The 53,576-nt window shown below is 53.7% G+C and carries 72 protein-coding genes (1 of these 72 running past the window's edge); 23 read left to right on the top strand and 49 right to left on the bottom strand.

The annotated features are described in order from the left end of the window. The 11 genes in view from HBA55_RS34640 to HBA55_RS34590 are tightly spaced (at most 30 nt apart) and all read left to right on the top strand, a layout consistent with a single transcriptional unit that may run on beyond the window. Positions 1-2,471 carry the 3' portion of a phage tail tape measure protein gene (locus tag HBA55_RS34640; protein WP_167000324.1) on the top strand. The gene continues 553 nt to the left of window position 1, outside the view, so only the last 2,471 of its 3,024 coding nucleotides appear in the window; its start codon lies beyond the left edge, outside the window; the stop codon is at positions 2,469-2,471. 9 nt (positions 2,472-2,480) lie between these two features. Continuing rightward, positions 2,481-2,798, top strand: a complete 318-nt coding sequence (locus HBA55_RS34635) for a DUF2590 family protein (RefSeq protein ID WP_167000323.1) — start codon at positions 2,481-2,483, stop codon at positions 2,796-2,798. Next, on the top strand, positions 2,798-3,979 hold the full coding sequence (locus tag HBA55_RS34630) for a baseplate J/gp47 family protein (RefSeq protein ID WP_167000322.1): 1,182 nt from the start codon (positions 2,798-2,800) through the stop codon (positions 3,977-3,979). Before HBA55_RS34635 ends, HBA55_RS34630 begins: the two co-directional genes overlap by 1 nt. Then, complete coding sequence (locus tag HBA55_RS34625; protein WP_167000321.1) at positions 3,969-4,496, top strand: phage tail protein; 528 nt, start codon at positions 3,969-3,971, stop codon at positions 4,494-4,496. The genes HBA55_RS34630 and HBA55_RS34625 overlap by 11 nt, the downstream gene beginning before the upstream one ends. A gap of 12 nt (positions 4,497-4,508) precedes the next feature. Beyond that, positions 4,509-7,433 carry a phage tail-collar fiber domain-containing protein gene (locus HBA55_RS34620; protein WP_167000320.1) on the top strand — a complete coding sequence of 975 codons (2,925 nt, stop codon included), beginning with the start codon at positions 4,509-4,511 and terminating at the stop codon, positions 7,431-7,433. A 9-nt stretch (positions 7,434-7,442) separates the two neighbouring features. Then, positions 7,443-8,066, top strand: a complete 624-nt coding sequence (locus HBA55_RS34615; protein ID WP_167000319.1) for a hypothetical protein — start codon at positions 7,443-7,445, stop codon at positions 8,064-8,066. 14 nt (positions 8,067-8,080) lie between these two features. Beyond that, complete coding sequence (locus HBA55_RS34610; RefSeq protein ID WP_167000318.1) at positions 8,081-8,974, top strand: hypothetical protein; 894 nt, start codon at positions 8,081-8,083, stop codon at positions 8,972-8,974. Beyond that, a complete protein-coding gene (locus HBA55_RS34605; protein WP_167000317.1) occupies positions 8,971-9,531 on the top strand; it encodes a baseplate complex protein in 561 nt (186 codons plus the stop codon). The genes HBA55_RS34610 and HBA55_RS34605 overlap by 4 nt, the downstream gene beginning before the upstream one ends. Continuing rightward, on the top strand, positions 9,528-10,241 hold the full coding sequence (locus HBA55_RS34600) for a hypothetical protein (protein ID WP_167000316.1): 714 nt from the start codon (positions 9,528-9,530) through the stop codon (positions 10,239-10,241). Before HBA55_RS34605 ends, HBA55_RS34600 begins: the two co-directional genes overlap by 4 nt. Then, positions 10,231-11,184, top strand: a complete 954-nt coding sequence (locus HBA55_RS34595) for a hypothetical protein (protein ID WP_167000315.1) — start codon at positions 10,231-10,233, stop codon at positions 11,182-11,184. The genes HBA55_RS34600 and HBA55_RS34595 overlap by 11 nt, the downstream gene beginning before the upstream one ends. Before the next feature lie 30 nt (positions 11,185-11,214). Continuing rightward, positions 11,215-11,904 carry a hypothetical protein gene (locus HBA55_RS34590; RefSeq protein WP_167000314.1) on the top strand — a complete coding sequence of 230 codons (690 nt, stop codon included), beginning with the start codon at positions 11,215-11,217 and terminating at the stop codon, positions 11,902-11,904. A gap of 148 nt (positions 11,905-12,052) precedes the next feature. Here HBA55_RS34590 and HBA55_RS34585 read toward each other — a convergent pair whose 3' ends face one another. The 3 genes from HBA55_RS34585 to HBA55_RS34575 all read right to left on the bottom strand — a co-directional run bounded on the left by HBA55_RS34585 (position 12,053) and on the right by HBA55_RS34575 (position 14,365). After that, positions 12,053-12,307, bottom strand: a complete 255-nt coding sequence (locus tag HBA55_RS34585) for a hypothetical protein (RefSeq protein WP_167000313.1) — start codon at positions 12,305-12,307, stop codon at positions 12,053-12,055. Next, a complete protein-coding gene (locus tag HBA55_RS34580) occupies positions 12,304-13,341 on the bottom strand; it encodes a hypothetical protein (protein WP_167000312.1) in 1,038 nt (345 codons plus the stop codon). The genes HBA55_RS34585 and HBA55_RS34580 overlap by 4 nt, the downstream gene beginning before the upstream one ends. Before the next feature lie 526 nt (positions 13,342-13,867). Next, positions 13,868-14,365, bottom strand: coding sequence for a hypothetical protein (locus HBA55_RS34575; protein WP_167000311.1), 498 nt, complete (start codon positions 14,363-14,365; stop codon positions 13,868-13,870). Between the two features lie 391 nt (positions 14,366-14,756). Between HBA55_RS34575 and HBA55_RS34570 the strand changes: the two genes are divergently transcribed. Continuing rightward, entirely contained in the window at positions 14,757-15,215 is a 459-nt protein-coding gene (locus tag HBA55_RS34570; RefSeq protein WP_167000310.1) for a hypothetical protein, read from the top strand. On the opposite strand, the gene HBA55_RS34565 is transcribed toward HBA55_RS34570, so the two are convergent. The 21 genes from HBA55_RS34565 to HBA55_RS34465 all read right to left on the bottom strand — a co-directional run bounded on the left by HBA55_RS34565 (position 15,212) and on the right by HBA55_RS34465 (position 25,778). Further along, the gene (locus HBA55_RS34565) at positions 15,212-15,394 is read right to left on the bottom strand and encodes a hypothetical protein (protein WP_167000309.1); all 183 of its coding nucleotides are present in this window, start codon (positions 15,392-15,394) and stop codon (positions 15,212-15,214) included. The two genes, HBA55_RS34570 and HBA55_RS34565, sit on opposite strands and share 4 nt — an antisense overlap. Continuing rightward, entirely contained in the window at positions 15,391-15,711 is a 321-nt protein-coding gene (locus HBA55_RS34560; protein WP_167000308.1) for a hypothetical protein, read from the bottom strand. The genes HBA55_RS34565 and HBA55_RS34560 overlap by 4 nt, the downstream gene beginning before the upstream one ends. Further along, complete coding sequence (locus HBA55_RS34555; protein WP_167000307.1) at positions 15,711-16,172, bottom strand: hypothetical protein; 462 nt, start codon at positions 16,170-16,172, stop codon at positions 15,711-15,713. The genes HBA55_RS34560 and HBA55_RS34555 overlap by 1 nt, the downstream gene beginning before the upstream one ends. Then, positions 16,169-16,597: a structural protein gene (locus HBA55_RS34550; protein ID WP_167000306.1), complete on the bottom strand. Its 429-nt coding sequence runs from the start codon at positions 16,595-16,597 to the stop codon at positions 16,169-16,171. The genes HBA55_RS34555 and HBA55_RS34550 overlap by 4 nt, the downstream gene beginning before the upstream one ends. Positions 16,598-16,626: 29 nt before the next feature. Then, positions 16,627-17,031 (bottom strand): hypothetical protein, encoded by a 405-nt coding sequence (locus tag HBA55_RS34545; RefSeq protein ID WP_167000305.1) that lies wholly within the window; start codon positions 17,029-17,031, stop codon positions 16,627-16,629. Next, entirely contained in the window at positions 17,031-17,870 is an 840-nt protein-coding gene (locus HBA55_RS34540) for a hypothetical protein (RefSeq protein ID WP_167000304.1), read from the bottom strand. Before HBA55_RS34540 ends, HBA55_RS34545 begins: the two co-directional genes overlap by 1 nt. Beyond that, entirely contained in the window at positions 17,870-18,436 is a 567-nt protein-coding gene (locus tag HBA55_RS34535; protein ID WP_167000303.1) for a hypothetical protein, read from the bottom strand. Before HBA55_RS34535 ends, HBA55_RS34540 begins: the two co-directional genes overlap by 1 nt. After that, on the bottom strand, positions 18,433-19,581 hold the full coding sequence (locus HBA55_RS34530; RefSeq protein ID WP_167000302.1) for a hypothetical protein: 1,149 nt from the start codon (positions 19,579-19,581) through the stop codon (positions 18,433-18,435). The genes HBA55_RS34535 and HBA55_RS34530 overlap by 4 nt, the downstream gene beginning before the upstream one ends. Positions 19,582-19,702: 121 nt before the next feature. Then, positions 19,703-20,068 carry a hypothetical protein gene (locus tag HBA55_RS34525; RefSeq protein ID WP_167000301.1) on the bottom strand — a complete coding sequence of 122 codons (366 nt, stop codon included), beginning with the start codon at positions 20,066-20,068 and terminating at the stop codon, positions 19,703-19,705. Beyond that, positions 20,068-20,307, bottom strand: a complete 240-nt coding sequence (locus HBA55_RS34520) for a hypothetical protein (RefSeq protein ID WP_167000300.1) — start codon at positions 20,305-20,307, stop codon at positions 20,068-20,070. Before HBA55_RS34520 ends, HBA55_RS34525 begins: the two co-directional genes overlap by 1 nt. A gap of 2 nt (positions 20,308-20,309) precedes the next feature. Next, positions 20,310-20,561 (bottom strand): hypothetical protein, encoded by a 252-nt coding sequence (locus HBA55_RS34515; RefSeq protein ID WP_167000299.1) that lies wholly within the window; start codon positions 20,559-20,561, stop codon positions 20,310-20,312. Between the two features lie 90 nt (positions 20,562-20,651). Beyond that, entirely contained in the window at positions 20,652-21,434 is a 783-nt protein-coding gene (locus HBA55_RS34510) for a major capsid protein P2 (protein ID WP_167000298.1), read from the bottom strand. 27 nt (positions 21,435-21,461) lie between these two features. After that, positions 21,462-21,608, bottom strand: coding sequence for a hypothetical protein (locus HBA55_RS34505; protein WP_167000297.1), 147 nt, complete (start codon positions 21,606-21,608; stop codon positions 21,462-21,464). Positions 21,609-21,718: 110 nt separating this feature from the next. Beyond that, positions 21,719-22,411, bottom strand: a complete 693-nt coding sequence (locus HBA55_RS34500; RefSeq protein ID WP_167000296.1) for a hypothetical protein — start codon at positions 22,409-22,411, stop codon at positions 21,719-21,721. Between the two features lies 1 nt (position 22,412). Further along, positions 22,413-22,949: a hypothetical protein gene (locus HBA55_RS34495; RefSeq protein ID WP_167000295.1), complete on the bottom strand. Its 537-nt coding sequence runs from the start codon at positions 22,947-22,949 to the stop codon at positions 22,413-22,415. 17 nt (positions 22,950-22,966) lie between these two features. Next, the gene (locus tag HBA55_RS34490) at positions 22,967-23,326 is read right to left on the bottom strand and encodes a hypothetical protein (RefSeq protein WP_167000294.1); all 360 of its coding nucleotides are present in this window, start codon (positions 23,324-23,326) and stop codon (positions 22,967-22,969) included. A 41-nt stretch (positions 23,327-23,367) separates the two neighbouring features. Continuing rightward, the gene (locus HBA55_RS34485) at positions 23,368-23,721 is read right to left on the bottom strand and encodes a hypothetical protein (protein WP_167000293.1); all 354 of its coding nucleotides are present in this window, start codon (positions 23,719-23,721) and stop codon (positions 23,368-23,370) included. Positions 23,722-23,750: 29 nt separating this feature from the next. Continuing rightward, positions 23,751-24,134, bottom strand: a complete 384-nt coding sequence (locus tag HBA55_RS34480; protein ID WP_167000254.1) for a hypothetical protein — start codon at positions 24,132-24,134, stop codon at positions 23,751-23,753. Positions 24,135-24,649: 515 nt separating this feature from the next. Further along, entirely contained in the window at positions 24,650-25,363 is a 714-nt protein-coding gene (locus tag HBA55_RS34475; RefSeq protein ID WP_167000292.1) for a hypothetical protein, read from the bottom strand. After that, positions 25,360-25,557: a DUF7706 family protein gene (locus HBA55_RS34470; protein ID WP_167000291.1), complete on the bottom strand. Its 198-nt coding sequence runs from the start codon at positions 25,555-25,557 to the stop codon at positions 25,360-25,362. The genes HBA55_RS34475 and HBA55_RS34470 overlap by 4 nt, the downstream gene beginning before the upstream one ends. Then, positions 25,554-25,778, bottom strand: a complete 225-nt coding sequence (locus HBA55_RS34465) for a hypothetical protein (protein ID WP_167000290.1) — start codon at positions 25,776-25,778, stop codon at positions 25,554-25,556. Before HBA55_RS34465 ends, HBA55_RS34470 begins: the two co-directional genes overlap by 4 nt. A 249-nt stretch (positions 25,779-26,027) precedes the next feature. Between HBA55_RS34465 and HBA55_RS34460 the strand changes: the two genes are divergently transcribed. Both HBA55_RS34460 and HBA55_RS34455 read left to right on the top strand, forming a co-directional pair. Further along, entirely contained in the window at positions 26,028-26,360 is a 333-nt protein-coding gene (locus tag HBA55_RS34460; protein WP_167000289.1) for a helix-turn-helix domain-containing protein, read from the top strand. A 242-nt stretch (positions 26,361-26,602) separates the two neighbouring features. Then, positions 26,603-27,088 (top strand): hypothetical protein, encoded by a 486-nt coding sequence (locus HBA55_RS34455; protein WP_167000288.1) that lies wholly within the window; start codon positions 26,603-26,605, stop codon positions 27,086-27,088. On the opposite strand, the gene HBA55_RS34450 is transcribed toward HBA55_RS34455, so the two are convergent. The 19 genes from HBA55_RS34450 to HBA55_RS34360 form a co-directional block, all read right to left on the bottom strand. Beyond that, positions 27,085-27,279 carry a hypothetical protein gene (locus tag HBA55_RS34450; RefSeq protein ID WP_167000287.1) on the bottom strand — a complete coding sequence of 65 codons (195 nt, stop codon included), beginning with the start codon at positions 27,277-27,279 and terminating at the stop codon, positions 27,085-27,087. The genes HBA55_RS34455 and HBA55_RS34450 overlap by 4 nt on opposite strands. Then, complete coding sequence (locus HBA55_RS34445) at positions 27,276-27,596, bottom strand: hypothetical protein (protein WP_167000286.1); 321 nt, start codon at positions 27,594-27,596, stop codon at positions 27,276-27,278. The genes HBA55_RS34450 and HBA55_RS34445 overlap by 4 nt, the downstream gene beginning before the upstream one ends. Then, positions 27,596-28,024 carry a hypothetical protein gene (locus HBA55_RS34440; RefSeq protein WP_167000285.1) on the bottom strand — a complete coding sequence of 143 codons (429 nt, stop codon included), beginning with the start codon at positions 28,022-28,024 and terminating at the stop codon, positions 27,596-27,598. Before HBA55_RS34440 ends, HBA55_RS34445 begins: the two co-directional genes overlap by 1 nt. After that, the gene (locus HBA55_RS34435) at positions 28,021-28,485 is read right to left on the bottom strand and encodes a structural protein (RefSeq protein WP_167000284.1); all 465 of its coding nucleotides are present in this window, start codon (positions 28,483-28,485) and stop codon (positions 28,021-28,023) included. The genes HBA55_RS34440 and HBA55_RS34435 overlap by 4 nt, the downstream gene beginning before the upstream one ends. Before the next feature lie 32 nt (positions 28,486-28,517). Continuing rightward, the gene (locus HBA55_RS34430; RefSeq protein WP_167000283.1) at positions 28,518-28,919 is read right to left on the bottom strand and encodes a hypothetical protein; all 402 of its coding nucleotides are present in this window, start codon (positions 28,917-28,919) and stop codon (positions 28,518-28,520) included. Next, positions 28,919-29,755 (bottom strand): hypothetical protein, encoded by an 837-nt coding sequence (locus HBA55_RS34425; RefSeq protein ID WP_167000282.1) that lies wholly within the window; start codon positions 29,753-29,755, stop codon positions 28,919-28,921. Before HBA55_RS34425 ends, HBA55_RS34430 begins: the two co-directional genes overlap by 1 nt. Next, complete coding sequence (locus HBA55_RS34420) at positions 29,755-30,318, bottom strand: hypothetical protein (protein ID WP_167000281.1); 564 nt, start codon at positions 30,316-30,318, stop codon at positions 29,755-29,757. The genes HBA55_RS34425 and HBA55_RS34420 overlap by 1 nt, the downstream gene beginning before the upstream one ends. Then, a complete protein-coding gene (locus HBA55_RS34415; protein ID WP_167000280.1) occupies positions 30,315-31,457 on the bottom strand; it encodes a hypothetical protein in 1,143 nt (380 codons plus the stop codon). The genes HBA55_RS34420 and HBA55_RS34415 overlap by 4 nt, the downstream gene beginning before the upstream one ends. A 121-nt stretch (positions 31,458-31,578) precedes the next feature. Next, a complete protein-coding gene (locus tag HBA55_RS34410) occupies positions 31,579-32,046 on the bottom strand; it encodes a hypothetical protein (protein ID WP_167000279.1) in 468 nt (155 codons plus the stop codon). 129 nt (positions 32,047-32,175) lie between these two features. After that, positions 32,176-32,490 (bottom strand): hypothetical protein, encoded by a 315-nt coding sequence (locus HBA55_RS34405; protein ID WP_167000278.1) that lies wholly within the window; start codon positions 32,488-32,490, stop codon positions 32,176-32,178. A gap of 25 nt (positions 32,491-32,515) precedes the next feature. Next, positions 32,516-33,298 (bottom strand): major capsid protein P2, encoded by a 783-nt coding sequence (locus HBA55_RS34400; RefSeq protein ID WP_167000277.1) that lies wholly within the window; start codon positions 33,296-33,298, stop codon positions 32,516-32,518. A gap of 27 nt (positions 33,299-33,325) precedes the next feature. After that, entirely contained in the window at positions 33,326-33,472 is a 147-nt protein-coding gene (locus HBA55_RS34395) for a hypothetical protein (protein ID WP_167000276.1), read from the bottom strand. Positions 33,473-33,575: 103 nt separating this feature from the next. Next, positions 33,576-34,241, bottom strand: coding sequence for a hypothetical protein (locus HBA55_RS34390; RefSeq protein ID WP_167000275.1), 666 nt, complete (start codon positions 34,239-34,241; stop codon positions 33,576-33,578). Beyond that, positions 34,228-34,701, bottom strand: a complete 474-nt coding sequence (locus HBA55_RS34385) for a hypothetical protein (protein WP_167000274.1) — start codon at positions 34,699-34,701, stop codon at positions 34,228-34,230. Before HBA55_RS34385 ends, HBA55_RS34390 begins: the two co-directional genes overlap by 14 nt. Before the next feature lie 15 nt (positions 34,702-34,716). Then, positions 34,717-35,076, bottom strand: coding sequence for a hypothetical protein (locus tag HBA55_RS34380; RefSeq protein ID WP_167000253.1), 360 nt, complete (start codon positions 35,074-35,076; stop codon positions 34,717-34,719). Continuing rightward, positions 35,063-35,221 (bottom strand): hypothetical protein, encoded by a 159-nt coding sequence (locus tag HBA55_RS34375; RefSeq protein ID WP_167000273.1) that lies wholly within the window; start codon positions 35,219-35,221, stop codon positions 35,063-35,065. The genes HBA55_RS34380 and HBA55_RS34375 overlap by 14 nt, the downstream gene beginning before the upstream one ends. Positions 35,222-35,475: 254 nt before the next feature. After that, the gene (locus tag HBA55_RS34370; RefSeq protein WP_167000272.1) at positions 35,476-35,760 is read right to left on the bottom strand and encodes a hypothetical protein; all 285 of its coding nucleotides are present in this window, start codon (positions 35,758-35,760) and stop codon (positions 35,476-35,478) included. A gap of 528 nt (positions 35,761-36,288) precedes the next feature. Further along, positions 36,289-36,999 carry a hypothetical protein gene (locus tag HBA55_RS34365; RefSeq protein WP_167000271.1) on the bottom strand — a complete coding sequence of 237 codons (711 nt, stop codon included), beginning with the start codon at positions 36,997-36,999 and terminating at the stop codon, positions 36,289-36,291. Beyond that, a complete protein-coding gene (locus HBA55_RS34360) occupies positions 36,996-37,241 on the bottom strand; it encodes a hypothetical protein (protein ID WP_167000270.1) in 246 nt (81 codons plus the stop codon). The genes HBA55_RS34365 and HBA55_RS34360 overlap by 4 nt, the downstream gene beginning before the upstream one ends. Positions 37,242-37,502: 261 nt before the next feature. Here HBA55_RS34360 and HBA55_RS34355 point away from each other — a divergent pair, with 261 nt between their 5' ends. Next, positions 37,503-37,826, top strand: coding sequence for a helix-turn-helix domain-containing protein (locus HBA55_RS34355; RefSeq protein ID WP_167000269.1), 324 nt, complete (start codon positions 37,503-37,505; stop codon positions 37,824-37,826). 92 nt (positions 37,827-37,918) lie between these two features. Here HBA55_RS34355 and HBA55_RS34350 read toward each other — a convergent pair whose 3' ends face one another. The 3 genes from HBA55_RS34350 to HBA55_RS34340 all read right to left on the bottom strand — a co-directional run bounded on the left by HBA55_RS34350 (position 37,919) and on the right by HBA55_RS34340 (position 42,795). Further along, positions 37,919-41,008, bottom strand: a complete 3,090-nt coding sequence (locus HBA55_RS34350) for an efflux RND transporter permease subunit (protein ID WP_167000268.1) — start codon at positions 41,006-41,008, stop codon at positions 37,919-37,921. Continuing rightward, complete coding sequence (locus HBA55_RS34345; protein ID WP_167000267.1) at positions 41,001-42,293, bottom strand: efflux RND transporter periplasmic adaptor subunit; 1,293 nt, start codon at positions 42,291-42,293, stop codon at positions 41,001-41,003. Before HBA55_RS34345 ends, HBA55_RS34350 begins: the two co-directional genes overlap by 8 nt. An 88-nt stretch (positions 42,294-42,381) precedes the next feature. Then, positions 42,382-42,795 (bottom strand): CopL family metal-binding regulatory protein, encoded by a 414-nt coding sequence (locus HBA55_RS34340; RefSeq protein WP_167000266.1) that lies wholly within the window; start codon positions 42,793-42,795, stop codon positions 42,382-42,384. A 237-nt stretch (positions 42,796-43,032) separates the two neighbouring features. Here HBA55_RS34340 and HBA55_RS34335 point away from each other — a divergent pair, with 237 nt between their 5' ends. The 6 genes from HBA55_RS34335 to HBA55_RS34310 are packed head-to-tail and all read left to right on the top strand — an operon-like array spanning position 43,033 to position 48,897. After that, positions 43,033-44,262 (top strand): amine dehydrogenase large subunit, encoded by a 1,230-nt coding sequence (locus tag HBA55_RS34335; RefSeq protein ID WP_167000265.1) that lies wholly within the window; start codon positions 43,033-43,035, stop codon positions 44,260-44,262. Between the two features lie 24 nt (positions 44,263-44,286). Then, on the top strand, positions 44,287-44,823 hold the full coding sequence (locus HBA55_RS34330) for a MauE/DoxX family redox-associated membrane protein (RefSeq protein ID WP_167000264.1): 537 nt from the start codon (positions 44,287-44,289) through the stop codon (positions 44,821-44,823). A gap of 40 nt (positions 44,824-44,863) precedes the next feature. Further along, the gene (locus tag HBA55_RS34325; protein WP_167000263.1) at positions 44,864-45,469 is read left to right on the top strand and encodes a redoxin domain-containing protein; all 606 of its coding nucleotides are present in this window, start codon (positions 44,864-44,866) and stop codon (positions 45,467-45,469) included. Between the two features lie 29 nt (positions 45,470-45,498). Beyond that, entirely contained in the window at positions 45,499-46,044 is a 546-nt protein-coding gene (locus HBA55_RS34320) for a methylamine dehydrogenase light chain (RefSeq protein ID WP_167000262.1), read from the top strand. Between the two features lie 34 nt (positions 46,045-46,078). Beyond that, entirely contained in the window at positions 46,079-46,519 is a 441-nt protein-coding gene (locus HBA55_RS34315; protein ID WP_167000261.1) for a c-type cytochrome, read from the top strand. Positions 46,520-46,560: 41 nt separating this feature from the next. Further along, positions 46,561-48,897 (top strand): TonB-dependent receptor, encoded by a 2,337-nt coding sequence (locus tag HBA55_RS34310; RefSeq protein ID WP_167000260.1) that lies wholly within the window; start codon positions 46,561-46,563, stop codon positions 48,895-48,897. A 25-nt stretch (positions 48,898-48,922) separates the two neighbouring features. Here the strand turns inward: HBA55_RS34310 and HBA55_RS34305 are convergent, their stop codons facing one another. The 3 genes from HBA55_RS34305 to HBA55_RS34295 form a co-directional block, all read right to left on the bottom strand. Beyond that, positions 48,923-49,942: an AraC family transcriptional regulator ligand-binding domain-containing protein gene (locus HBA55_RS34305; protein WP_167000259.1), complete on the bottom strand. Its 1,020-nt coding sequence runs from the start codon at positions 49,940-49,942 to the stop codon at positions 48,923-48,925. A 98-nt stretch (positions 49,943-50,040) separates the two neighbouring features. Beyond that, complete coding sequence (locus tag HBA55_RS34300; protein ID WP_167000258.1) at positions 50,041-50,610, bottom strand: macro domain-containing protein; 570 nt, start codon at positions 50,608-50,610, stop codon at positions 50,041-50,043. Between the two features lie 146 nt (positions 50,611-50,756). Further along, positions 50,757-51,461, bottom strand: a complete 705-nt coding sequence (locus HBA55_RS34295; protein WP_167000257.1) for a winged helix-turn-helix transcriptional regulator — start codon at positions 51,459-51,461, stop codon at positions 50,757-50,759. A gap of 138 nt (positions 51,462-51,599) precedes the next feature. On the opposite strand from HBA55_RS34295, the gene HBA55_RS34290 reads away from it, so the two are divergent. Together HBA55_RS34290 and HBA55_RS34285 are read left to right on the top strand one after the other, a co-directional pair. Further along, the gene (locus tag HBA55_RS34290; protein ID WP_167000256.1) at positions 51,600-52,130 is read left to right on the top strand and encodes a flavin reductase family protein; all 531 of its coding nucleotides are present in this window, start codon (positions 51,600-51,602) and stop codon (positions 52,128-52,130) included. 113 nt (positions 52,131-52,243) lie between these two features. Further along, positions 52,244-53,371 (top strand): acyl-CoA dehydrogenase family protein, encoded by a 1,128-nt coding sequence (locus HBA55_RS34285; RefSeq protein ID WP_167000255.1) that lies wholly within the window; start codon positions 52,244-52,246, stop codon positions 53,369-53,371. The last annotated feature ends 205 nt before the right edge of the window (positions 53,372-53,576 follow it).

Raw genomic sequence — 53,576 nt, 5'->3', positions numbered from 1 at the left:
CCACCGGTAGCGAGATGGCGGCCAGTTTTGCCAACCTCGGGGCCGAAGCGCAAAGCCACGGTGTGGCCATGTCCGAACAGATGGCGATCTTGGGCACACTGCAAGCAACCATGAGCGGCAGCGAAGCGGGCACCAAATACCGCGCATTCCTGGCCGGTGTTGGCAAAGCGCAGGATAAACTTAATCTAAAGTTCACCGACAGCAATGGGCGCCTGTTGCCCATGATCGACATCCTGCAAAAGTTGCAAGGCAAGTTTGGTGACATCGACAAGTTGGCTGAATCGGACGTGTTGAAAAAAGCCTTTGGGTCTGCCGAAGCGGTGGGGCTGATTAAACTGTTGTCTCAGAACGTGGGCGGACTTCAAGGCAGCATTGCGCAACTGGGTCAAGTCAAGGGCATGGAAAAAGCCGAAAAGATGGCCCAGGCCATGGTTGATCCTTGGGAGCGTTTATCGGCGGCAGGCATTGCGGTTCGAACGGTCTTCGGTCGAGTCGTTCAGCCTGTTCTGCTGCCGGTACTCGATTCGCTGACCAGCGGCGCCGATACGATCATGCGGTGGACGGAAATGTTCCCCAATCTCACGCGCGTGGTGGGCATCGGTATCCTGACGATGTTTGGTCTGGCCGGTGCCATGGCCGCCTTTACGTTGGTCTCTGGTTTAGCGACCACGGTCATGGGCGCGTTTAACGGTGTGTTGGCGTTGGGTCGCGTGGCCATGATGCTCTTTAACGTCGCGCTTTGGGCCAACCCCATCACCTGGGTGGTCGGTGGTGTGTTGTTGCTCGGTGCGGCGCTCACCGGCTTGGTGGTGTACTGGGATCGAGTAACCGCGGCGTTGGAGCAATCAGTCATCTTCCAGTTGTTGCGTCTTCAGATGCAAGCGCTCGGCGCGGGCTTTGATCTGCTGGTGTCCTGGGTGGGCGTATTGATGGACACCTTCGGATCCTTGTTCAGTTACCTGGGCACCACGCCCATGTTTAAGGCGGTGCTTTGGGGGCTGGATAAAGTCACCGACGGCATTGGGTTGGTGGTTAAGCTCATTGGACAATTGATCGGCAAATTCTGGGAGCTGAGTAATAAGGGTGCGGCGGCCTTGAAATCGGTGGCCGACAACGGGTTGGTCAAATCGGTGATGGGTTGGTTTGGCGATGACAAAGTCGATCCTGCGGTGGTGCCGCCAGTGGTCAATACTCCATTGCCGCCTGCGGTGGAAGCGCTGAGTGCGCCACCTGCTGCTGACCCTGTGATCAAAACGCCGTCCATCGCGCCGACTGTACTTGATGGACCTGCGACAGTCCACGCTGCCCAGGCTCCGGCCACGGCGCCTGCGGCGGTGCAGTCGGTAGAGCGGCAGGCCGGGGCGCTGCCTTCGGTACCGGCCGCCGTGCAAACCGTGGATCGACAGGTCGGGGCTATGCCTGTGGTGCCTACCGCTGTACAGACGGTTGAACGTCGGGCAGGGGCGCTGCCTGGGCCGTCGTCAACCGTACAGGCCGTTCAGCGTGTGGCAGACCCATTGCCACCCGTAGCCGCTCAGGCGGCGCCTGTGAGCTTTGAGGCGCCCGCACTGACCCAGGCCGTGACACAGACCCTAGTGGGGCCTGTGCAAGCCACCGCGCCGACACTGACCCAGGTGATCGAAACCGTATGGCAAGGGGTGGAACCCCAGTTGCCCGAATCGGTACAAGTGGCCGCTAAGATCATTCCCAGCGCCTTCGACAACATCAACGGGGCGCTGGATATCTGGGCCGCGTTCGGCGGTGACATGCCGGACTGGGCCGACAAGCTCAATGGAACGCTCAACGCACCGGTGTTTGACGCCGCGCAGATGCCCGCTCAGGCGCCCGATCTGTTGCAGACCGTCTTGCAGCGGGTCACCGGTGATGTGCCTACGGCGCTGCCGGAGTTGGTGCAATCGGTGATTCCCCAGCTGTTGCCCGCGCCAGCGCCGGACGAAGCCGGTGGCGTGATGGGCATTGTTCCTCAGTTGCTGGGGGCGGTCCCCGGGTTGAGTGAGCCGTTGCCAGTGGCCACCCAGTTGATCGATCAGGTGTTGGGCAACGTGCTGCCACCGCAAGCGGCCAGTTTGGTGCAAACCTTATTGCCACCGCCCGCGCTGCCTCAGACGGCAACCGTGGGTGTCTCACCCGTGCTCGATGCATTGCCACCCCTACAAGCGTTGAGCGTCGGCGTAATGCCGGTGTTGGGAAAACTCGCGGGGCTCGATGCGCTCAACGCCGTGAACGACGGCGGCGCCTTGGAGCGAGTGGAGAAAGAAAAAGCCGACTTGGCCTTGGCCGCTCCGAGTCTGAACGATGGACCGGTGGGCGGTGTGGTGGCCGGAGGTCTGTTGCAGCAGATCACCAACGCGGTCACCAACAACAAGGGTAACCACATTGAAAAGCTGGAAGTGAACACCACACAGCCGGTGGATCCGTGGTTGATCGAAGACGCCTTGACGATGGCTTAGGGGGCAGAGGTGACCAAGTACATTGATTTATTGATTACGGACGATGACCTGACCTTGGACGTGGCCGTGCAGCCGCTGTTGATCAGTGATCGCGCCTCGATTGCCCAGGATGTGAAGCACTTGGTGCGAGAGAGTGGGTTGTTGGTGCAAATCATCGGCGAGCGTGACGTTGATGCGGTCAAAACCATTTTGAATCGAATCGAGACCTTGGTGGAAAACGATGTGCGCATTGTGCCCGGTACGGCTCGGGTGACTCGCACCGATGTGGAAACCATCTTTATCACCGCTGACACGCAAGAATATGGACCGGTAGAGGTGACCGTGTAATGGCAGAAGATCACAGCACAGACTTTCAGGCGCTGGTGCAAGAGGCGGGCATTCCGACCACCGAAGCGGCGGCCAAAGCCGAGTGGCAAGCGATGTTGGAGGCTGAAGGCAGCGTCGTCAGCAACGACTCCTCGGTGTCACCGTTCTGGCGATTGTTTTACGCGATTGTCACCCAACCGTTGATGTGGTTGGTGAATCTCATTGTCACTCAATGGTTGCCCAACTCCTTTGTGAAAACGGCCACCGGCGGGCACTTGGATATTTTGGCCTGGGGTGCGAACGTCACGCGCAAAGGGGCGGTCAAGGCGAAGGGCAACATCCTGTTTACCCGAAGCGACAGCACCGGCACCTTGACGGTAGCGGCGGGCACCGTCGTGGAATCACCGCCTATCAATGGCACTGTGTACCGAGTCGCCACCGTGGCCGAAGCCATCTTTGCTGATGGCGAAAGTCAGATCGAGATCGAAGTGGAAGCGGAAAACACCGGGGAGGCTTACAATCTCGCCGCTGGTTATTACGCGGTATTGCCGGCACCGCTGGCGGGCATCACATCAGCATCCAACACCAGTACCTGGTTAACCACACCGGGGGCGGATATCGAGGCCGACGACGACTTGCGCGACCGTGTGCGAAACCAGTTTGGTGCGGTGAATCAGTGGCACATTGATTCGGGGTATCTGGCGATTGTCACCGAGTACGCGGGGCTGCACATTCGTAATGTGTTTATCGAACACGATGCGCCGCGTGGTCCCGGTACCGCCAACATTTATTTGCTGCTCGATACCGGTGAGCCCGACGCCGCGTTCTTAACCCAGGTGCAAGATCACATCATGCTCAATGGCAACCGGGGCTTGGGCGATGACATTCAGGTGTTGTCCATGCCGTCGACGCAACACGATTTGGTGGTGGATGTGTACGCGGTGTCGGGGCTGCCTTCGCCCGACAAGGCGCAGTTGCGCTCGGACGTTGAGCAAATGATTCGCGCGGCGTTTCGTGAAAACGTGGACTATACACCGACGCTTACTTTCCCTGACAGTCGCTTTTCATTATCCCGGTTGGGACAAGAGTTACACCGACAGTTTGTCAACGCCGACGACATTGTGTTCGATCAAGGCAGTATCGTGAACGGCTGGGCCATTCCCCGTTTGAACAGTTTAACGGTGACCGTGCATGGCTCTTAACATCACACTGCCGGTTTGGTTGCAGGCCGACAACGTTCAAAAAATCAAGGCGGCGGCGGGCAAGTGGTGGGAGCAGTTGGCCATCTGGGCGCAGTGGGCCACCACTCATCGAGACATTGATACCTGCGATGCCAAGGTGTTGGAGCTGATCGGTTGGGAGCGTCGGGTGGATCGTCTGCCCAGTGAAGACGAAGCGCTCTATCGATTGCGAGTTAAGCACGCGCTGGACAACTACAAAGACGCGGGTACCAAAGAGGGGTTAAAACTCATCTTTGGCCGCTTGGGTTTTGAAGGCATCGAGGTCTGGGACCGGGTACCCAATCGGGATTGGGACGTGGTGCAAGTGGCAGTCAGCGACGAACAGTTGGCCACCCAGCCCGACTTGCTGGCGGAATTGGCCCGCAACTATGGGCGCACCTGTCGCCGATTTGAATTTTCCGTATCTGACAAAATGACCATCGACGTGGTGTGTGCCGATTTTAACGGCGATGACCACAACGTGTTGGCGTCACTGTAAAAGGGTTTGATCATGAGTTCTGTCATTACCACCGCCGGAGAAAGTTTGATTGCCTCGGCGCAGGCCGGACAACTGGCCATCGACAAATTTGTGTTGGCCAACGTGCCGGGGTTGGACCCGGCGGCGGCCATTGATCGCGAGGCAGGACTGCCGCCCGTGGGTGAGCAGGTGTATGAAGCGCCGGTGACGGCGGCCGGTCTGATCAACAGCAACACCGTGGCCTATTCTCTGGTCATGGGTTCGGACATTGGCGACTTCGATTTTAATTACATGGCGCTGGTCACTGATGGCGGGCAAGTGTTTGCGGTGTCCACCTTTCCGCTGTTGTCCAAGCTGCAAGGCGACGGTTACAACATGAACCGAAACTTTGCCGTGTCGTTCTCCGGTGCCAAAGAGGCTACCGGGATCAACATCAGCGCGCAGAGTTGGCAGATTGATTATTCGGTGCGCCTTCGCAGCATGGACGCGCGAACCACCCACCACGCCAACGACTGGTTTGGTGTGGAGTCGTTTTTTAATGACGGCTTTGAAATCACCGAAAGCGCGGGTGTGTACACACTGGCCGCCGGGTTTGGGTACGTCAACGGTGTTCGTATTGATAACGAAGCCGATCAGGTGGTGACGGTTCCAGCGACACCCAATAGTGTTTGGTTGGACGTGGCGTTGGTCGAGGACTTCAGTGGCCTTCGACCAACCTTTACAGTGGTAGTTTCCACCGATCCCCAGACTGACTACGTGGACGAAAACGGCAAACAACACTACCTTCGAAAAATCGCCGACATCAGCGCGGGTGGATCGGTAACCGACACGCGACAGTATTTTGATGCCGTGGATGAAAATGGATTGGCGCGCTACCTGTACCGGGCAAAACAGTTTCTGGTCACCACGCCGGTGATCAACGGCGACATTGACGAAAAGTATGGCGAGACCATCACGCTGAGTGTGGGCGGATCGGTCAGCGCTTGGGACAGCACCGACCACGACACACAGATTGCGTATTACGAATGGACCTTGCCCGATGACAGCACCCAGCAGGGCACCAGCGTCAACTGGTCCATTCCCAACGACGTGGGTTTGGTGGGTGAGTTTCTGGCGTTTGAAGTAGTGGCCGTTGATGAGCTGGGGCACCGTTCGGACGCGGCAAAACACAGTGTAGAAATCGCCAGCAACAAGGCACCAAGGATGAATGACTTCGCCCACACCGTGCCCGTGGCCATGGTGCGAGACGATGTGGTGGCGGTGAATTTTAGCGGGGCCATTGATCCTGATGGCAGTCAGTCGCTGCTGACCTACAGCGTTGTCGAAACGGTGAGTGTCAGCGCGAGCAAAACCAGCGCCATTGCCAGTGGTGAAAACATCAACCTCACTGTGGACAGCATTGCCGCCGATCAGGCAGGCAGTGTCACTGTGAAGGCGATTGATGAAGCGGGCCGTGAATCAAAGCACGTCGTGATCAATTTCCAGTTGCTCTATGATCCGTTTATCAACACGCCGGTATTGCTCGCGCCTGAAGATAACACCACCGGAGTGGGGTCTGTGCTGACGATGGTGGCGGGCAGCTTTGCAACCACGCCCAGTGCTCGCGATACTCATCAAAGTACCGATTGGCGGATCACCGATGATCAAGATGCGGTGGTGTGGGAAGTGTTGGGCGAGACTACCGACAAACTGATGAAAACCGTTCCCTTTGGTGAGTTGGAGGTATCGACCAACTACAAGGCGAAAGTGCGATTTAATGGCGCCACCTATCAATCGGAGTGGACCGAAGCGTCGTTTGTGACCAAGGATCAGTTTAATCTCGCCAGCGAGCAAGCGCAGTTAACCGAGTCCGGGCAAGGCAACTATGGTTACGGTGTTGCGATATCGGGAGACGGCAGCACCTTTATGGTGTCCGCGTCTACCACCAGTTCCAGTCAAGGGCGGGTATGGGCATACGACTATGACAATGGCGTCTATGGTCCTGGCTTTGAGATGGTACCCAATGACATAGCCAACAGTGACAATTTTGGTAGCTCCGTTGCGATTTCTGAAAACGGGTTAATCGCTGTGATTGGCTCACCCAATGACGGTAATGACGGATCGGCTTATGTGTTTTCCAAAGAGGGTGGATTCTGGACTCAGGTCGCCAAGCTGGTGCCAGACACTGATGCCGAGTCCTTCGGTGCGGCGGCTGCGATTTCCGACGACGGGTCGGTCATTGCCGTGGGCGACAATGCGGACAAAGATCCCAACACCACCATTATGTGTGGCGCTGCGCACATCTTCAGGCGCAACGGTGGTAACAACTGGCAGCTGGAACAAAAGTTTAAACCGGATGTTGAAACGGCCACGGCCTATTTTGGTTACGCCATTGATGTTTCCGGTGATGGGGAAGTCCTTGTGGTGGGTGCGCTCAATGATGACGGTGGCGCCACCGACAGCGGCGCCGTTTATGTCTATGAACATCAAGGCGGTGGCGTGTGGAGCGGTGAAATCAAATTGACTTCGGTCGATAGCAGTAACGGGGATGACTTCGGACATGCCGTGGCCATCTCGGGCGATGGATTGGAAATCTTAATCGGTGCGCCACGGTGCGCGGCACCGGAAACTCAAAGCGGCGCGGTGTATGTGTTTCGCAAAACCGGCGGTTCCTGGGGAATCACCACCAAAATTCCTAATGTCGACCCAGGCGATAAAACCGATACCGAGTATGGTTACTCGGTGGACATTGCCAAAGACGGCAGTGTTGCCTTAATTGGTTCTCGCGATGTCGATAGCGGTAAGGGCGCGGTGTACACCTTTATCAAAGACAATGGCATGTGGAAACACGATGTTAAATTGATTGCCAGTGACGGGAGCAGCAATTACAAGTTTGGGGTTTCCTGTTGCATTGGGTCTGATGGCAAGTCGGCGTTGATTGGCGCTAACGGAAACCAAAAGGGTTACGTGTTTCGATAAGGGGGAAACATGATTGACGTATACGCACGGGTGGCCGGTGACCAAGTGTTGGAGTGGCCGGTGTTTGAGTCGCACATTCGCAACCGGGGTTTGCCGCTGTCACTGTTCGTCAAGGTGCAGCCATCACCGTTGCCGGTGGTGTTTTCACTGGTGGAGGTGTTAGAAGAAACAAAACCCGCGCTGGTCAGCGGCCAGTGGGTGCAGCAGTGGGCCACGGTGCCGCGCGAAAGCGATGCAATCAGGGAGGAAGCCGCCGACAAAATCAACACCAAGGTTAATCGAGCCATTGAGTCACTGAAAGCGGGTTACCCGGTGCAAGAGGTGGAAACCTGGACGCTGCAAAAACTGGAGGCGGACGCCTGGACGTTGGACAACAGTGCACCGGTGCCAACGCTCACGGGAATTGCAGCGCGTCGGGGTGTCGGTGTGGATGTGGTGGTGGCTAAGGTGCGGGCCAAGTCGGATCTGTATCAAGGCACCTTGGGGTTGATTCTGGGCAACCGTCAGGCCGCTGAGGATCAATTGGACGCGCTGTTGGCCTTGGAAGAACGGCCAGAAGACTTTGCAGATCAGGTCAGCGCCATTGTTAACGGGTTAACCACTGACTGGCCCGACGCCATCAAGCGGGTGTGATCATGTGGGCACCGGTGAATTTTACATGGCCCAGTAGCGCCGCCGATGTGGTGAGTGCTGCGCAAGCGGCCACGGCCAGTGGCGATGCGCAATTGAGTCAGGCAGGCAGCAGGCTGTCGGCGGTACCGGGTCCGAGCATTACGAAAAACCCAACGGCCACCACGGCCAATACCGCCAGCACTAACGCGGCATCGCATCAAGCGCTGTTCAATGTGTCGGTTGATGCGTTGTGTGTGCATCCTTGGCAACAGGGCGTGGGCAGTGGTGATGGGGTTTACCGGCATCTGTCCGCACCCAATGCGGTGGCGGCGCTGGTCAACAAGTTGAACGATCAGGCTGATCATCGTTTGCCGGTGGGCACGCTCGAAGGGGTGGCGGTATTGATCAACGCGGTCAGTCTGTCCGATTTTGCTCAGCAGTTGGGCGCATTCAATGCGGTGTTTCCGGTCGAAGAGTTGCAAGCGGTGCAACGTCGGGTTGAACAATTGTCGACATTGGAAAATGACAAGGTGTTGTTACCCGATGCGGCGTTGAACGCGCGATGGGTTAATAAGAATTTGTTGCAGTGGTCCAACGCGCGAAGTGGGGCCAGCCACGTTGATCGCGCCACCAGTATGGCGAGCGCTTACGACAGTGAAAACCAAACTCCGACTGCTGAGTTGCAGGCGTTGATTGCCAAAAAGCAGTCTCGGTTGCAGTCGGATCAGTCGGCGTTGTCGACGCTTCAAGCGAGTGTCACGGGTGGGGCAGGGCAGGCGCTGTTTTTGGACAGCGGTACCCGAACGCAGCTGGCCGATGCCTTAAATGCCGCCGGTTCGCCAGGGCATGAATACATTTTTTGTGCGGCGGTGTTGATGGTATCGCCGCCTGGGCAGTTGGCGTATGTGAAAGAGGTGATGGGGTTGTGAGGCTCGATGACTATACGGTGCCGGAAACTGAGCTGAAAGTGCGGGCCAGTATGCGCATCGAAACAAAGAGTTTGGGCGGCACCACCAGTGCGTCGGATCGAACCAACAATGGTATCAAGCCCAAAGAATTTACCGTTTCGTTATTGATTCCGTTTGAGAATGAGCGGGACCTGACGGCGTTGATCAAAACCGCCGAAACGGTGGACAGCGCCGGGCGGTTAAAGGTCTATACCATCAATGAGCGCACCGCCAATGCCATGAACGTTCGTCAGGTCCAATTCACCGACAACGTCAGTGTGCGAGAAATGGAACAAAACGAAGCGTGGCGAGTGTCGTTCATGCTGGTGGAATACTTTAGTGTTGCCGAGAAGAAAGAACAGCGCCAAATCTTGGACGCGGTAAAAGAGCAGTTGGTGGAGGGTGTAAACGTGGCCACACTAACAGACACCGCCGCCAGCGCGCTTAAGGACAAGGCTACCGGTTCGATTTTGGATCAGACGCCGCAACTGACGGGTGCGGAATCGGCGTTGCAGTTTTTTGAGGATCTGTTGTCGTGAAGCTGTTTAAGTTGCTGACCGTGAGCGGAAAGGAATACAAACTCATTTCTGAGGATGCGCGACTGAATCTGTTCACGCCTGGACGGGCTGTGTTTACGGTTCAGTCTGAGGAGACCATCAAAGGGTTGGTGCGGTTTGCGTTCGGTTACGCGCCCGACAATTTACAGTTGTGGTTCGTGGGGTATGTGGAAACCTGCACCAAGATCGATGACCAGCAACAACGGATCTTTTGCCGGGAGTTAACGGCAAGGCTCAATCAGCGGATTCCATTGTCGTTGCGCAATGTCACCTTGTCCGATGTGCTGGCCACCGTCGGAGCGTTAACCGGTTTGCAATTTGTCACGCCAGATCAATTGTATGCCAACACGGCCGCGCCTGCGTTTTACTCCATCGGTGGTGGTTATCATTGCATGGACGCACTGGCCAAGGTGTTCTCGATCCCACAACCGATGTGGCAGCAGCAGGGAAACGGGCAAGTATTTGTGGGCAGTTGGGCGCACAGTCACTGGCAACCCAGGCCATTGATCATGGACAACCGGTGGGAGAGTGAGTACGGCGTGGCGAATCGCGCTAAGGTGGCCGCCATTCCAAAACTTCGCCCCGGTGTGTTGGTCAACAATGCAAACACCATTGTTCAGGTGCAAATGATGGATGATCAAATGCGATTAACGTGGAGTCCTGACCCTTGGAGCGATGCCCATGGACGCTGACATCAAACGCATCGTTGAGCGTCAATTCCCTGAGTTGACCGGGCGCTATCATCTGCCGCACTTTGCGCGCATTGAATCGATCAGTGACCCAGTTGTTGAACCTGGGTTGTCGGAAGACTTCAGGCCGCGTTACGCCGTGGACATTGTCGTGTTGACGGAAACCGGCGAACCCAATCCCGAGTTGCCGTTGTATCGATCCGTGCCTTTGCCGATAAGTGGCGCAGGTATGGAGCGGGGAGGTTATGGGTTTCCGGAGCCGGGGACTTTAGTCGAAGTGGCATTTGCTTACGGGTTGCCACACAAGCCGTTTATTCGAACTGTGTTGCCGCACGGTGTTGGTCTACCAGCCGTTGAGCCCGGCGAGCAATTGCATCAATCGGCGACGGGTGTTGAGGAGCGCACCAGTGCCAACGGCGATAAACTGAGATCCACTCACGGCAACATCACCGATCAGGCAACGCGCTACTATCTCGATGCGCTCAGTAGTTTGGTGACCTTGCAACAACAGATGGCCAGCGTAGCGGGGCACAGCACCGAAGAGGTGGGCGGTATCAAAACCATTGAGGCACTGGGCGCGTTAAAATTGTTGTCCGGTGGTCACTTGAACCTCAGCGCGGTGGACAATCTTAATATCACCACGGCCAGTGATGTCAATGAAACTGTTGGCCGCAAGAAAACCAGCAAAGCGAAAAACAATCAGCACATCGAAGTGGCGGCAGGTGGCAACCTGTGGTTGGGTTCAACCTCGGTGAATGTTCTGCAATTGCTCAGTGAGTTGATGGGCATCGTTAAGCAATTGGCTGACGATTTGGCGGGACACACGCACGGTGGTATTTACCCTGGTGGAGGAACTACACAGGCGCCAGGGAACGCCGGGGATTTTAGTTCTGCGAGTAGTAATACCAACGGGATTAAGGGACAATTGGACCCAATAGTGGAATAAGAAATTAGCGTAACAAAAGGAAGATTACCTATGGATGCAATCGACAAACTTCTCCAGCTGCCACTGTACGTTCAAGTGGTTTTGGCCTCTGGCTACATTGGCCACCTTGCTGCAAAACATGGATACCGAAGCAACGAAAAGGGCAACGATCTCTTGTTCAGCGTTATGTTTTTTGGCCTGATTGGCTGGGGTGTATGCTACTTAATGATGAGGTTTCTGGATGTGCATCAAATGGTGGGTGGAATTGCTTCCGTGGTGTTCACTGCGTGCATAGGTCTGGTATGGAGAGCGAAGGGTCAGAGGTTGCTTTTCAAGATATTGTACGAACTGGGAATCAGTACTGAAAACGGCATAGACACGCTGTGGAATCGAATGCAGCAAGATACAGAGAACGTTGTTATTCGAATCTTTGTCACCTTAAAAGACGGAACCCGGTTGGCTTGTGATAACGTTTTCGAGTTTGAGGGGCAGCCCTATTACCCTTATGAGGCCGACTTCCATGGAAATCTTGCAATCTATGTAAATCTGAGGAGGGGGCCAGAAGATATAGAGTGGACAGTTGTTGAGAGAGATGCTCCTGACTGGGGTGAAAAGGTAACGTACATTCCGAGTCAGGAGATTAAGTTTGTAGAATTTGGGGTAAAGAAGAAAGCCCGCTCAAAAAAGCCTAACGTGTTGCTTCGATTGTTTCGGTTTAACTCCTCTTCTGAGGGGGACTAGGTTTCGGTGAGGAGGGTTTGTCTCCTTGACCGGGCTTATTGCTAGTGTTCGAAAATTTATCGTCGTCATCGTCACCACTTGCCGATTGCGGTAGTTGGTGATTCCAAAGGGTGGCGGCGGTTAATTTATGCATGTCATTCTCCTTGAGTTATATCCAGCCATTCTCTTCTAGTAGATCGCGCCGGTGATGCGCTCCGTTTCTCGCAATACATTGGACATGCGGCGTTAACGTGTCGTCTTTTAAAATGTACGACACATCAGTGATTAGAAGCTCTGTAGTTCCCTGAAGGTAGCCAGCGTCTTGCTCTAAGATAATCGACTCGCCAACTCTGGGGACAGGGTTGTCAGGTAATTCAATCACCGACGCGCGGGCGAAATTTTTTGTGTAGACTTCTAAAATCATATTTCCTCCTTGGTGTTTTTAACTGATTTTTTGAACAATATTTTTCCTGAATCGTATCTTTCTACTTCTTCATGCGGTCGTCTTATGTCGTCGGACGGTGTGATTGGATTGTCTGTGATGATCTTTATTTCGCTGCCAGTTGTTTCTTCAATAAACAATTTGATCTCTGATGATTCGTCTAAGAAAATGATGCCTGACTCTAGATCGTCAACGAAATTAAGAAGATAGCAATCGCCAATACCATAAACTCGGTTACCTAGCTTCTCAATTCTATTAATCGATACGGAGATGTTGCTTGTGCCTATGGGGGCTTTTGATTCGAAGTACAGTACTTCCGATAACATTAGTGATGCGTCCACCAAAAACCGACATGCTTCGCCAAGCGTCATGGTCTTTAGTTCACGAGTTTCGATCAACCCATGCCAGCGTTTTGAGATCCGGTGAAGGTTGTTGGAGGCGATTTTCAGTTCCAGTTTTTCTTGCTCTGATAGTGTCAGTGGCTCGCTCTGATTGCTGAGTATGTCGTAAACTTTTCCCAGTGACTGTTTGATGTGTAATTCGTCATCGTAGAATTGTGCAACCTTCATTGCGTCCAAGGCGTGGTCCTCAGCGGAGAAGAGGGCGCTATACAGTTTGAATGGATTGAAACGCACTGATAAGGAGCTGCCGGTCATTTGGCTTTGGGCATCGGGGTAGACTTCCTTTAGGTGTTCAATCAGTGAGTCTCGATGTTTCTGGTGTAGGTCGGCGCCTTTAGAGTTGAGTGCCAATTCAATCTGTTGGGCGGCCTGCTTGGATCGATGTAAAGTGGCGATGATACCCAGTATGACGATGGTGCCACCTGCCACCATAATAACCGGTTGAAGCATGTTAAAGAGGTTCATCCAGCCTTCGCTGCTGTAATCCACTGGTCGGTGCGACAAATCCTTAAGGTAGATCATGCGAAGCATGATAAGGCAGATAATAACGCCTACGGCGGCTACTGCGCGGAACCAATAAGATCCGCTGAGTTTCTTGTTTTTCCTGTCAGACATTCCTTTATTCCCTGTCAATTACATTCCCAGGCGTTGCGAAACGCCATTGATCACAAATTGTACGCCCTATGGCCAGCCGGGCACTCCTCCCCACCCCTGCGGGTTTTGCCCACCTTTTTGGTCATGGAAACGGGGCGGTAGTGTAAAGCCCCTGGCCGTGCGGGGTCTAGGGCAGGGTGGTTCTTCACAAAGTGAACAATAAGGAAAGGAATTGAAACATCCATTCAATGGCGAATATCGCGAAAGGCCACGGCTGGCGGGCTTTTCGGTGTGGTGACGGTTTGGTGATTTAGAAAAGGGGGGATATGAAATCAGGTGTTTTGTCCGAGTCTAGTAGAGCTTATTCCTTAGGGTGTTTACTTGGGGTTGCTGTGAGCGGGTAATGATTGACCTGCTTGTTCAATCGGGTTCAAAAATTTTGGTTCCTACGTCAAGTTAAAAGCAGGATAATATTAGTACGATATGGATAATATATGATCTGACCATGACCGATGAACGCCCGATTTGGACGGGCGTTCTCAAAAGTTTAGCAGCCGTGGAGTCGGTGAATCTCTTTCTTCGGCGGCTCTTCATCAAGGATGCCGCGAGCATATAGAACGGCTTCTTCAGGGGTCATCATGGATTGCTTTTTCAGTTCATCGAGTCGTTTTCTGTATTCCTCAAGTTTGATTACATCAGCTTTAGGAATTTTGTTCGTTAGGTAGTCTATTGATGCCTTCAGTTCCGGTACAAGTCGCAATGACTCATGCCAACCGCTGACCGCGTAGGAGTACCAAGCTATCTGCTTCCAGCTAAGGGCATCGTGCGTCGAGTCTCCCTCAAGTAATCCTAACGAATTAAAGCGGTAGTGTTCTGGCCACTTGTCAGGCATTACGCGACCGTTGAATTCAATTTCTAGAAGTCGCTTCATCGCCTTGGGTACGCTGTCGTGGTGGCTTAGCCAGCGGCGAGCTGTACGCTCAGAGACGTGGCAAATTTTTACGATGTGATGAAGCTTGAGTCCGTTGTTGATCAAATATTCCATATTTTCCTTTTCCTCATAGATTGTAACTCGGTCAAAGCGGTTAACTTGCAAGCACCGGTTTTAGACCGTTTGGTTATATGAGGATTTTTGCGCCAAAAACAAAGGACTTGACATAATCTTGCTCCTTGATCAATTTCGCATAATACTTGTTATGTTAAATTGGTCACCCATTATGCAGATGTCAACCCCCCGCACACAGCCTCATAACCAAAACACACACAAAACCGCGCCAATCTGACCGCTTCTCACCCGATTCGATCACCCCTCAACCCGTTTTTAGAATATTTGGGAATAACCTACAAAATTAGGGGTTTTGGATGATTTGAACGACACTCCGCACCGGCCAAAAAGGCCGGTTTTTTGATATTTTCCGACATGGGAGTCATAGGAAATGGAGTTATTTGGTTCAAAGATCGAGGTGTTGCAGGCTTACGACGCGGACAATTTGGCGCGGATTCTGGGGATTTCACTGCGCACGGCGCAGCGCTATCTCAGCGGCGAGAGTCGCCCGCCCCAGGGCTTTGTCGATCACCTCTGGAACCTGTATCACGGACGCATCATGCCTGAGGACTGGCCCCGGCACTTGCGCTTTGCCAAGGGCCAGCTGCACAGTCCCAACACCGTCAGGCCGCTGAGCTGGGCCACGATCGAGCAGATTGACTGGCTGATGAGTGAATGGGGTTGGTGGTCGAGTTTCTTTGCCAAGGTGCAGACGCAAATCCAGGAACTGGAAAACGTATCACCAGGTGCGGCCAGGCGGTTCAAATCGCTGGCCAATGAGATCGGGGAAAAGCAAGGCCGCACCTGGATCAAACAGACGCGGCAAACGCATAGACAGTATGGCTGTTAACCGGTAACGCGCTCCATTGAATCAATGCGAGCGTGTGCGCGGGTGATCGCCGCCTCGTGACGTGCGATCGCTTCGCGCAAGTAATTGATGTGAACCTTTAACGCAACGACCGTTGCGAACGTACTGACGCCACCTGTGACGGCCGAGGCGATGATTACCGGTACCAGCTGCTCTATCACTTTCCTTTCCCTTTGACTGCGTTGTAGATGCCTCCTGGCCCCAGGATCGCGCCCAGTGTCAGTGGATCGATTTCAGGATTAACGTACACCAGGACCACGCCCGTGATCAGACTGGTAACGCTGATCAGCTGGCGGCCCATCTTGTGCACCGCATCAATCCAGGGCACCGTCTTGGTGTTTAATTCCACGATATACACCTGGTGTTTTAGGCTTTCGAGTTCGTGGTTAAGTTTGTTGCGCGCGTCCTTGTCCTCAACGACTTCGCTGACGATATCGGCCACGCGATTGAATGGATTGATCCAGTCGGTAATCGCCATCAGTAATGGTTCCTGGTCAGGATCGCAGACCCGTCTGTTGGCATCACCGCCGATTCCATGTCTGGCTCATCGTTAAACCACTCGTAGAGCTGCACACCGAACGGGCGATCATCACCGGTGAACCATTCGGTGATCGCGCCCGCACCTCGATACGCCAGGTTATCGCTCGACGTTGGATTGATCGCATCACCGTCAACGTTTTCCACCACTTCATGCACCACGGTACCGAGTGTGTTGGAGTCGTTGTTGATGCCATCGTCCACGATGTCCACCACGGCGTTGACACCCTGGTTTGCCAGGTTATTTGGGCTCACCGGATTCAAGATATCACCGCTCTCGACCACGGCATCGCGCACGGCCGTTACCGCGCCTTTCGCTTCGCGCTTGATCAGATAAAACACCGCGACACCACCAACGGTGATCGCGGCCACGGTTTTCCAATCGAGATTAAAGTTGATCATACGACTCCCGCCATGTTGATGCCCTGGTAAATGACTTGCTCGGCTCCAATCGGGAGCGCTCCGCTTTCGTGCAGCGCCATCACTTCCAGGAGCTGCTGTAGACGCTCACGCACGTCAAACGCTTCCATAGGATGCACGCCCAACACATCGGACACGTGGCGAATGTAAGAGACAGTATCGTTATCGTCCGCAGCCGGTGCCCAGCGCTCGACTATTTCCTTAACGGTGTTGATGCCATACCAGTCCTGGTAATTGACCAGCAGCTTTGCAGCGGCACGTATGCCCCACTCCGGCCCCTGGAATTTGGCGAAGCCTTCGGCGTCGGGCCCGGTCTGCCCGTCCCAGTCATTGGCTTCGTTGTAGCGAATGTTCAGCCAGTTGTGATTACGAATGCCGCGCGTCGCGGCGTTACCTGGTACCAGCATGAATGCAACTCCTATCAATGCGATCGCAATTACAGCCCGCATACTCTGGCCTTATCGGCTTCGGTAAAACTCGGTACCTGGTCGGACGCTACCAGGTACGTTAAAGCGCGCACGGTTTGCGCGTGATCGCCCTCGATGACGCTGGCGGCCTGGAACTTTCGATCGATCAGTTTGATAACGGGATCGGTAGCGGCGATGATCTCCAAAATCACGTCATCGCCCAACGCTTCCATAAAGCCCAGGCGGGAGTACTTCGGGGTTTCAACCACCGCCTCTTCAATCGGCCACGGACCGGTGTACTCGGTCAAATTCTGGTTGCCCAGGTATTCACCGATAATGGTGTCACCCTGGCGAACGGTTTTACCAAACGCGATCGCCCCTTCACCGGGATAGTTAACCATCCGTCCAGGATTAGAAAATTGAACCAAACGCATTACAGGTACCCTCCTGCCTTAGTGACTTTTTCAACCCAGGTATCAAAGGCGCCACGCTCCCAAAAAGCCGGGCAACGTCGCTGGTAAGACTGACTGACGTAATCGCCCCAGACCACAAAGCGCACGGTTTCCGTCGTGACCTGATACGGTGTGCCGGTGGCCAGCGGAATTTCAAGCTGTGCATTTCGCGTGGTTCCCGGAATTTGAACGTATAGGCGGCACAAGCTGGCCAAAATGTTGTTGGTATTGAAATACCCGAGACGATATTGCCCGTCGGCGGTAACGTAGCCACAGTTGCTGCCAAAACTGGTCGGCTGGGTATTAAATGCGCCGGTGCTCTTATCAAGTATCGCGTACTCGTTGGCGTTGCCGATGCGTAAATTTCCGCTCGCGTCCAAATCCAAAAAACCCGCTCCATTGGAGCCGACAAAATCCAGCATGCCGGTATTACCCCAGTCGCTTGATGGTTGCGCGTTGCCGATGTTGGTCACGGCGCCCGCGCTGTTGATCTTGGCGCTGTAGTAAGTATCGGGCGACGTGGCGGTGTTGGCGGCGACTACGTAAATGTCGGTGCCATCAAAGGTAATCCCGCACCACTTATCACACGCGGCGTTAATCGCGGTTTTATCAACGCCCCACTGCAAAGTCTCGGCGTTGTTGTAGTACTCAATGTCATCACCGACACTGTACGGCAATTTCACATAGTCGCCATTGCCCGACCAGCCCGGCATATATTGCGGATAGATCGACAGATAAGCCGGTGTCGCACTGCCCAGGCTGGCGCCTTTCAGAATCGGAAACGCGCCCATAAAATTGTTAGGACTGGAGAGATTTGACATTACACGGTTTCCTCCAGGTAGCGCACATCAGCGGTACCGGTGGCGGTGATCGCATAGACCGTATCGTCAAACGACACTTCCATGGTCCCATCGGCCACCAACTTAATGCCGTTGGCGGTGGTCACGCCGGAGGAGTTCCCCACATAACAATCACTGCCGCCCAGGTTCTGAAGCAGGCAGCGGCCACGCCCCAGATTTTCCGCCACCACCAGAGTCGCACTGGTACCGACACTCACGGCGCCGTGAGCGGCCGTCTTGTTGGCCTTGATGCTCACACCGCCGTTGATTTCCAGATTACCGTTGAGGCGGTTATCGTTAATCGGTCCGGTTGACCAGGCCACCTCCATGCGCTGAGTGATCGAGCTTTCAATCAAGATACGCTTGAACTCTCGCATGGTGGGCGCACCGATGCCGACTTTCCAGCCGGTGCGATAGCTGTCGCCATTGGTAAAGAAGAAAGTGACCTTAACATCACCATCGCCGGAGAGAATTCGGAAGTACGATCCTTTAGCGCCACCGATATCCTGAGCAATGCCCGCCTGACAATCCGTTACAAAAGTTTTCATCGTTTAAGCACCATTGGCACAACAATTACGGCGGCGGCAAGGCCTACCATATACAGTGAATTCTTCTGGAAACTTTCCAGAAGTGTTTGGTTCTCGCTTTTCGCCTGGCTGTCAGCGAACATCATGGCGTTACCGAAGGCATTCTTAGACGCCAGTAGCGCCTCACCAAAGGCCGTTTCGGTCGCACCGGTAACCAGGTTTGAGGCGTGCATAAAGGCATCCTCACTGGCCATCAGATTGCGGTAGCTACTGTCGGCGATTTGCTTGACCGAGTATTGCGCCAGGTCGCTGTTACGCGCGATCGCTTCATAGCTCAAGCGCTCCATACCGCCAATGGCATCACCGGTCAGGCTCTCGCCAAAATCCAGGCCCTTGTATGCCACATCAGAGAGCGAATCGACCGCGCCACCGTCCAGGTAGTTAACGTTGTTGGTGAAGTTCTCTTCATAGGCGAAGTCACCATCGTCCACCAACGAGACGGAACTGGAATCGCGATAGCTGCTGTCAACGTGGCTGCTGTTGCTCCTGGAATCGTTAAAGCTGCGGCTGTCGGTCAGTGTGGTTTTCACACTAGTGTCCAGGACCGATTGATCGTTCCAGGAATAGTCATCGTCACTGGCGTAGTTACGATGATCGGACAGCTGTACCGTGCTGTTGTCTCGATAGCTGCTGTCCACACTGCTGTTGTAGCTGCTGTGATCGCTGCTGTCGTAGGCACGGCCGTCCAGGAAGTCGTATTTCCTGGAATCATGGACACTGCTGTCGATCCGCGTTTCGGTCACGCTGTGATCGTCGATGCTGTGATCATCCTCCAAGCGATAATCGGTGCTCCTCGAGGAGTTGTCCGCGAAGGATGTCCTGGACGAATCGTTCCAGCTGCTGTCCAGATTAAAATCAGAATCGTAATCGTAGACCGAGTTATCGTGGCGGCTGTGATCGTTCACACTTTGGTTGCTGTGATCGTCAACGGCACTGTTGTTACTGGTGTACGCGTTCGAGCGCGAATCCGACATCCAGGTTTGAGAGTGATCGTTAGCACTCCCATCAAAAAAACTATGATCGTCATAGTTGTAGTTGTTGGAGTTGTCAGTGTTGTTCGTTACTTGGCTGTTGGTGCTGCTGCGGCTCCTGGATCGACTACCCATTAGACACCTCTGCCGATGCGCGGTTTACGAACGTGCACGAAACCAGAAGCGCGCACCGCTGGACGCCTCACTCGACGCGAAGGACGAAGGAGTTTCACTGGCTTGTTGGGATTGGCTTTTCTCATAACGCTTTACTCATGACGATTTCACGCTGTGACCAGTCGATGGATTCATACCATCGCTTTAACCCTGGCCGCTCAATGTGAGTTCGAATTGTCTTGGCCCCCAGGTTGCGGGAGTACTGCTCGATGATGGGGACAAAGCGGTGAAATCCTTTTCCTTCACCGGCCACCAGGACCATTTCATCGGCTTCGCGCTCGTAGCGAAGCACAACCCAGCCCATGCGATCGGCACCCTCCTTGCACTCGAACAGGGCCGCTATGCCCTGCTCAACCTCCCAGCGGATAAAATCCATATCACCCCTGGCGGCAATTTGAAGTCCCTTTTCAGCGGTCTGGCTCCAAGCGGCGCGCTGAATGTATGGCATTACTTGCGCAGTACTGCCAGCAGCACGATGCCAGCGACACCGGCCCACATCCACACAGGGACACCCATGTGAGAGCCGGACATCACACCGCGCTGATTGGGCGCGGCCTGGCCATTGCCGCCAATGTTAAAGTTCAGGCCGCTACCGGTATCGCCCACAGTGTTAGACGCGGCAGACGGCCCTCCGGCCGCCGCTGCACCTATGCCCTGCATGGCACCGGCCATCATCATCGGATTCATGATTACTTCCTCATCAGAAGCACCACAGCCACGGCAGCCACACCCAACACTGCATACGTTGCCATATTGCTGTTGGCGGGCGCGGTACCCTGTTGCTGAGCGCGAGTAGCACTAACTTGTTGCTCCACGCTGAGCGCATCGTGTGTGCGCTGCTGCTGAATCTCGGCACGTTGCAACTCCAGTCCGAGCTGTTGATTCTCGAACGTGAAATAGGCGTCCATTATGCCGGACATAAAATCGGTTGCCCCTGCCATCCATCCGCCTCCTAGTTCGATTGGACTGGTGATTGGTACGTTACTCGATAGTGGTAGACTCATAGTCGCCCCCTGTTCACTGGGGGCGGCTTATGCCACCCGATCGAGGTATTCCACACAGATGTCGGTCGCACCAGAGGTATCGAGCGTAGGCTTGATACGGAAGTCACGCGCATTCGCGGTGATCAGTGCATTACCGATATCGTTGTCACCCAGGAAGTCAATGTGGGTGGCTTGTGCGGTTTGTGGTACCCGGCCGTTTTCCTGCTGGATCGCTTCGGCCAGAGACTTACTGGCGTCGTAGAACTTCACGTTGTCCATTTCAATCTCAACATCGGAAATGTCGGATTTGAACAGGTGAGCGGCCACGATACGCGGTCCACGTGGAATGTTGTCGATATCCACCTGGCCAGACACCGCCGAGTTGTGCGGGAACTGTTTGACCTTGTTGACAAAGATCATTGGGCGCGGTGCGCTGATGATCGCGTGAGCCTTCAGAGTGGGCGACGTGGCAGCGCCATCGACGTCCAGGTGAATACTCAGGTGATCTACGTTAAGGGTTCCCCAGGCGGTCATACGGCGTTGCTGGATATTGGTCATCTCGGGGCGAATGGCCCACAGAGAGAAAATTCCAGAGGTTTTCGGGCGACCGTAGTAATCGTTGATGTACTCCAGCTGCTGGCCGGTTTTGAAGTGTTGAATCGGATCACCGTTCAGGCGCACTTCGATATTTTCCAGTTGCGCGAGCGTCGCACCGGAATACTCGACCAGAATACGCTCGTAGGTGTTACCACCAACGGGTAGCGTCAGCGACGTATCGGCACCGGCGGACACTTGGGTGAAACTTGGTAGAGGGATAATTTTGCGTGACATGTTTCGTTGCTCCTATGCGTCCTGGAATTAACCGCCTTTCACCACAGTGGCGACGGTACCCATACCCGCACGGCGAGCAACCCACACACCGATCCCGATGACAATGGAGGCTGCGACGGCAGACACCACGATCGTCGGGTCAATGTGATCTTTAACTTTGTTGACAGAGTTCATGTGTTGATCCTGCTGAAATTTTCGGAAAGACAGTTGTGTCGCTTTCCTATTTCAAGCCGGAAAAATTTAAGATCAACAACGAACCTACGCGCTAACCTATTAGGTCAAAATTAGCGTTTGAACTCGTTTCTTTTGCCGCTGGAATTACCGAATTTCCGATATTTGGTTGCCGCCGGTACCCATTCCCCCTTCTCCTTTCTGAAGAAATTAAGAGGCTCCAGCGCTGACAAATCGGCCTTTTTCAGGCCGGTCATTTTCTCGATATAGGCCGCGTCCTGGTACTCATGCTGCCCGATCCAGACCACGGCAGACTGTGTTACCAGGGTCTTAGGAACCTCCTGAATGCGTTGCGTATTCCCAACCATAATTCCGCCATACTTTCGCGAACGCTTGTTGAGCGTGTTGTACTGGCGGATGGTTCGGTTTTGCATGTCGAGGTCGGCGAGCTCTTCGGTGACGATCCAGGTGTCGAACTTTCCATCGAGCACGCCCCAGACCGATTCACACCACCAAGCGAAGCTTTCCTTACTGCTATCGCCAGACCATCCAATTCGAAAGGGACGGCGGGCTTTGTGAGCCTTGGCCAGCGCCGTGAGATATTGACGCCGGTTGTTGAAGTGGTTGCAACGGTGGTCTTTATCCGGATCCCAGAAGACGGCTCGGACGTTTTTCGCGGGGACAATTTCATTGCGCATTACCTGGCTTTTGCCGCCACCAGTTTTGGCAGCGACGAATACATGACGGTTTTCAAGACTGGTGTCTTCGTTCGGCGGCTCGTAGTAATCGGTTAAGCACTTAGCCAACTTACTCACCTCCCATCTGATACATAGGCCCATCGGCCCATTGTTCGCGCCTGCCCTCCGGTTGTGGCTGTCGTGCCGGTTGTGGCTGCTCTCGGGCGCGCTCGGCTTTCTCGGCTCTCTCCCGCTCCGCCAGTTCCAACTTACGCGCCTGGTAGATTGTGGTGCCCATGTACAGGCCTGCGCCCACGTAGGGGCCCCACTGGGCGATCAACTCCTTTAACCAGGTAGGGATTTCACCACCCATGGCCAGCGCCAGCGGTAACAGCTTGGCGTCGCCCTCGGATGGGTCCACATGGTCCCCAATGTCGATCGACGGGCAGACCACCTTGTCAACGCCAAACAGAAACGCGCCGTTGAGCTGTGAGGCGAAGGCCTTCGCACGCTCGATGTCGTCATGGGTCGGTTGCTCGGCTTTGGCTTTTTCTTCTTGCTGGGCGCGCTGCTCCGCCTGCTCGGCGGCGTCCTCAGCTTCGATCAGATGGTCCAGGCCGTCCGGTTGCTCCTCAACGGCCGGAGTGTTTTCGGTCTTTTCACTCATGAAATTTTCCTATTAGGTTAAGCCATGAATACGGCGGCGAGCCCGGCCAAACCCAACAACAGCAAACCCGCCAACCCCTTGCTAGGTCTGGGGTTCGGGGCGGGTTCGGGTGCGGGTTCTTCCGTAGGTTCTGGGGTAGGTTCTGCGGGTTTTGGCTCCGCCAGCGGATGCGGGAGCATATCGCCGGTGACGGTCATCTCTGCCAACCAGCGGTGTTGCTTGGCCTTGCCGCTGGACTGATCGCAACCACAGCCACAACGTTTGTAGAGGTAACCGGCTCGTTTCCCCTTTTGCACCTGGTAGAAGGCCGCTTCGGAATCGCACTCGGTGCAGTGTGCGGTACCGACCGGCTTGCGGCCGTCTTTAGCCGCTGGCATGGGTCACGTCCTCGATGAGCGCGTCCACCACGTCCAGGACATCACTGATCACTTGTTTCACCGGTGCCGGCATCAGGAGAGCCGCGGGAGACTTCAGAAGTTTTCTCGCCGCGGCGGTTTTGGTTTTCATCTCGGTTCGAGTCATGGCTGATCCAATCCAGTAAACGGTTAACCTGGTTAACGCCCCAGGCAAGGTAATTTTTGAAACGCCAGGTGTTGGCTTCAATCTCAGCCTCTCTTGCCTCGCGTATCTTGGCTCGCATTTCAGCAATCCTGGCCGCGCGTTCTAGCTTGGCGTAGCTCTGCTCGGCCTTATGCCGCATCCAATCCCGCACGTGGGCATCATGGAGCACCACGAACGGAGTTGGATCGGTGAGAAACTGGTGCTGAGTCATGTGCGACCGGCTCACCGATCGGGAACCCATCAGCCCGCAAACAGGGCTTGGCCGCAGCTGGGGCAGAAGCGAACCGGGGCCGCTGGTGTGGGTTCTACTTCCAGAGAGGCCGCTGGAGCCGTTTCCTGGACATTTACGGGTGCAGCTTGGGGTGTGGGCGCTGGGAGCGCGGGAGCGGCCGCAGGGGCAGCGGCAGGAGCCACTGGAGCGGCAGCAGGGATAATCTCTTGAACGGCGGCAGGGGCAGCGGGATACCCGAAGGTGTCACGGGGCACCTCGACATTCTTGCCGAACACACGGACTTCGCAGCTATGCTCGCCTTCGCGGATGAGAAAACCTGGTGTACCGGCATTGATGCCGTGCTCAGGTACCGAAGCGGTGAAAACGATGGAAGGTTTGTTTTGGATATTCATATTGGGCTTACTCCGATTGGTTGAAAGTAAGCCAGACCCCAGGCGGTGTCGTTATAGCACATTGGACCTACAGGTCCAAATCTCTCCGATTCTGACCAGTTAATCACTGATTAACCCTTGCCCTCGTCATCTCCGACCCGATGGCGTTTCTACCTGGTACAGGTCTCGAACCTGGCACCAACAAAGAGTCATCCGCGCTTGCGCGGGCATTTTTTGATCACCGTAAGGTGATATCAGTATTAAGACAGCTTGCTGGCTTAATAGAGGGTTAATCCTATACGTAAGTATCGTGGGTAATGGTGGGGACTTAGGGGTATTGGACTTAACGGAACTATTTTTCCCCATGCAGGCCTTACCCACTGCCTTATCCACAGAATCTGGGGATAAAACGGGGTACGTAAGGCCGATTCTCAGGCCCGTAGAGCGGTTTTAGCGGTAAAGACGGTGAAACACCTGGTGAAATAAAAAAAGCGGCCACAGTGGGCCGCTAAGCAGTTGACGTACTTAGGGTGAAATCAGATGAGAGGTATGGGTCGCCGATCGGGCGGCCGGTTTTTGTACTGGTTCGGGGTGAAAATGCCGTTGAGGGTGAAGTAGGCGCGCATCATGGCGCTGGCGGTGGCTTCGTCCAGTTGCCGGTACTTTTTCAGCAGACGTTCTGCGCGATCGGTACCGAGCTTGGCGATAGAGCGCCACAGTTTCCTACCACCTAGCTCGATGAAAAAGCGCTTGGTGAACTGGATGACCTTGGGGCTGCTCTCCCAGTCACCGGTCGCCTTGTGGCGCTTTTCCTGGTGCGAAAGCTGAATGTAACCGCAACGGCGAAACTCGGTCAGGATCGTTCGCACGCGGCCTTCGGAGAGCGCTGGTTTGCCCTTCCAGGCTTTGGACTTGGAAACATCGGTCGCGATCAATTTCGCGTCGGGGGCAATGTGAAAACCGTCTTCAGTGCGACGGGCGCAGCGGCGGCTATCAAGTTTGAAATCACTGGCGAACAAATACTGCATTACCGCCATCATGGCTTCACGAATTTCGGAGCGGCGACCGCGCCCGGTGTCGTTCATGTTTTGCCAGGATTTTAAGCGGTTGCGATGCAGGGCGGCGTTTTGCAGGTAAGAAGAAATCACACCCAGCACCTGCGGCTGACCACCACGCCCGTGTTTTACGATCTTACAGTGGCGTAGAAACGCGGGGTCGTGGCCGCAGCGGTTGCCGGTGATTTCCGTCATCGAGGCTGAATGCCATTTCGGTGCAATGCGTCTTCGATCTGCCGCCCCGCCCAGAACATGTTTTCTGCATCGTCTTCTACCCATTGATTGGCGTAGGGGCGATATGCTTCACGTCCAGCGCGCTTGAGAAAATTTGCAAAGGCCACGGCCTCTTGCTCAGTCATTTCAACTTCGATGGTGACTTTGTCGCTCACGCTGCCACCTCCTGCAGGGTAGCCAATTCAAGGCCGCCTTCAATCTGCATAATGGCTTTGTGGCACTCGTCGATAAGCTCGCGATCGTCACCCATGATCTCTACCAGGTCGGTGGGTGACAGCTTGAAGAAAAACAGAGAGAGCGCGTTGTATTCAGAGTCGGTTAACTCCGCGCGCATTTCGAGATGTTGTTCAGTTGGCGTACAGGTATCTTCAGTCATAATTCCAGTCCCATGTTGTTGGTAAAGCCGCCCCAGGGTTAGAAAGGCCGGGGGGAGCTACCCTTACCGGCCGCCATGGGGTCTGGCATCCCTTGCAGAGAACTTGCTCACGGACTCAGCGAAGGACAGGAAAGAGACTACGCAACCACCGGACGCATGCGCAACCAGTGGCTGAGCGACCAGTGGTTGCAATGACCCTCTATCTCACTATCCTTAATAAACAAAAGTTCTATGCTCACGGACTCTCAAATGCTCACCACAATCGCCATTGTGGACCGCCTCAATGACTGGAAAGGCTGGTCCGATTATCGTGTCGCCCAGATGCTGGAAGTCACTCATCAAACCGTCAGTAAGTGGCGAAAGAAAGGGGCAATCATGAGCAATGAAACTGCCGTGAAAGCCGCAGAAATACTGGGCTTGCCAGAAGAATTCATCCTTGCAGGAATCGAGCTGGAACGGTCTCTAAACTCGACATCAGAAGCGGCTCAACAGAGCATTCTTGACATGGTCGCAGAGTACAAAAAAGACGAGATTGAGGCCGCCGAGAAGGCCATGGCGAAAGACAAAGAGCGCGCAGCCTAAAAACTTCCTATACGTGACAATTTGTCGTCACGTGAATTTTATAACTCATTGATATTAAAGGGATTTCTGTTATTCCTTTAACGTTCATAATGTATATTATGTAAAATTGACACCGTCCAGACTGCGGTGCAACCCCTGGCCCACAGGCTCCCAAAACGACCATTATTTGATCAGCTTCTAATGACTGGATCGCATATTAGATAAACTTTTAGGTTCGAATTATTCTAAAAGGATTGAAAAAAATGCGTCTGGAACCCCTACCGAGCCTCACTGACAACCCCGTTGACGCCTTCGACACCGAACAGCTGATACAGATACTGGGCTGCTCCAGGAGCACCGCCGCCCGCTATCAGGCCGGTACCCAAACCCCACGACCGGCCGAACTGGCCCACCTCAGAGCCCTGGCCGAGCGCCGGATCATGCCCAGCAGCTGGCCCAAATCCATGTACTTTCGCGGCGACAAGCTACACACGCCCCTCGATCGCGAACCCCTCACACACGCCCAGATCCAGCAGAGCCAATGGGTAGCGCGTCAGTGGTACGGGACCATGGATTTTATGGCGAAAGCCGAGAAAGGCCTGCGGGAGATCTCCCCACAGCTGACGTTTGCCGAACTGACCAAAGTGCGGCCCATTCATGCGGAGATGCAAAAGGAACTGGAGAAAGAAAACCCACTGAGCCACCAGGTGCGAAAGCGGCGTCAGTGGTTTAGACACGACGGCTGTTAACAGGTCTCCAGTGACCGGTGACGCTCGATCGTATCAATGCGAGCGTGTGCCCGGGTGATCGCGGCCTCATGGCGTGCGATCGCTTCGCGCAAATAGGTAATGTGCACCTTCAGCGCGATCACGGTACCGGTAGTGCTGACCACACCAGTGGCCACCGAAACCAATATGGTTGATATGATTTGATCGGTCACTTGCCCTTCCCTTTGACTGCGTTGTAAATGCCACCCGGCCCCAGGATCGCCCCCAGTGTCAGCGGATCCACTTCCGGATTGACGTACACCAGGACAACCCCCGCGATCAGACTGGTAACGCTGATCAGCTGTCGGCCCATCTTGTGCACCGCGTCGATCCAGGGCACGGTCTTGGTGTTCAATTCCACGATATACACCTGTTGCTTCAGGCTTTCGAGTTCATGGTTTAACCGGTTGCGCGCGTCCTTGTCTTCAACGACTTCGGAAACGATATCCGCCACTTTGTTAAATGGATTGATCCAATCGACAATCGACATTACAGCACCTGCGGCGGATTCGCGGCGGTCATGTCATCGTTAAACCACTCATAGAGCTGCACACCGAACGGGCGATCATCGCCAGTGATCCACTCGGTCATGGTGTTAACGCCCTGGTAAACCACGTTTTCACTCGACGCGGGATTGATCGCGTCGCCGTCGATGTTTTCCACCAGCGTATGCACGGCGGTCCCTACGGTATTGGAATCGTTGTCGACGCCATCATCCAAAATATCAACGACTTGGCTGGTGCCCTGGTACACCGCATTGGTGGGCGCGGTCGGATCCAGAATATCACCGGCATGGTCCAGCGTTTCTTTCACGGCGGCAACGGCCTGCTTTCCTTCACTCTTTACCAGGAAATAAACAACGATACCGCTACCGGTTAGAGCGGCGATGGTTTTCCAATCTACATTAATGCCTATCATGATATACCTGCATAAGTTATTGGGCTTGGTCTCGCGTATCCGGCCAGCTCCATGCCAGGACCGATCACGTCTTCGGTGTTACCAGGTAACGCCATCCGGCCATTTTCGTGTACGGCCATGATGTGCAGTAGCAAACTCATATACACATCAAGATCAATCGGGAGATCGGGATCATAATGCAAATAATCCGATACGTGCTGAATGTAGGCGTCGGTATTGTTTTCGCTGTCCGGTGCCCACCGTTCAATGATGCCGCGAATCGTATCAATGCCGTGGAAGTCGCGGTAATTGGTGATCAACTTCGCGGCCGCGCGGATCCCAAATTCTGGCGTACTGAAAATCGCGAAGCCGTCTGGATCCGCCCCCGTCTGACCATCCCAATTATTCGCCGGGTTATAGCGGATATTCAGCCAGTTATTGTTACGGATGCCGCGCGGGCCTTTCGGGTTACCTGGTGCCATGGTTAACACTACTCCTAATAATGCGATCGCAATTAGAGCCCGCATACGCGAACCCTATCGGCTTCTGTGAAACTCGGCACCTGGTCGGATGCTACCAGGTACGTTAATGCCTGGACCGTCTGCGGGTGATCGCCCTCGATCACGCTGGCGGCCTGGAACTTGCGATCGATCAACTTGATCACCGGATCCGTGGCGGCAATGATTTCCAATATCGTGTCATCGCCCATTGCTTCCATGAACGCCAGCTGTGAATACTTCGGGGTTTCAACCACCGAATCATCAATCGGCCATGGCCCGATATACGGATCCAGGCTTGCCGATCCGAAGTACTCGCCAATGATCAGATCGCCCTCGCGAACGGTTTTACCAAAAGCGCTAGCACCTTCGGCCGGATAAGTTACCTGCTTTTCTGGATTAGAAAATTGAACCAACATTATGCGAACCCTCCTGCTCTCACCACATCATCAACCCAACTGTCGAATACGTCCTTATCCCAAAAAGCGGCGCAGCGGCGCAAGTGTCCCTGACTGACATAACCGTTCCACACAATCAGGCGAACGTTTTCTGTAGATGTTTGGAACGGCGTTCCGGTAGAAAGCGGTATTTCCAGTTGGCAAACTTGAGTAGATCCAGCGTTTGCACCGCGACAATAAACCCGGCACTGCCCTGCCGCGATACCACTGGTAGCAAAATAACCGATACGGTTACCGCTTGGCGCTTCATAGCTGCACTGTGAGCCGTGGCTGGTCGGATCGGTCGTGAACAGGCCGGACGTCTTATTGATAATTCCATGCTGCCCAGAGGATGCCAGGAGTAAATCACCGTCGGCGTTCAACTGCAAAAAGCCGTTGCCACCGGATCCGGTGAAATCACAAGAGGCACTAAAATCAGATGTTGGCTGATCATTGCCGATCGCGGTTACTACGCCAGCGCTGTTGATCTTGGCGCTGTAATACGTATCGGGAGCGGTGCCAGTGTCCGCGCCCACAACAAAAATATCCGTACCGTCGAAAGTAATTCCACACCAAATATCGACGGCGGCATTCAGATCGGTTTTTGCCACGGACCATTGCAGAGTTTGAGCGGCATTGTAGTACTCGATTGAAGCGCTCGCGCTATCTGGCAGTTTTACATAGTCACCATTGGCGGACCATCCCGGCATATAACGCGGGTAGACATTGATATAGGTCGGCGTCGCCGCGCCCAGGCTGGCCCCTTTCAGAATTGGATACGCGCCGAAATTGGTATCGGGATTCGAGATAAAAGACATTAAACGGTTTCCTCCAGGTAGCGCACATCGGCGGTACCGCTCGCGGTGATCGCATAGACAGTGTCATCAAAACTAACTTCCATAGTGCCACCTGGTAACACCTTCATGCCGTTACTGGCGGTCACGCCGGAAGTACTGCCCACATAACAAGCGGCCCCGCCCAGGTTCTGCAGAAGACAACGGCCCCGGCCCAGGTTTTCAGCCCGGACTAATGTGGCGGTAGTGGTGACACTGACAGCGCCGTGGGCAACCGTTTTGTTTGCCTTGATACTGAGACCACCAGAGATAGACAGAGAGCCCGTCAGGCGGCTGTCGTCAATCTGATGCTTCGAATAGGCGATCACAATTCGCTGAGTGATCGAGCTGTGAATCATCAACCGTTTAAAGTCCTGGTCAACGCGCCCACCAAGGCCCACTTTCCAGGCCGTGCGCGCCCCGTTCCCGTTATCCGTCTCAAAGGTTACGGTGATATCGCCATCGCCCTCCAGGAGGCGGAAATAGCGCCCAGCGGCACCAATGGAAATTGTTTCCCCGGCCTGGACATCAGCTGTAAAGAATTTCATCGTTTAAATACCATCGGTGCGACAATAACAGCGGCGGCAAGGCCGACTATCATCATTGAATTTCGCTGGAAACTCTCCAGCATGGTTTGATTCTCGCTTTTGGCCTGGCTGTCGGCGAATTCCATCGCGTTAGAAAATGCGTTCCTGGAACTCAACAGCGCCTCACCAAAGGATGTTTCAGTGACGCCCGTTACCAGGTTAGAGGCATGGTAGAACGCGCCTTCACTGGCCTGTAGATTGCGATAGCTGTTATCGGCAATTTCACGAACAGACGACATGGCGAGCTCGTTATTGCGGACGATCGCTTCACTGGTCACAGACTCCATGGCATCGATCGCGCCACCGGTGACGCTCTCGCCAAAATCCAGGCCTCGATACGCCACGTCAGACAGCGCATCGATCGCACCGCCGTCCAGGTACTGGACCGTATTGCTCAAGGTCTCGCTATAGGCGAAATCGGCATCATCGACCAGGGAAACAGAACTCGAGTCGTGAACCGAACTGTCAACGCTGCTGCTGTTGCTCCTGGAATCAGAGAAGCTGCGGCTGTCGGTCAGATTCGTATTAGTCCGAACGCTGCTATCGAAGGTTGATTGATCGTTCCAGGAATAATCGTCATCGCTGGCGTAGTTGCGGCCGTCTACAAAATCATAAGTAGAATTATCAACGCTGCTGCTGTCAACGCTGCTGGTACGGCTGCTGTTGTCGCTACGGTCATAGATACGACCGTCTACAAAGTCATAAGAGCTCGAATCGTGCACACTGCTATCGATCCGCGTTTCCCGAACGCTGTGATCGTCAACGCTGTGATCGTCCTCGCTCCAGTACTCCAGGCTGTTGTCTGAATTATCGCTAAACGTGGTACGGCTCGAATCGTTAAAGCTGCTGTCTACGCTGCTGTTATAGCTGCTGTTATCGTGTCGGCTGTAGTCCGTCATTGAATGATCGGAGTTATCGTCAACGGTACTGGTGCTGGTTGACGAACTCGAACTGTTAGACCGGCTGTCGGTCATCCAGGTCTGAGAATGATCATTGACGCTCGAATCCAGGTAACTATGGTCATCATAGTTATTACTGTTGTCGATGTTGTTTTCGGTATTGGTCGTTGTCCTGGTACGACTCTTGGAACGGCTACCCATTACACGCCCCTACCAATACGCGGCTTTTTGACTTGAATAAAACCAGAAGCACGCACGGCCGGACGTGTGACCTTTTTAGACGGTTTTATCAGTTTCATTGGCTTGTTTACGTTGGCTTTTCTCACAGTGTTTTCCTCATGACTATTTCGGCCTGTTGCCACTCCAGCGATTCATACCAACGCTTAAGGCCAGGCCGTTGTATGTGAGTTCTGACGGTTTTAGCGCCCATCTGGCGCGCGTAGTGTTCAACGACCGGCACGAAGTGTTTAAAACCCCGACCCTCGCCAACTACTAAAACCATCTCTTCCTGGTCAGGCTCATATCGAAGGACTATCCAGGCCCACCGATCGGGACCTATGCAACATTCAAATAAGGCGGAAACTCCCTTTTCCACCTCTTGCCGAATCCATGGCAGATCACCACGCGCGGCGACGGTTAACCCCTTTTCAGCGGTCAGGCTCCAGGCCGCCCGTTTGAGATAGGGCTTATTTCTTGAGAACGGCCAGCGCAACGAGGCCGCCCAGTCCAGCCCACAGCCAAACAGGTACGCCCATGTATTGACCGGGCCCAGATCGCGGTGCTGCTGCATTGTTACCACCGATGTTAAAGACATTACCGGTACCGGTATCACCGGCCGAGCTGCTCGCGGCCGAGGGACCACCGGCAGCGGCGGCCCCTAGTCCCTGCATCGCTCCTGTAATCATTGCCGGATTCATGATTACTTCCTCAGCAGAAGCAGAAGCGCGATACCACCCAGGCCGAGCACAGCGTATTTCGCCATATCACCGCCTTGATTGTCGTTCTGCTGCTGGCGCTGCTGCTGGTTCTGCTGGACTTGCTGCTCTACGCTGATCGCGTCCTGCGTGCGCTGCTGCTGAATTTGAGCCCGTTGCAACTCAAGTCCGAGTTGCCCATTTTCAAACTGAAAATAGGCGTCCATCATTCCACTTAGGAAATCTTGTGCTCCGCCCATCCATCCACCTCCGATTTCAATAGGACTGTTTACGGCTACATTACTGCCTGCAATTTGCATAATGTCTCCTTACCAGGTGAGCGGCTTACGCCACTCGATCCAGGTACTCCACGCAAATGTCAGTCAGGCCGGAAGTGTCCAGAGTCGGTTTCAGGCGGAAGTCGCGCGCGTTCGCGGTGATCAGCGCGTTACCAACATCGTTATCGCCAATGAAGTCGATGTGCGTTGCTTTCGCGGTGACGGGTACCCGGCCGTTTTCTTTCTGGATCGCCTCAGACAGTGTCTTAGTCGAGTCGTAGAATTTCACGTTATCCATCTCGATTTCCACATCGGAAATATCAGACTTAAACAGGTGAATGGCGTAGATACGCGGGCCGCGCGGAATGTTATCGATATCCACTTTACCGGAGACGGCCGAGTTATCGGAGAACTGTTTAACCTTAGTGACAAAGATCATTGGACGCGGCGCGGACACAATCGCGTGAGCCTTCAGAGACGGGCTAGCAGCAGCTGCATCGATATCCAAGTGTATAGACAGAGTTTGTACGTTTTGCGTTCCCCAGGCGGTCATACGGCGTTGCTGTGCATTCATCATTTCAGGGCGAATGGCCCAAATTGTAATGATGCCGGACGTCTTAGGACGGCCCCAGAAGTCGTTAATCTCTTCGAGTTGCAAAGCGGTTTTAAAGTGCTGGATGGGATCGCCATTCAGGCGTACTTCCAGGTTCTGAAGTTGCGCCAGCGTAACGCCGGAGTACTCCAGCATGATTCGCTCGTACGTGTTACCGCCCACGGGCAGAGTCAGAGAAGTATCGGCGCCAGCGGCGACGGTGGTAAAGCTGTTGAGTGGAATGATTTTTCTAGACATGTTTGTTGCTCCTTTGCTGGTCCTGGATTAGCCGCCTTTCACTACAGTGGCGACGGTGCCGAGACCGGCTTTCTTGGCAACAAAAACGCCCACACCAATGACAATGGATGCCACGACGGCAGACACTACAATGGTTGGGTCAATGTTCTGTTTAACTTTGTTTACGGTGCTCATGTGCTGATCCTGATTTGTGTTAACGGTGAAAATCGATCTCTATTTCAAACCGTTAAAATCAGGGATCAACAACGGACCCGCGCGCTAACCTATTAGGTCAAAATTAGCGTTTAAACTGGTTCCTCTTTCCGCTCGAATTGCCGAATTTCCGATATACAGTGCCGGACCTCACCCACTGGCCATTCTCTTTTTTGAAGAAACTTAGCGGCTTCAGCTGCTCTACTTCCTCTCGTTTGAGACCCGTCATTTTCTCGATATAGTTGGCGTCCTGGTGCTCATGAAGGCCGATCCAAACTTCTGCCGCCTGCGTGACAAACGTTTTCGGTACCTCTTGAATGCGCTGAGTATTACCGACCAGGATGCCGCCGTACTTGCGCGATCGCTTGGACAAGGTGTTGTAGGCGGGAATGACTCGGTTGAGCATATCGAGATCGGCGAGTTCTTCGGTAACAATCCAGGTATCGAACTCGCCATCAAGGATCCGCCAGACGGCATCGCACCACCAGGCAAAGGTGGCTTTGTCGCTATCTCCGCACCAACCAACTCGAAATGGCTTGCGGGCTTTGTCAGCCTTGGCCAGCGCGGTAAGGAACTGGCGGCGGTTGCTGTAGTGGTTGCAGCGGTGGTCTTTGTCCGGATCCCAAAAGACCGCCCGTACCCCTTTTGCGGGCACAATATGATTACGCATGAGCTGACTCTTTCCGCCTCCAGTTTTGGCGGCGACAAACACATGACGATTCTCAATACTAGTGTCTTCATTGCGGGCCATGGTTTTGACCCTCCTGCTTGCGTTGCTTCTCTCGCCTTTCGGCCTGCTCGCGGGCCACCATTTCCAGTTTCCGCGCGGTGAATATCGTAGTGCCCATATACAAGCCCGCGGCGATGTAGGGTTGATACTGATCCAGGAGCGCGCGGATCCAGGCGGGCACCTCGCCCCCCATGGCCAACGCCAGCGGTAATAATTTCTCGTTCCCGACTTCCGGATCCACCACCTGGAGAAAGTCAACCGAGGGGCAAATCATCTTATCGACGCCAAACAGGAACGCGCCGTTCATTTGCTCGGCCAGTCGCTTAGCGCGCTCTAATTCCATCTCGCTGGGCTGGGCGGCCTTGGCTTGCGCTTCTTCCTGGTCGCGCTGCTCCTGGATCTCGGCGGCGTCCTCCTGCTGGATCAAATCGTCTAAACCGTGGGGTTCGTCTATGGTAATTTCGCTGGTTTCTTCGGTCACAGTGCACCTATAAGGTTAAGTCATTAGTAAGGCAGTCAGGCCCGCCACACCCAGAAGCAAGAGACCCGCGAACCCCTTGCGGGGCGCGGGCTCGGGGGCAGGTTCGGCGGCGGGTTCTGACTCGGGTTCGGCGGGTTCTGGCTCGGGTTCGGCGGCCTGCATAGGATGCGGAATCATTTCCTCAGTCGGCGTCATCTCGGCTAACCACTGCTTTTGCTGGGGTTCCCCGGCCGATTGATTGCAGCCACAGCCACAGCGCTTGTATAGGAACCCTTTGCGCTTGCCCTTCTTCACCTGGTAGAACGTCGCTTCAGTGTCACAGGCGGAACAATGAGCGGTACCGGCCGGCCGGCGACCGTCTTTAGCGGCTGGCATTGTTCAGTTCCTCAACCACTGAATCTACTACATCCAAAAGATCGATAAGAACATCACGCGCGGCGCGCGGCAGGATCATCGCGGCCGGAGATTTGATTAATCGGCGAGCGGCGGCAATTTTCAATTTTCTGTGTGAATAGGTCACGGTAAAAACCTCGATATTTGATTAAGGATCCAGGCCAGATAGTTAGACATTTTCCAGCGTGGTGGCGCAGGCGCAGGCATGGCGATCCCGCGTAGGGCAACACGCTGCCCCAGGAGCGTTGCTCCTTTGATGACCATCTGTGCGTGGAGGTGATCGCGCCACTTTTTCACGTGCGCATCGTGGAGGTGTACGCCCGTATGACTGTCGAAGTCATACGGGCGGGAGGCGGAACGACTCACAGAGCGCGCGCCCACTTACAGGCCCGGCAGAACCGCAGCACTGGTAATTGGGGCGTCGGCCTCGGCCTCAGCTTTTGCTTGATACGCCTCATCGGCCTGTGCGGCCTCGTACGCCTCTTTAGACATAGAGACGCCCTCAAGGACATCGGTGGGGATATCGTGGTCCTTACCCAGGGCACGGACGCGAGAAACGCCGGTCTCGGAATCCTGGCGCAGGATAAACCCGCTGGTCTCTTCTGGAATGCCGAGTTCTGGAACGGAGGAAGTGAAAATGATGCGAGGTTTGAAATCGAGGGACATTGGCTTACTCCAATTGAGTGAAAAGTAAGCCTCCCCAGGCGGTGCCGTTATAGCACATTGTACCTACAGGTCCAAATCTCTCCGATTGTGACAAGCTTTATCACTGATAAACCCTTGCCCTCGTCCTCTCTGATCCGATCCTGTCCAGGTGAGTAACCTATAGGTCCAGAGCGCACCAACAAAGAGTCATCCACGCTTGCGTGGGCATTTTTTGATCACCGTAAGGTGATATCAGTATTAAGCCAGGGATCTGGCTTAATAGATGGTTAATCTTATTACGTAGTATCGACGGTATAGGTAGGGACTTACCGAATTAGGACTTAACGCAACTACATTTTCCTATGCACCGCCTTACCCACTGCCTTATCCACAGAAACTGGGGATAACCCACAGGCAAGATGAGATCCATTATCACTGTACTGCAGTTAGCGACGCTAACTGCACCTGAATGGGTTGTATTCGCGGTGAAAAACCTGCAGGCAAAAAAAAGCGGCCACAGAGGGCCGCTAAGCGTACTTAGGGGGAGTGCTAGATAAGAGGTACCGGTTGCCGATCGGGCGGCCTGTTGGCGGCCTGACGCGGCGAGAAGATGCGTGTTAACTTGAAGTATCCCGCCATCATGGCGCTGGCTGTTTCCTCATCCAGGCGGCGGTAGCGATCGAGAAGCTTTTCGGCACGATCCATACCGATCTTGGCGATAGAGCGCCACAGTTTCCTACCACCTAGCTCCAGGAAAAAACGCTTGGTGAACTGGATCACCTTCGGGCTACTCTGCCAGAGCCCATTAGGCAGCTGTCGCTTCTGCTGGTGGGACAACTCGATATAGCCACACTGTTTAAACTCGGTAATAACAGCGCGCACGCGCCCTACCGACATTGGCGGGCGGCCCTTCCAGGAAGCGGATCGGGAAATCTGTATTGCGATCAGCTCGGCGTCGATCGCTTGATGATAACCGTCTTTCTTCTTTGCGCAGCGACGGCTATCCAGTTGAAATTCTTTTGCGATAAGAAACTGCATCACAGCAGCCATGGCTTCGCGGATTTCGGAGCGGCGGCCGCGACCGTTACCGTTCATGTTCTGCCAAGTCTTTAGACGGTTGCGAAACTTCGCGGCCTGACCGAGATAAGAGGAAATCGTACTGATCACCGGAGCCTGACCACCGCGCCCACGTTTTGCAACATCGCAAAGGCGCAGTGACGCGGGGTTATGGCCGCAACGGTTGCCGGTGATTTCTTTCAACGGTCAGTGGCCTCAAGAAATACCCAGTGCGCGATACTCTCGCAACAAATTTGATAAGCGGCTTTTGCCTGGCGGAATTCTTCGGCGAATTCAGGATTGAGAATTACATTCTTGTCGCTGGCAATCCTTTCGCGAAGCTCGGTAATTGCCGTGCTCTTTGCAATCAGGTCTCTAACCCGATGCGGTGGAAAGGTAGTCGTAAGGAAATCTTGTTCAGCGGTCGTACAGGTAGGTATGTTCATTGTGTCTTCCCCGGTTGTTGGTTAACTCCCCCTGTTTAAAGTTGGCCGGGGGGAGCTACCCTTACCGGCCGCCGGGGGAGGCACACGCCTAAAGTCCTTCCTCACCTCACTAAGGCTGCAAACCGGAGGTGAGGGAGGCATTCAAGCAATGCGGGGGCGAGTATTGCTCAGAGCTGTGCAATGTTCAACGCGGCGCAATATCGCAGAACTGCGTATTAAAACCTATAATTCGGGCTAGAAATTGATCAAAGGCTGCAAACCATGAATCAAGACATCATCACCACCGTGAAGATCGTTGACACCCTCAGAGAGCTCAATAATTGGACAGATTACCGAGTGGCAAAAGAGCTTGGAATCAGTACCAGCACCATCAATGGCTGGCGTGCTCGAGGCTCAGTTATGAATAACGAAATCGGCCGGAAAGCCGCGCAGTTACTGGGGGTTGAGGAAAAATTCATCGAATACTGCCTCGAGACAGAGCGCCTTATGGGCAGTGCCGTATTTGAGGTTCTGGCCGAAAAGGAAGCGGAAATGATAGAGGAAAATGGCGGCCTAGAAAGCGCTGCAAAATGTATATTATGTTAAATTATAGGCGTTGTCGGATATAGTTTTGCTGGATAGCGCCTGGCCCCTTATCCCCGGTGATTTCGAGGATAAAGGATTAGTAAGTACGCTGTTTATCGAGGCTGTTTCCAGAGATAAAAAACCGCAGGTAATACCACTAACGTCAACAATACCGCGCTCACCATACCACCGACCATAGGCGCGGCAATCCGGCTCATGACTTCAGAACCGGTTCCCGTTCCCCGAATAATCGGCAACAGACCAACGATGATGGCCGCAGCGGTCATGACCACGGGTCTCACCCTCAATCCGGCTCCCTGCAGAATAGCAAGTTTAAGCTCTTCATCTGTTTGGCCCCTCATGCCCGCCAGTGCTTGATTAAGGTAAACCAGCATTATCACGCTGATCTCTACTGCCACACCGGCCAATGCAATAAATCCCACACCCACGGCGATTGAGAAGTTAAAATCAAGCAAATAAATCAGCCACAGACTGCCAAGCGTTGCAAAAGGCAAACTAGCCATCAATAACAATACCTCTTTGAAACTCTGAAAATGCAGGTACAGCAATACAGCGATAATGACCAGAGTCAACGGCAACACATAGGCTAGACGCTCTTTGGCCCGTAACATGTACTCATATTGGCCAGACCAGCTGATTGAATACCCGGGAGGCAATTTCAGCTCGGCGTCAACCTTAGCCCTGGCCCGGTCGACGTAACCGCCCAAATTAGCGCCCTCAATATCCACAAGGGTCCAACCATTGATTCTGGCGTTCTCACTCTTGATACTTGGAGGTCCGTCCTCAATAGTGACCTTGGACACATCTCCCAGTGCAATGTGCATCCCATTAGGAGTCACAATAGGCAGGAGCCGTAATTGCTCCGGCGAGTCCCGATAAGATTGTGGGTAACGCAGATTAACCGGATAACGCTCTCGTCCCTCAATGGTTTGGGTAACGTTTCTACCTCCAACTGCCGCGGCAATGACCTGCTGGATATCCGATACATTTAACCCGTATCGACTGGCCTTCACACGATCAATATCCACTTTGATGTAGCGTCCCCCAGCAACCCGTTCGGAATAGACGGAGGCTGTACCGGGCATATCTTTCAGCAGCGATTCCAGTCGTTCGCCAATATTCTGGATAACCTTCAGATCTGTACCTGCCACCTTGATACCCACCGGGGTTTTAATTCCGGTTGCCAACATGTCAATGCGGGTCTTTATTGGCATTACCCAGGCGTTGGTCAATCCAGGAAACTGTATCAGGGAGTCGAGTTCACGCTGCAGTGATTCCGAGGTCACTCCCGGCCGCCACTGGCTGCGATCCTTAAGCTGAATAAAGGTTTCAATCATTGTCAAAGGGGCCGGATCTGTCGCTGTTTCGGCCCGCCCTATTTTACCGAATACATTCTTTACCTCCGGTACTGTGCGAATAAGCTGGTCTGTCTGCTGGAGCAACTGGCGAGCCTTTCCTATCGAAATACCTGGATAGGTCGTGGGCATATACATCAAGTCCCCTTCATCCAACGGTGGAATAAACTCGCTACCCGTTCGTTGCAATGGCCACAGACTGGTGGACAAGAGCACCAAAGCGACGAGCAGTGTCGACTTGGGATAGGTCAACACCACTCGTAGCACAGGTAAATAGGCCTTGGTCAGCCATCGGTTGATAGGGTTTGTCTGTTCTGAAATCACCTTGCCGCGAATAAAATAACCCATCAACACAGGTACCAGTGTTATTGCCAGTGCCGCCGCTGCCGCCATGGCGTAGGTCTTGGTAAAGGCCAAGGGTGAAAACAGTCGCCCTTCCTGTGCTTGCAAGGTAAACACTGGCAGAAAACTCACCGTGATAATCAACAGACTGAAGAACAAGGCAGGCCCGACTTCGGTCGCGGAATCCGCGACAACACGCCAACGGTTTTCAGGGGTCAACCGCTTGTCTTCCATGTGCTTGTGCATGTTTTCTATCATGACAATTGCACCATCGATCATCGCCCCAATGGCAATGGCGATCCCCCCCAGGGACATAATATTGGCATTGATCCCCTGAACCTTCATGACAATAAAGGCTGCCAGAATTCCCACAGGCAGGCTGATAATAGCGACCAGGGAAGAGCGCACGTGCAATAGAAAGATCACGCATACCAATGCCACGACCGCAAATTCCTGCAGTAGCTTTGACCACAGGTTCTTCACCGCTCTGTCGATAAGACTGGAGCGATCGTAAACGGTAACAATCTCTACACCGGCTGGAAGCCCGCGCCGCAGCTGTTCCAGTTTAGCCTTGACCGAATCAATAGTGGTCTGGGCGTTTTCGCCGGAGCGCATAACCACCACGCCTCCCACGGTTTCACCCTCGCCATTGAGTTCTGCAATGCCCCGTCGCATCTGTGGACCCAGCGTGATATCGGCAACATCCTGCAACCTCAATGGAGTACCCTCTGCACTGGCGCCAAGAGGAATATTGGCGAGATCGGAGAGACTATTGAGATAGCCGGAAGCCCTCACCATGTATTCAGCCTCAGCCATTTCCACCACCGAGGCCCCCACTTCCTGGTTGGCTTGCTGAATGGCCATCTGAATGTGAGCCAGCGGAATGCCGAAGGCTCGTAACTTTTCCGGATGCACCGTCACTTGGTATTGCTTGACCATCCCCCCAACTGTTGCCACTTCGGATACGCCGGGAATGCTCTGTAATTCGTACTTTAAGAACCAGTCCTGCAATGAACGCAGTTGACTGAGATCATGCTTACCACTGCGATCCACCAATGCGTAGAGAAATACCCAGCCTACGCCCGTGGCGTCCGGTCCCAACTGAGGACGTGCCGTTTCAGGCAATGAAGGGGCGACCTGACTCAGGTACTCCAGTACCCTCGAACGGGCCCAGTACAAATCGGTGTCCTCATCAAAAATAACGTAGACATAGGAATCGCCAAAAAACGAATAGCCTCGAACGGTTACCGCACCTGGCACTGACAACATCGCTGTCGTCAGAGGATAAGTCACCTGATCCTCAACCACCTGTGGTGCCTGCCCCGGGTAACGGGTTTTTACGATGACCTGTACGTCTGACAAGTCTGGAATCGCGTCCACCGGCGTGTGTCTGACGGCATAGAGCCCACCAATGACAATGGCAAAGGTAGCCAGCAATACGAAAAAGCGGTTGGCGATCGACCATCGAATCACGGACTCAATCATGCTGGTGTTCTCCATGATTCATTGAATGGTGTTGGTGGGGTGCTGATATGAGATCCTCCACCCGGTTCAAGCGCTGTAAACCACCCCGTTTATTCGATTCAGAATCCAACAGGAATTGTGCAGACGTGACAATCTGCTCCCCCTCCTCCAGACCTCTTAGAACTTCTACCTGATCATCCCCCCATCTTCCCAGCCTCACTTCAACCGATTGAAAGCGCCCCTGCCCCAACGCTTTCACAACCCTGTCCATCTTCCCGGTTCGAATAACAGCTTCAGAGGGCACCACCAGAGCTTTCTCACGAGCATCCGGGTAAATGGATATTTGAGCGAACATACCGGGTTTGAGGTCGCCTTGGGGATTTTTAAACCGCAAGCGGACTCGCAGTGTGCGTGTGTCGGCATTTAATGAAGGGTAGACATAGTCCACTCTGCCCTGCCAACGTCGACCGGGCAAATAGTCCAACGTCATGATTGCCTCTTGGCCAACGGCAATGAGCGGCGACTGCCGCTCGTACACCTGCGCTTCCACCCAGATGTCATCCAAGGATGCCACGGCCATCATAGTGGTGCCGGGCTTGACGAAAAAACCTTCCCGAATGTTCAGGTTGTCAACGACCCCGGTTTGTGGAACAAAAAAGGTGAGGGTCTGGCGAACTTTTTTGTCATGCTTTAGCCGGGCAATATGAGATTCATCAATCTGCAACGCCCGGAGCCGATTCTCGGCGGCCTGAATCAGCCCGAAATCCTTGCGCTTTAGTGCCAGTAGCAAATCTTCTTGCGCATTCACAAGCTCCGGTGAATACAAGGCGTAAAGTGGCTCCCCTTTCAAGACTGGATCACCCGCTGCTTTGACATACAACCGGTCCACCCATCCCTCGACACGCGGATGAATATGAACCCGCTGCTCTTCATCGTAGTGCACTTGTCCCATGGTGCGGATAGTGGTTGGCAGTTGCTGCCGCTTAACCACTGTCGTGCGGACCCCAAGGTTGTTTTGTACGCCCGGCGTCAGACTCACCAGGCTTTCATCAACTTTATCGGACAATGGGTACACCGGTATCAAGTCCATTCCCATAGGGGATTTGCCGGGCTTGTCGCGTCGGAAATTCGGGTCCATGGGAGCAACCCAGTATAAGGGTTCTGGCTCGTCAGCTTGCGGGCGGGGATAGTTTTCTACCAAACTGTCTAAGGGAATCGCTTCCCACCGATAAAACAAGACACCGAGGAATATCAACAATAAGCATCCCACGGTGATTCGTGATAACGGCGTCGTCAACCTAATCATCGTACCTCCATAGCCACAGCGCAATGAAACACTGTGTTACAACAGATAATTCACTTTTTAACCGTTTTGCAGGCGCAATTGCCCTGCTTTAGCCGGCAATCGGAGGACGATACGGAGTAGAGGAAAGAGAGGAAGGAAAACCTTGGGAGCTGACAACAGCAAGCTGCCCCATTGTCATTGATGGCAATTGAGCCAGGGATCCGACGGCGATGGAACTACCGGGTGAACACAAACTGACCGCGCACTGCTCTTTGTCACAACAGTCTTGCATGGGGCCATGATCCCCACTCCCGGATTTCATGGCTTTGTGATTCATGGTTTCATGATTCATAGCATCATGACTCACGGCAACGTGGTTCATCAAGCCATGATCCATTGTGGACGCCATTGCCTGATCTGATGTGTGGGAGCACAGTATTATCGCCGAGGCCAATAGCGACTGACTGACCAGGGTCAGTAGCAGGCTTAGCACCAATAATGTCTTGAATCGGCGATGAATCATTTGAATAACAGCAGTCGATCAGTGGAACCAGCGCGCATTATGTCAGCAAATGACAATTGGTTGTAGCCCTGATGGCGCGGCCTAATGCACCTTTGCACGAACACTTGTGCCAGATTTCATCGCACTACATGTCTGAAAAGATCAATTTTTGGTCTGAAAGGGTCATGCCGACCAAACCGCCCATCCGTAAAGTAGTACCTGTATTCGCAACCATCTTTCACCTCAGAGAAAGCGCCTATGAAACCTTTTTGGGCCAAAAGCCTGATACCTCTCTGTTGGATAGCACCGCTGTTTTCCTCAGCGGTGATGGCCAACCTACCTGTCGATGATCTCGGCAAACATGAAATCCTTCCCTCTCGCCAGGAAGCCCATATCGTAACGATTTCTGACCCCAATATTCCCCATACCATCGATGGACGCGTTCACTTTGTCGATGTCGATCGGGGAAGATATCTAGGCGCGCTGAACACCGGTTACTGGTATGGCGGTGTGGTCTTGCCGAAAACCCGCAATGAAATCATCTCGCCCGAAACACACTTCTCCCGTGGAACCCACGGCAAACGCTCGGATGTTGTGACTTTCTACGATCCAAAAACGCTGCAACCCACCGGCGAGGTTCTGTTACCAAGCAAGCGGGCAACCACCGTTAAAGCCCAGGGTGTTAGCTCGCTGTCTGACGATGAAAAATTCCTGCTGGTACTGAACCTGACTCCGGCCACTTCAATCAGTGTTGTAGACCTGGATCAACGGCGTTTTGTCGCGGAAATTGAAACCCCGGGCTGTACCCAAATTTATGCCGTGGGCAACCGGGACTTCAATGTCGTCTGCGCCGACGGCAGTTTTATGGGCATTCAGCTGGACGACCAAGGACAGTTGCAAAAACAGATCCGCCGGGACCCGGTATTCGATCCGGCCGCTGACCCCATCACCGCAGGCGGTGCGAGGTTGGCAAATACCTGGTACCACCTTTCGCGGGAGGGTTATGTGCACGCTTTCACAACACGTGATGGCAATGTGACTGCAGCACCCACTTGGTCTCTGGTCAGTCAAGATGAGCGGGACGATAACTGGCGCATAGCCGGCCTCCAGCACCTGGCCATCCACCAGGACAGTCGCCGCCTGTACGCCTTGATGATTCAGGGGGGACCGGAACAATTCGAAGATCCGACGGATCAGGTTTGGGTATATGACCTGGACAGTCACAAACGCGTCCAGGTCATTGAACTGGAACACCCCGCCCTGTGGATGAATATCAGTCAGGGACCGGAAGCGCAACTCTACGCGGTGGGCGTGGACTTGCAGATTCCGTTTTTGTTCAGTCTTTGGCTCTACTTCGCTGAGGGGCGAGAATACCTGACCAGGCTCGCAACCATGAGTTTTGATACCTACGAACTTGCCAGCGGAGATCTGCAACATTCCCTGCCCCGCATCGGCAAACTGCCAAATCTGATTCAACCCTGGCAGTAAGCACGCTCCTCAAAGGTACTCAAGATGCTTTTTATTGACCCCGTGTTTGAATGGATAGTGTGCCTGGCACTTGCACTGCTGATGGCAACAGCGGCCTGGCAAAAACTTCGCCACCCGAAGATGTTTCGCGGCGTTTTGGAGCAATACCGGATCTTACCTGAACCAGTGCCGAGAGCAGCATCGATCATTATCCCCTTGGGTGAACTGGCATCTGCCCTTGCCCTTATGTTTCCGGACACCAGAGACCTGGGCAGTGTCTCGACGGCAGCGCTGTTAACGTCCTACGCCTTTGCGATGGCAGTTAACCTTGTGCGTGGACGTCGCTATCTCGATTGCGGCTGCCACCTTGGCAGTCACCGACAACGAATCAGCGGTTTTCTGGTATTGCGTAACGGGCTGTTGGTATTGCTGACCCTGTCGCTACTGCTGCCAACGACCCCTAGAGTTGTCGAGTGGTTCGATATGGGAATTGTATGTTATGGCCTTGGCTTGACCACATTGCTCTACCACATTTGCAACACTCTGGACGCCAACCGCCATCGCCTTTCCGCATTGAGCTAAACGGCGACGGCTCCAACGATTGAAAAAATAGGTCTATAGAATGAATACAACACTTCTTGTTGCTACCACCATCAGTTGGGGCGCCATTATTGCCCTGGCAATTACTGTGCTTGCGCTGGTGCGTCAGGTTGGTTTACTTCATGAGAGGATTTCTCCAGCGGGTGCCCTCTCGATTGACAAACAATCCCTGCGAGCGGGTGAGCCGGTCCCGAGCTTCCAGCTGCCAAGTCTGACCGGCGGCAATGTCACGCTGGGAGCGGATTTTCCCCAGGCCCGTTGCACCCTCCTGTTCTTCTTATCGGAAACGTGTCCGGTCTGCAAAACCCTGTTGCCTGTGCTTACGTCCGTCGCCAAACAGGAACAGTCCTGGTTGAATCTGGTGTTTGCCAGTGATGGAGATAAGCAAGCTCATCTGGACTTTATTGAACGCCGTCAATTGCAGGCATTTCCCTATGTGCTTTCGATGGAGCTCGGTGTGGCATTTGAAATTGGGAAACTGCCTTACGGGGTATTGATCGAAGAAAACGGAAAACTGATCAGCCACGGGCTCGTCAACACCCGTGAACACCTGGAGAGTCTGATCGAGGCTCGGCGGCTGGGCGCTCCAACCGTTCAGACTTTTATGGCAGCACAGACCAGTGCCTGAAGTATTACAATCATCGGGAATCAGAAGTTATGTTATTTAAGTGGTTTGACAAGCTTACCGAAAACACTACAAGACAATCCGCACGACTTACCTCGCGCAGGAGTTTTCTCGCCAGCGTGGGGACGGTTCTTGTAGGCACGGCGGCATATCCGCTCTTGCCGGTATGGCGCAATGGAGCCCAGGCAGCCTCACAGGCTGGTGCTGACCCGAAAGAGGTGTCCCCGGGTCAAGATCCCGGCGATCCCGAGAGCTGCGAGTATTGGCGTTATTGTGCCATAGATGGATACCTTTGCAGCTGCTGCGGCGGTACCAAAACCAGTTGCCCTCCAGGCACTCAGATGGCGCCGATTACCTGGATCGGTACCTGCCGAAACCCTGCGGACGGTAAGGACTACATTATTTCCTACAACGACTGCTGCGGCAAAAGCGCTTGCGGCCGCTGCCAGTGCATTCGCAACGAAAATGATACACCGGCGTATCTACCGGCAAACTCCAACAACATTAATTGGTGTTCCGGTGGGCCGGCTGATGTGGTGTACAACTGCTCAACGGCCATCATTCTTGGCATTCAATAAGCCGAGTTAACCGGGATCAACCGAGGACGTTCCAATGCCTGTTCTGTTCCTTATCATCGCCGCCTTGGGCGCCGCGTTCGCTCTACCGATCCAGGCCGACGAGCGCCGTGCAAAGGTCAACTACATGCTTCACTGCCAGGGATGCCATACGCCGGACGGTTCAGGGCTTAGCGAGCGTGGTGTACCAAGCCTGAAGAACTTTATGGGCAAGTTTCTGAAGGTTGAGGGTGGCCGCGAGTTTCTTATCCAGGTTCCGGGGGCGGCCCAATCAACATTGAACAGCGAACAACTGGCAGAAATGACCAACTGGATGCTGACAAGCTTTGATCCGCAATCGGTACAGGATGGCTTTCAACGTTACAGCGCGCAAGAGGTACAGCGCCTGCGTCAGTACAAACTGGTAAAAGTCACAGAAACCAGAGCCAATTTGCTCAATCACATAAACAACAAAAATCGTTTGCAAGAACACCAATAGCGGGCTGATAAACGGCCCATTCATAACAAGAGGAGATCACTATGATTTTTCTGCATCGTCGACTTTGCGCGGCTTTGGTAACTGTCGTTGCAGCTCAGGCAACCCCATATTCCTGGGCGGACGAAGGATTTGCTATCGAAGAAATTGTGGTAACAGCGCAACGACGTGAGCAAAGCCTGCAGGATGTACCTATTGCCGTGTCGGCATTTAACCAGGAGTTTCTGAAACACGCGGGCGTCAGGTCGATCAATGACGTTGTCGCCTACACACCCGGGCTGACCGGTATCGATCAGGGGCTGTCTACCCCCCAGTACGCTATTCGAGGGATAAGTTCAAACAGTTTTGGTGTCGGTGGCGAAGCCAGCGTTGGTGTATTTGTCGATGACGCCTATACCGGTCGTATTACCGTTGCCGGCCTGCCCTTTGTTGACGCTGCCAGAGTGGAGGTACTCAAAGGCCCTCAGGGAACACTGTTTGGCCGCAACACCTCTGCCGGTGCCATCAGCGTCACCAGTAATCGTCCCGCCCAGGAACTTTCGCTGGACATCTCCCAACAGCTGGGGACACGTGGACACAGTCGCAGTACGCTCACCGCAAACGCCCCGTTAATCGATGAAGTACTGGCCATTCGCGGCTCATTGGTATACGAAGAAAATGACGGTTTTGTCGAAAACATCACCCGCAACAATGCACCCGTCAATCACCGTGCTACCGCCGGAAAAATTGCTCTGCTCTACACTCCCAACGACGATCTGGAAGTGCTGTTGACATATACCCTCCAGGATGCTGACACCGGAGGCCGCCCCAACGAACCTGATGATGCAAGTAATTTGTTTGCACAATATGCTGAAGCCATAGGTGTGAGTGTGGGTTCCATCGATTATTTTGACGATGACGTACGTCACGACGTAAGCGACTATGAGAAAACGCAGGCGGATGCCGTGAACTTTCGCCTTAACTGGAACCTCCATGAAGACGTGTCCCTGACTTCAATTACCACCTACCAAGAATATGTTAACGAAGTTCTGTTGGATATAGATGGCACTCCCGCTCCGGTATTGACCTACAATGGCGGTGAAGGCTTCGATGAGAATGCGGAAAGCTTCGGTCAAGAGTTACGCTTAAATGGCAGTAGCGGTGACCTAACCTGGATGCTCGGGGTCAGCTACTTCGCCGAGAATGTCAGCCAACAGATCAATTTCCTAATGGACGAGACGTTTTGGGACCTGGTGATTTATGAAGGTCTGTTGTCACTGGACAGTGCCTTGCAAGCATTGCTTCCATCTCCTTTATGTGCACAAAGCGGTGGCTCGGTACTCTGCGGACTGGCTTCAGAATTGGCAACTGAAGCCGAAGGCGATTACCGCAGTTTTGCACTTTACACCGATATATCCTGGGCACTGAGTGAACGAATCAATGTCAATGCCGGCCTGCGCTATTCCCGAGACAAAAAGGAGTGGCAATACGCTTCTGGTGTGCTTGAGGGAAATAACCTGGTACAAGGCTATGTCGACACCCTGGCCGAAGCTACAGGCGGAACTGTGGACCTCGATGCACTGGCTTTTGGCGGTCAACGCACACTGGTGGGGGACGACACCGGGCTGGAAGTTATTCCTGCCGAGCAGAACTGGACCAAACTGACGCCGCGCCTGGCTATCGATTATTCATTGGACAATGACACCATGATCTACGCCAGTGCCGCCAGAGGCTACAAATCCGGAGGCTTTGACGACAGCACCTCGTTTAACGAAGAGGAAAGCTGGTCTTACGAATTTGGCCTGAAGTCCACACTTTGGGATTCACGCCTGCAACTCAATGCAGCCTTGTACTACTACGACTACGAGAACTTCCAGGTGCAAGTGGTTGAGAACGCGGCCACCACCACAGTCAACATCCCGGAAATGCGCGGACGTGGTGTGGAAATAGAAATGCAGATCAAACCTCTGATTAACCTGGAGTTGTTCGCATCACTGGCTTATACCGAATCTGAATTCGAGCGCTTCTTGACGGAACAAGGCGACCTCAAAGGAAATGCACCGCCCTACAGTCCCGAGACCACAGCCAGCCTGGTAGGACGTTACCGCACAGAGCTCTTTGATCAGGTTGAATTGATTCTGCAGGCGGATGCCAATTACCAGAGCAAGCAATATTTCACCATCGACAACGATCCCGGTCGGGCTCAGAACGGGTATACCCTGTTTAATGCGCGCGCCGCGCTGGTAGACTCGCAAGGCCTCTGGGAGTTTGCCCTGTTTGCACGCAATCTCGGAGATAAGGAATATTTGAAATTGAGCAATGATCCTATCCTCCCCGGTGAGAATCTGATTCATCGTGGGGATGGTCGTCTGGCGGGTGCCGAAGTTCGCTTTGCCTTTTAACCAGACAGGACACCAACGGCCGGTGTTAGCGTTGGTGAGTTTTGCGGTACTGAAGGGGGCTTAATCCCTCCTGCCGCTTGAACAAACGAACAAACGCGCTGGATTCGGAATAGCCCAGCCGTTGAGCGATGTCGGCAACGCTGGCATCGCTGTCAATCAATGCTTCTCTCGCCACAGAAAGCAATAAATCCATTCTCAGTTTTTTAAACGAGGTACCGTACTGGCTGAGCCTTCGGTGCAGGGTTCGGCTGGTCATATGCAACTGGGACGCCAACGCCTCAGAATCGAAACCCTCTGTTCCCAACTGGCCACTAATCAACAGGCGTACATGACTCAGAAAATCCTGTTGCGACTCCACCTCTGCCAACAAATGATTGGCCTGGGAGGTAAGTACTTCCAATAAAGCGGGATTGGCCGTAGTTAAGGGCAGATTCCAACTTTCGCTCTTTATCCAAATGCTGTTATGAGGTTGAGAAAAAAATATGTCAGAGCCAAAAACGCTCTCATACTCTCTAAAGGGTTCTATGGCCGCGTGAGTAAACGTGGTTTTTACCGGATACCATTGATCGTGATCGTATGTTTTGATCAAATTGACCAAAGTCGCCAGCGTATACTCCATATCCTGAGTCAGGCAATCGACAAGCCCGGTATCGACACAGAAACGGATTTCGATCATATCCGGGTGACGAAAAAATTCGAACGCCTCGCCCTGCATTAAAATGCGCTGGTAACGCTCCACCAGTTTACAGAAGTCGCCAAAGGTCGCTGCACTGCTGGAAAGAAAGCCGAAGACGCCAAAATCATCCACGCTGGCATTGTTCGCAAGCTGAATGCCCAGATGGGGCTCGTGAAAATACTCCGCAGCCCAGGTAAACAACTGCAGATAGGCATCCAGCGACATGGTTCCCTTACTGTCCACCAGAGTGGCGGGATCTTGACCGCTGACGTTGGCCAAAGTAACAAAATCAACCTGTTGCGCTTTAAAATAGTCCAGCAACCATTTGGGTTGGATACTGCGGCTGGCAGACCTGATCGGTAAATTCACGGACTGGAAATAATTCGGCTGTTGCTGGAGAGAGCCTCTTTTTATCACGATGCCCGATTAAACGCCACCGCAAGATTAACCCAAGTCAAGAACTGAGTTTATGAACTGAGAGTTTCCGAGGTACGACGCTCCTTTTGAGCCTGCTTTGCCATTCGCTTTAGTAACTCCGCATGGGCCTGTTCCCACTCGTGCTGGTTGGATACATTGTTCAGGCACACCAGCAGGCGGCGAAACTCCCGCTTGTGACCCTCGAGCACCTCCAGTCCAATGCGGGCAGACAAACACTGGGGAACGCGATTGGTGCCGGCCCCCAACGCAGGAAAGGCAATTGACTCCAAGCCCTGATCCAGAGCCAATTCCAGGGCACTCTGGTAACAGCATCTGAGCAGCACCAGCGCCTGAACACCCCACTGGTCTCCACTGCTCCACTGCGGCGTAACCGTATGAATAATATAACGAGCCGGCAGATTATGAGCCAACGTCAGGCGCGCTTCACCGACTGCGCAGGACGGCAGCTTTGTACATTCCGCTTCCAATGGCTCCCCGGCACGGTCAAAAATCTGGGCTGAAAGACCCCGGCCACGGATCAGATGTTTGTGAGCCGGGCATACGATAGCGTCCACTTTTTGGCTAAGCAGATCCGCACACTGAATATCGATGATCGACATGATAGATTCATCCGCGATTTATTCCTCTGGTCTATTCAGTATAGGAATACCAGCGGTAACGGTAAGATCAAAAGGCTCTTATCGCGAATGGGAACCGAACCTGAGGTTATCGGTAACGCCAATAAAGGGAAACTGACGCCAAAAAATCAGGCAGGTTCCAAAATCTGACGTGCCGGGGCGATCCCGGCGAAAATACTGGGCGACAACCAATGACTGACATTGCGGGTAAGTCCCGCTGGCCCCACTAGCTCCAGTCGACCATCCGCAATCGCCCGTTTGTAGCTGATATCCCCCATCCAAAGCTCACACATGGTTTGCAAGCCAACATTGAAATACACATCCACCTCTTTACCGGGATCATGAACACAGACGTCCACCTTGTCGTCTGTGACCACCAGCCACCAGGTCTGATAGTCCTCCACATCCGAGAAATTAAAGCGGATAACCGTTTCGTTACCGGGAAGCTTGTCGCAATCAATGCTGCGCTGCAGATATAACATCAGCAGCTCCAGATCAAAATCACTGCCGCTCATCTCGTCTCTGGCCCAACGCATCCCCCAGTGGCCAATCTGTTCGATAACAGGCATCAATTCCCGACAGGCATCAGTAGGAAAATATTCATAACCACGCATACCGTGTATTTTCCGTTTAATCACCAACCCCTGTTGCTCCAGAGCGTGCAGCCGTTTGGTTAGCAGCGTCGGAGATATCTGGGAGAGCCCTCGCTGCATCTCATTAAAGCGGCTGCCCCCCATGATCAGCTCCCGCACGATCAGCAGCGTCCATTTTTCTCCCAGAATTTCCATTGCTTTGGCAATGGGGCAAAACTGGCCGTATCCAGCTCCGGACATGGCTATTCTCCTGTTCACTCTCTTCTGTGTAGTGAGTTACTCCAGAAAGTGTAGTGCATTACTCCACCCATCGCAGTATTGCTCATTGCCGCAAAAAGCTACCTTAACTCCACAGTTAAAAAACAGAGAGAAAACACCATGTGCCAACTTATTGATAACCATCTGGACACAAGCCAGTTGCGCCAGACCCTGGGACAGTGGGCAACCGGGGTTGCCGTTGTCACCACCGCAACACCGCGAGGTCCGGTTGGCATGACCATAAACAGTTTTCAATCAATATCCCTGCATCCGCCACTGATCAGCTGGTGCATCGACCTGAAGGCTTCAAGCTACGGGGATTTTCAGCGTTGCAGCCACTTCTCCTTGTCGATTCTGAATCGACGCCAGGAGCGGATTGCGACACGCTTTGCGAAAAGAGGCGCAGACAAATTCTCGATTCTGAATGAACGCTGCTACACAGACTGCAACGACTCGTCCGAAACCAATAACGATCCAGAGCCCCTGGTCGAGGACTGCAGTGCCTGGTTGCGATGCCGCTTATATCGCCAGATTCTGTTAGGCGACCACCTTATGCTAATTGGAGAGGTTATTTCCTTTTCGGTCGGCACCGAATCCCCTCTTCTTTTTTATCAAGGTCAAATGACATCAACGCCAGAATCCATCGCTTAGATCCGGAGACCAGCATGAACATCGAAGTCACCATGAAATTATTCGCGCTAATGAAATTCCTGTTTGATACTTACACACTGATTGGCGGCCTGCCCGCCTAGGAGAACCGAGAGATGAAAATGAACGTTAAGCCCTTAGAAAGCCTGGAAAATATTGCACAAATGATTGCGGACAACGGTGCAGCGGCAGACGCCACAGACATCTTTTCCAAAGACAACTATCAATTGCTGGCGGAAAACCGATTATTCTCCGCCATGATTCCAGTCGAACACGGCGGTGGCGGCATGGCCTACGGCGACATGGCGGCGCTATTGCGACGCTTGGCCCAATGCCATCCCTCAACCGCTCTGTCGTTTTCAATGCACCAACACATCATTGCAGCCAACGTATTCAAGGACAAAAAGGGTCAGGGTGGCGGCCCTATGCTGCAAAAAGTCGCCGCCAATGAACTCAAACTGGTGAGTACTGGGGCGGGTGACTGGCTGGCGTCCAATGGCGAAATGGTCAAGGTTGACGGAGGATATCAGTACGCCGCCATCAAACACTTTGCCAGTGGGTCACCCGCCGGAGATCTGCTGGTAACCTCCGGCCCCTACCTCGATCCTGAGGAAGGTTGGCAGGTTCTGCATTTCCCGGTCTCTCTCAAGGCCGAAGGTGTTACCGTACTGGACAACTGGACGCCTATGGGAATGCGCGGCTCCGGTTCCAACAGTGTACAGCTGGAAAAGGTATTCGTACCCGATGGCAGCATCGTTACACGACGACCTCGCGGCGATTTTCACGGCGTCTATTGCGTGGTTTTACCTGTCGCCCTTCCCCTCATCATGTCGGTCTATCTGGGTATTGCAGAAACCGCTGCGGAAAAAGCCCGCACATTCTGCAACAACAGCCAGGACCCGGTAACACCCTATATAATTGGGGAAATGGAAAACGCCCTGACAACCGCTCGGGTCATCACCGAAGACATGGTTCGCTGTATCGATGGTTTTGATTTTGAGGCCAGTGTGGATACCGTCAACGAGATTGTTAAACGCAAGACCGTCGTGGCGGCTGCCTGTAAGACCGTTGCCAGTAAGGCTGTCGAGTCCTGTGGCGGACCAGGATTTATGCGCGGCTTTGGGCTGGAAAGTTTGTTACGTGACACTATGGCCTCGCACTTTCATCCCTTGCAGGAAAAGCGTCAGTTGCTATTTACGGGATCTGTGGCGCTGGGGCAAGAACCTCCCGGTCAGGCGTTTTAATGGTCTTTTTCAGCTTCGGTGCTACTGGAAAAATTTTGAGGCTGTTGGGGTATTAGTATTCGCGCTCAAGTCTCTTCTGTGCCATAACCGGAAGTTCATAATCCTGGTTCAGGGCACCATGGGCGTTCGATAATGTCCGCAACGGCCGCACGACGTAGGGTGGATTAGAAGCGCTTTGCGCTTCGTAATCCACCGATCCGCCGAA

Source organism: Pseudomaricurvus alkylphenolicus, assembly GCF_011683955.1.
Taxonomy (GTDB): domain Bacteria; phylum Pseudomonadota; class Gammaproteobacteria; order Pseudomonadales; family Cellvibrionaceae; genus Pseudomaricurvus; species Pseudomaricurvus alkylphenolicus.
Note: the sequence above shows the minus strand (reverse complement) of the source record. Positions and strands in the feature narration are given on the sequence as shown.

Excerpts from the sequence above, each read along its gene's own strand:
- HBA55_RS34480 (WP_167000254.1), bottom strand. The coding sequence starts at position 24,134 with ATGAATATCCAAAACAAACCTTCCATCGTTTTCACCGCTTCGGTACCT.
- HBA55_RS34540 (WP_167000304.1), bottom strand. The coding sequence starts at position 17,870 with ATGTCAAATCTCTCCAGTCCTAACAATTTTATGGGCGCGTTTCCGATT.
- HBA55_RS34465 (WP_167000290.1), bottom strand. The coding sequence starts at position 25,778 with ATGACTGAAGATACCTGTACGCCAACTGAACAACATCTCGAAATGCGC.
- HBA55_RS34495 (WP_167000295.1), bottom strand. The coding sequence starts at position 22,949 with ATGAGTGAAAAGACCGAAAACACTCCGGCCGTTGAGGAGCAACCGGAC.
- HBA55_RS34320 (WP_167000262.1), top strand. The coding sequence starts at position 45,499 with ATGTTATTTAAGTGGTTTGACAAGCTTACCGAAAACACTACAAGACAA.
- HBA55_RS34595 (WP_167000315.1), top strand. The coding sequence starts at position 10,231 with ATGGACGCTGACATCAAACGCATCGTTGAGCGTCAATTCCCTGAGTTG.
- HBA55_RS34575 (WP_167000311.1), bottom strand. The coding sequence starts at position 14,365 with ATGGAATATTTGATCAACAACGGACTCAAGCTTCATCACATCGTAAAA.
- HBA55_RS34340 (WP_167000266.1), bottom strand. The coding sequence starts at position 42,795 with ATGATTCATCGCCGATTCAAGACATTATTGGTGCTAAGCCTGCTACTG.
- HBA55_RS34435 (WP_167000284.1), bottom strand. The coding sequence starts at position 28,485 with ATGGCACCAGGTAACCCGAAAGGCCCGCGCGGCATCCGTAACAATAAC.
- HBA55_RS34290 (WP_167000256.1), top strand. The coding sequence starts at position 51,600 with ATGTGCCAACTTATTGATAACCATCTGGACACAAGCCAGTTGCGCCAG.
- HBA55_RS34580 (WP_167000312.1), bottom strand. The coding sequence starts at position 13,341 with ATGTCTGACAGGAAAAACAAGAAACTCAGCGGATCTTATTGGTTCCGC.
- HBA55_RS34620 (WP_167000320.1), top strand. The coding sequence starts at position 4,509 with ATGAGTTCTGTCATTACCACCGCCGGAGAAAGTTTGATTGCCTCGGCG.
- HBA55_RS34550 (WP_167000306.1), bottom strand. The coding sequence starts at position 16,597 with ATGCTGGTACCAGGTAACGCCGCGACGCGCGGCATTCGTAATCACAAC.
- HBA55_RS34370 (WP_167000272.1), bottom strand. The coding sequence starts at position 35,760 with ATGTCCCTCGATTTCAAACCTCGCATCATTTTCACTTCCTCCGTTCCA.
- HBA55_RS34440 (WP_167000285.1), bottom strand. The coding sequence starts at position 28,024 with ATGATAGGCATTAATGTAGATTGGAAAACCATCGCCGCTCTAACCGGT.
- HBA55_RS34345 (WP_167000267.1), bottom strand. The coding sequence starts at position 42,293 with ATGATTAGGTTGACGACGCCGTTATCACGAATCACCGTGGGATGCTTA.
- HBA55_RS34380 (WP_167000253.1), bottom strand. The coding sequence starts at position 35,076 with ATGCCAGCCGCTAAAGACGGTCGCCGGCCGGCCGGTACCGCTCATTGT.
- HBA55_RS34590 (WP_167000314.1), top strand. The coding sequence starts at position 11,215 with ATGGATGCAATCGACAAACTTCTCCAGCTGCCACTGTACGTTCAAGTG.
- HBA55_RS34325 (WP_167000263.1), top strand. The coding sequence starts at position 44,864 with ATGAATACAACACTTCTTGTTGCTACCACCATCAGTTGGGGCGCCATT.
- HBA55_RS34455 (WP_167000288.1), top strand. The coding sequence starts at position 26,603 with ATGCGTCTGGAACCCCTACCGAGCCTCACTGACAACCCCGTTGACGCC.
- HBA55_RS34430 (WP_167000283.1), bottom strand. The coding sequence starts at position 28,919 with ATGTTGGTTCAATTTTCTAATCCAGAAAAGCAGGTAACTTATCCGGCC.
- HBA55_RS34530 (WP_167000302.1), bottom strand. The coding sequence starts at position 19,581 with ATGGGTAGTCGATCCAGGAGCCGCAGCAGCACCAACAGCCAAGTAACG.
- HBA55_RS34295 (WP_167000257.1), bottom strand. The coding sequence starts at position 51,461 with ATGTCCGGAGCTGGATACGGCCAGTTTTGCCCCATTGCCAAAGCAATG.
- HBA55_RS34415 (WP_167000280.1), bottom strand. The coding sequence starts at position 31,457 with ATGGGTAGCCGTTCCAAGAGTCGTACCAGGACAACGACCAATACCGAA.
- HBA55_RS34405 (WP_167000278.1), bottom strand. The coding sequence starts at position 32,490 with ATGCAAATTGCAGGCAGTAATGTAGCCGTAAACAGTCCTATTGAAATC.
- HBA55_RS34445 (WP_167000286.1), bottom strand. The coding sequence starts at position 27,596 with ATGTCGATTGTCGATTGGATCAATCCATTTAACAAAGTGGCGGATATC.
- HBA55_RS34355 (WP_167000269.1), top strand. The coding sequence starts at position 37,503 with ATGAATCAAGACATCATCACCACCGTGAAGATCGTTGACACCCTCAGA.
- HBA55_RS34525 (WP_167000301.1), bottom strand. The coding sequence starts at position 20,068 with ATGCCATACATTCAGCGCGCCGCTTGGAGCCAGACCGCTGAAAAGGGA.
- HBA55_RS34615 (WP_167000319.1), top strand. The coding sequence starts at position 7,443 with ATGATTGACGTATACGCACGGGTGGCCGGTGACCAAGTGTTGGAGTGG.
- HBA55_RS34395 (WP_167000276.1), bottom strand. The coding sequence starts at position 33,472 with ATGAGCACCGTAAACAAAGTTAAACAGAACATTGACCCAACCATTGTA.
- HBA55_RS34545 (WP_167000305.1), bottom strand. The coding sequence starts at position 17,031 with ATGCGTTTGGTTCAATTTTCTAATCCTGGACGGATGGTTAACTATCCC.
- HBA55_RS34515 (WP_167000299.1), bottom strand. The coding sequence starts at position 20,561 with ATGGCAGGGGCAACCGATTTTATGTCCGGCATAATGGACGCCTATTTC.
- HBA55_RS34585 (WP_167000313.1), bottom strand. The coding sequence starts at position 12,307 with ATGATTTTAGAAGTCTACACAAAAAATTTCGCCCGCGCGTCGGTGATT.
- HBA55_RS34420 (WP_167000281.1), bottom strand. The coding sequence starts at position 30,318 with ATGAAATTCTTTACAGCTGATGTCCAGGCCGGGGAAACAATTTCCATT.
- HBA55_RS34560 (WP_167000308.1), bottom strand. The coding sequence starts at position 15,711 with ATGGCGATTACCGACTGGATCAATCCATTCAATCGCGTGGCCGATATC.
- HBA55_RS34625 (WP_167000321.1), top strand. The coding sequence starts at position 3,969 with ATGGCTCTTAACATCACACTGCCGGTTTGGTTGCAGGCCGACAACGTT.
- HBA55_RS34335 (WP_167000265.1), top strand. The coding sequence starts at position 43,033 with ATGAAACCTTTTTGGGCCAAAAGCCTGATACCTCTCTGTTGGATAGCA.
- HBA55_RS34310 (WP_167000260.1), top strand. The coding sequence starts at position 46,561 with ATGATTTTTCTGCATCGTCGACTTTGCGCGGCTTTGGTAACTGTCGTT.
- HBA55_RS34410 (WP_167000279.1), bottom strand. The coding sequence starts at position 32,046 with ATGCAGCAGCACCGCGATCTGGGCCCGGTCAATACATGGGCGTACCTG.
- HBA55_RS34570 (WP_167000310.1), top strand. The coding sequence starts at position 14,757 with ATGGAGTTATTTGGTTCAAAGATCGAGGTGTTGCAGGCTTACGACGCG.
- HBA55_RS34315 (WP_167000261.1), top strand. The coding sequence starts at position 46,079 with ATGCCTGTTCTGTTCCTTATCATCGCCGCCTTGGGCGCCGCGTTCGCT.
- HBA55_RS34520 (WP_167000300.1), bottom strand. The coding sequence starts at position 20,307 with ATGAATCCGATGATGATGGCCGGTGCCATGCAGGGCATAGGTGCAGCG.
- HBA55_RS34360 (WP_167000270.1), bottom strand. The coding sequence starts at position 37,241 with ATGAACATACCTACCTGTACGACCGCTGAACAAGATTTCCTTACGACT.
- HBA55_RS34285 (WP_167000255.1), top strand. The coding sequence starts at position 52,244 with ATGAAAATGAACGTTAAGCCCTTAGAAAGCCTGGAAAATATTGCACAA.
- HBA55_RS34460 (WP_167000289.1), top strand. The coding sequence starts at position 26,028 with ATGCTCACCACAATCGCCATTGTGGACCGCCTCAATGACTGGAAAGGC.
- HBA55_RS34630 (WP_167000322.1), top strand. The coding sequence starts at position 2,798 with ATGGCAGAAGATCACAGCACAGACTTTCAGGCGCTGGTGCAAGAGGCG.
- HBA55_RS34555 (WP_167000307.1), bottom strand. The coding sequence starts at position 16,172 with ATGATCAACTTTAATCTCGATTGGAAAACCGTGGCCGCGATCACCGTT.
- HBA55_RS34490 (WP_167000294.1), bottom strand. The coding sequence starts at position 23,326 with ATGCCAGCGGCTAAAGACGGCCGCAAGCCGGTCGGTACCGCACACTGC.
- HBA55_RS34485 (WP_167000293.1), bottom strand. The coding sequence starts at position 23,721 with ATGACTCAGCACCAGTTTCTCACCGATCCAACTCCGTTCGTGGTGCTC.
- HBA55_RS34510 (WP_167000298.1), bottom strand. The coding sequence starts at position 21,434 with ATGTCACGCAAAATTATCCCTCTACCAAGTTTCACCCAAGTGTCCGCC.
- HBA55_RS34400 (WP_167000277.1), bottom strand. The coding sequence starts at position 33,298 with ATGTCTAGAAAAATCATTCCACTCAACAGCTTTACCACCGTCGCCGCT.
- HBA55_RS34350 (WP_167000268.1), bottom strand. The coding sequence starts at position 41,008 with ATGATTGAGTCCGTGATTCGATGGTCGATCGCCAACCGCTTTTTCGTA.
- HBA55_RS34390 (WP_167000275.1), bottom strand. The coding sequence starts at position 34,241 with ATGGCCCGCAATGAAGACACTAGTATTGAGAATCGTCATGTGTTTGTC.
- HBA55_RS34300 (WP_167000258.1), bottom strand. The coding sequence starts at position 50,610 with ATGTCGATCATCGATATTCAGTGTGCGGATCTGCTTAGCCAAAAAGTG.
- HBA55_RS34425 (WP_167000282.1), bottom strand. The coding sequence starts at position 29,755 with ATGTCTTTTATCTCGAATCCCGATACCAATTTCGGCGCGTATCCAATT.
- HBA55_RS34505 (WP_167000297.1), bottom strand. The coding sequence starts at position 21,608 with ATGAACTCTGTCAACAAAGTTAAAGATCACATTGACCCGACGATCGTG.
- HBA55_RS34535 (WP_167000303.1), bottom strand. The coding sequence starts at position 18,436 with ATGAAAACTTTTGTAACGGATTGTCAGGCGGGCATTGCTCAGGATATC.
- HBA55_RS34475 (WP_167000292.1), bottom strand. The coding sequence starts at position 25,363 with ATGACGGAAATCACCGGCAACCGCTGCGGCCACGACCCCGCGTTTCTA.
- HBA55_RS34330 (WP_167000264.1), top strand. The coding sequence starts at position 44,287 with ATGCTTTTTATTGACCCCGTGTTTGAATGGATAGTGTGCCTGGCACTT.